The organism is Magnetococcales bacterium, from assembly GCA_015228935.1.
Lineage (GTDB): Bacteria > Pseudomonadota > Magnetococcia > Magnetococcales > DC0425bin3 > HA3dbin3.
This window is the reverse complement of record JADGCO010000001.1, coordinates 1-57,671: the sequence shown is the minus strand read 5'-3', so window position 1 is coordinate 57,671 and position 57,671 is coordinate 1. Positions and strand designations below refer to the sequence as shown.

The 57,671-nt window shown below is 54.2% G+C and carries 51 protein-coding genes (1 of these 51 running past the window's edge); 9 read left to right on the top strand and 42 right to left on the bottom strand.

The window, feature by feature from the left end; genetic code table 11:
• The 3 genes in view from HQL65_00255 to HQL65_00245 are tightly spaced (at most 23 nt apart) and all read right to left on the bottom strand, a layout consistent with a single transcriptional unit that may run on beyond the window.
• Positions 1–1,629 carry the 5' portion of a cbb3-type cytochrome c oxidase subunit I gene (locus tag HQL65_00255; protein ID MBF0134649.1) on the bottom strand. It extends 102 nt beyond the left edge of the window, so 1,629 of the gene's 1,731 nt are visible here — the first part of the coding sequence; it begins with the start codon at positions 1,627–1,629; the stop codon falls past the left edge of the window.
• 23 nt (positions 1,630–1,652) lie between these two features.
• Positions 1,653–2,192 carry a cytochrome C oxidase subunit II gene (locus HQL65_00250; protein ID MBF0134648.1) on the bottom strand — a complete coding sequence of 180 codons (540 nt, stop codon included), beginning with the start codon at positions 2,190–2,192 and terminating at the stop codon, positions 1,653–1,655.
• A 22-nt stretch (positions 2,193–2,214) separates the two neighbouring features.
• Positions 2,215–2,382, bottom strand: coding sequence for a hypothetical protein (locus tag HQL65_00245; protein MBF0134647.1), 168 nt, complete (start codon positions 2,380–2,382; stop codon positions 2,215–2,217).
• A 423-nt stretch (positions 2,383–2,805) separates the two neighbouring features.
• On the opposite strand from HQL65_00245, the gene HQL65_00240 reads away from it, so the two are divergent.
• A complete protein-coding gene (locus HQL65_00240) occupies positions 2,806–3,075 on the top strand; it encodes a hypothetical protein (GenBank protein ID MBF0134646.1) in 270 nt (89 codons plus the stop codon).
• 75 nt (positions 3,076–3,150) lie between these two features.
• Here the strand turns inward: HQL65_00240 and HQL65_00235 are convergent, their stop codons facing one another.
• Complete coding sequence (locus tag HQL65_00235) at positions 3,151–3,438, bottom strand: hypothetical protein (GenBank protein MBF0134645.1); 288 nt, start codon at positions 3,436–3,438, stop codon at positions 3,151–3,153.
• A 622-nt stretch (positions 3,439–4,060) separates the two neighbouring features.
• On the opposite strand from HQL65_00235, the gene HQL65_00230 reads away from it, so the two are divergent.
• Complete coding sequence (locus tag HQL65_00230) at positions 4,061–5,743, top strand: hypothetical protein (GenBank protein MBF0134644.1); 1,683 nt, start codon at positions 4,061–4,063, stop codon at positions 5,741–5,743.
• Positions 5,744–5,901: 158 nt separating this feature from the next.
• On the opposite strand, the gene HQL65_00225 is transcribed toward HQL65_00230, so the two are convergent.
• From HQL65_00225 to HQL65_00190, 8 genes are all read right to left on the bottom strand, one after another.
• Positions 5,902–6,297: a type II toxin-antitoxin system VapC family toxin gene (locus tag HQL65_00225; GenBank protein MBF0134643.1), complete on the bottom strand. Its 396-nt coding sequence runs from the start codon at positions 6,295–6,297 to the stop codon at positions 5,902–5,904.
• Positions 6,294–6,629 (bottom strand): DUF2281 domain-containing protein, encoded by a 336-nt coding sequence (locus tag HQL65_00220; GenBank protein ID MBF0134642.1) that lies wholly within the window; start codon positions 6,627–6,629, stop codon positions 6,294–6,296. Before HQL65_00220 ends, HQL65_00225 begins: the two co-directional genes overlap by 4 nt.
• A 140-nt stretch (positions 6,630–6,769) precedes the next feature.
• Entirely contained in the window at positions 6,770–7,993 is a 1,224-nt protein-coding gene (locus HQL65_00215; protein ID MBF0134641.1) for an ABC transporter permease, read from the bottom strand.
• Positions 7,994–8,157: 164 nt separating this feature from the next.
• A complete protein-coding gene (locus tag HQL65_00210) occupies positions 8,158–8,616 on the bottom strand; it encodes a type II toxin-antitoxin system VapC family toxin (GenBank protein ID MBF0134640.1) in 459 nt (152 codons plus the stop codon).
• Positions 8,597–8,824: a DUF2281 domain-containing protein gene (locus tag HQL65_00205; GenBank protein MBF0134639.1), complete on the bottom strand. Its 228-nt coding sequence runs from the start codon at positions 8,822–8,824 to the stop codon at positions 8,597–8,599. Before HQL65_00205 ends, HQL65_00210 begins: the two co-directional genes overlap by 20 nt.
• A 123-nt stretch (positions 8,825–8,947) precedes the next feature.
• On the bottom strand, positions 8,948–9,655 hold the full coding sequence (locus HQL65_00200; GenBank protein MBF0134638.1) for an ABC transporter ATP-binding protein: 708 nt from the start codon (positions 9,653–9,655) through the stop codon (positions 8,948–8,950).
• A 2-nt stretch (positions 9,656–9,657) separates the two neighbouring features.
• A complete protein-coding gene (locus HQL65_00195; protein ID MBF0134637.1) occupies positions 9,658–10,938 on the bottom strand; it encodes an efflux RND transporter periplasmic adaptor subunit in 1,281 nt (426 codons plus the stop codon).
• Position 10,939: 1 nt separating this feature from the next.
• Positions 10,940–12,355 (bottom strand): TolC family protein, encoded by a 1,416-nt coding sequence (locus tag HQL65_00190; GenBank protein ID MBF0134636.1) that lies wholly within the window; start codon positions 12,353–12,355, stop codon positions 10,940–10,942.
• A 234-nt stretch (positions 12,356–12,589) separates the two neighbouring features.
• Here HQL65_00190 and HQL65_00185 point away from each other — a divergent pair, with 234 nt between their 5' ends.
• A complete protein-coding gene (locus HQL65_00185) occupies positions 12,590–13,489 on the top strand; it encodes an AEC family transporter (protein MBF0134635.1) in 900 nt (299 codons plus the stop codon).
• A gap of 470 nt (positions 13,490–13,959) precedes the next feature.
• On the opposite strand, the gene HQL65_00180 is transcribed toward HQL65_00185, so the two are convergent.
• Genes HQL65_00180 through HQL65_00165 form a run of 4 tightly spaced genes read right to left on the bottom strand, consistent with a single transcriptional unit; the run spans position 13,960 to position 22,284 of the window.
• Positions 13,960–15,099, bottom strand: a complete 1,140-nt coding sequence (locus HQL65_00180; GenBank protein ID MBF0134634.1) for a SpoIIE family protein phosphatase — start codon at positions 15,097–15,099, stop codon at positions 13,960–13,962.
• On the bottom strand, positions 15,089–19,033 hold the full coding sequence (locus HQL65_00175) for a response regulator (protein ID MBF0134633.1): 3,945 nt from the start codon (positions 19,031–19,033) through the stop codon (positions 15,089–15,091). Before HQL65_00175 ends, HQL65_00180 begins: the two co-directional genes overlap by 11 nt.
• A gap of 60 nt (positions 19,034–19,093) precedes the next feature.
• On the bottom strand, positions 19,094–20,809 hold the full coding sequence (locus HQL65_00170) for a type II/IV secretion system protein (GenBank protein ID MBF0134632.1): 1,716 nt from the start codon (positions 20,807–20,809) through the stop codon (positions 19,094–19,096).
• On the bottom strand, positions 20,806–22,284 hold the full coding sequence (locus tag HQL65_00165) for a tetratricopeptide repeat protein (GenBank protein MBF0134631.1): 1,479 nt from the start codon (positions 22,282–22,284) through the stop codon (positions 20,806–20,808). The genes HQL65_00170 and HQL65_00165 overlap by 4 nt, the downstream gene beginning before the upstream one ends.
• Positions 22,285–22,439: 155 nt before the next feature.
• Between HQL65_00165 and HQL65_00160 the strand changes: the two genes are divergently transcribed.
• Positions 22,440–22,937, top strand: a complete 498-nt coding sequence (locus HQL65_00160) for a hypothetical protein (protein ID MBF0134630.1) — start codon at positions 22,440–22,442, stop codon at positions 22,935–22,937.
• A 276-nt stretch (positions 22,938–23,213) separates the two neighbouring features.
• Here the strand turns inward: HQL65_00160 and HQL65_00155 are convergent, their stop codons facing one another.
• From HQL65_00155 to HQL65_00145, 3 genes are all read right to left on the bottom strand, one after another.
• Positions 23,214–25,001: a type II and III secretion system protein gene (locus tag HQL65_00155; GenBank protein MBF0134629.1), complete on the bottom strand. Its 1,788-nt coding sequence runs from the start codon at positions 24,999–25,001 to the stop codon at positions 23,214–23,216.
• A gap of 11 nt (positions 25,002–25,012) precedes the next feature.
• Positions 25,013–26,551, bottom strand: a complete 1,539-nt coding sequence (locus tag HQL65_00150; GenBank protein MBF0134628.1) for an AAA family ATPase — start codon at positions 26,549–26,551, stop codon at positions 25,013–25,015.
• Positions 26,552–26,726: 175 nt separating this feature from the next.
• Positions 26,727–27,929, bottom strand: coding sequence for a hypothetical protein (locus HQL65_00145; protein ID MBF0134627.1), 1,203 nt, complete (start codon positions 27,927–27,929; stop codon positions 26,727–26,729).
• Here HQL65_00145 and HQL65_00140 point away from each other — a divergent pair.
• From HQL65_00140 to HQL65_00120, 5 genes are all read left to right on the top strand, one after another.
• Positions 27,928–28,200, top strand: a complete 273-nt coding sequence (locus HQL65_00140; GenBank protein MBF0134626.1) for a hypothetical protein — start codon at positions 27,928–27,930, stop codon at positions 28,198–28,200. The genes HQL65_00145 and HQL65_00140 overlap by 2 nt on opposite strands.
• A 10-nt stretch (positions 28,201–28,210) precedes the next feature.
• Positions 28,211–29,035, top strand: a complete 825-nt coding sequence (locus tag HQL65_00135; GenBank protein ID MBF0134625.1) for a prepilin-type N-terminal cleavage/methylation domain-containing protein — start codon at positions 28,211–28,213, stop codon at positions 29,033–29,035.
• A gap of 13 nt (positions 29,036–29,048) precedes the next feature.
• The gene (locus HQL65_00130) at positions 29,049–29,828 is read left to right on the top strand and encodes an ABC transporter permease (GenBank protein MBF0134624.1); all 780 of its coding nucleotides are present in this window, start codon (positions 29,049–29,051) and stop codon (positions 29,826–29,828) included.
• Between the two features lie 313 nt (positions 29,829–30,141).
• A complete protein-coding gene (locus tag HQL65_00125) occupies positions 30,142–31,113 on the top strand; it encodes an Rpn family recombination-promoting nuclease/putative transposase (protein MBF0134623.1) in 972 nt (323 codons plus the stop codon).
• 39 nt (positions 31,114–31,152) lie between these two features.
• Complete coding sequence (locus tag HQL65_00120) at positions 31,153–31,530, top strand: hypothetical protein (protein ID MBF0134622.1); 378 nt, start codon at positions 31,153–31,155, stop codon at positions 31,528–31,530.
• Between the two features lie 45 nt (positions 31,531–31,575).
• Here HQL65_00120 and HQL65_00115 read toward each other — a convergent pair whose 3' ends face one another.
• From HQL65_00115 to HQL65_00005, 23 genes are all read right to left on the bottom strand, one after another.
• Entirely contained in the window at positions 31,576–34,035 is a 2,460-nt protein-coding gene (locus HQL65_00115; protein ID MBF0134621.1) for a hypothetical protein, read from the bottom strand.
• 16 nt (positions 34,036–34,051) lie between these two features.
• Positions 34,052–35,116: a hypothetical protein gene (locus tag HQL65_00110; protein MBF0134620.1), complete on the bottom strand. Its 1,065-nt coding sequence runs from the start codon at positions 35,114–35,116 to the stop codon at positions 34,052–34,054.
• Positions 35,113–35,658, bottom strand: coding sequence for a hypothetical protein (locus tag HQL65_00105; protein ID MBF0134619.1), 546 nt, complete (start codon positions 35,656–35,658; stop codon positions 35,113–35,115). Before HQL65_00105 ends, HQL65_00110 begins: the two co-directional genes overlap by 4 nt.
• A 717-nt stretch (positions 35,659–36,375) precedes the next feature.
• Entirely contained in the window at positions 36,376–38,103 is a 1,728-nt protein-coding gene (locus HQL65_00100; protein ID MBF0134618.1) for a glycosyltransferase family 39 protein, read from the bottom strand.
• Positions 38,085–39,791, bottom strand: coding sequence for a hypothetical protein (locus tag HQL65_00095; GenBank protein ID MBF0134617.1), 1,707 nt, complete (start codon positions 39,789–39,791; stop codon positions 38,085–38,087). The genes HQL65_00100 and HQL65_00095 overlap by 19 nt, the downstream gene beginning before the upstream one ends.
• Before the next feature lies 1 nt (position 39,792).
• On the bottom strand, positions 39,793–40,488 hold the full coding sequence (locus tag HQL65_00090) for a glycosyltransferase (GenBank protein MBF0134616.1): 696 nt from the start codon (positions 40,486–40,488) through the stop codon (positions 39,793–39,795).
• Between the two features lie 98 nt (positions 40,489–40,586).
• The gene (locus tag HQL65_00085) at positions 40,587–41,657 is read right to left on the bottom strand and encodes a radical SAM protein (protein ID MBF0134615.1); all 1,071 of its coding nucleotides are present in this window, start codon (positions 41,655–41,657) and stop codon (positions 40,587–40,589) included.
• A gap of 145 nt (positions 41,658–41,802) precedes the next feature.
• Positions 41,803–42,318 (bottom strand): hypothetical protein, encoded by a 516-nt coding sequence (locus HQL65_00080; GenBank protein MBF0134614.1) that lies wholly within the window; start codon positions 42,316–42,318, stop codon positions 41,803–41,805.
• A 72-nt stretch (positions 42,319–42,390) separates the two neighbouring features.
• On the bottom strand, positions 42,391–43,125 hold the full coding sequence (locus HQL65_00075; GenBank protein ID MBF0134613.1) for an ABC transporter ATP-binding protein: 735 nt from the start codon (positions 43,123–43,125) through the stop codon (positions 42,391–42,393).
• 88 nt (positions 43,126–43,213) lie between these two features.
• A complete protein-coding gene (locus HQL65_00070; GenBank protein MBF0134612.1) occupies positions 43,214–43,858 on the bottom strand; it encodes a prepilin-type N-terminal cleavage/methylation domain-containing protein in 645 nt (214 codons plus the stop codon).
• On the bottom strand, positions 43,845–44,561 hold the full coding sequence (locus HQL65_00065; GenBank protein MBF0134611.1) for a hypothetical protein: 717 nt from the start codon (positions 44,559–44,561) through the stop codon (positions 43,845–43,847). Before HQL65_00065 ends, HQL65_00070 begins: the two co-directional genes overlap by 14 nt.
• A gap of 6 nt (positions 44,562–44,567) precedes the next feature.
• Positions 44,568–46,289 carry a type II secretion system protein gene (locus tag HQL65_00060; protein ID MBF0134610.1) on the bottom strand — a complete coding sequence of 574 codons (1,722 nt, stop codon included), beginning with the start codon at positions 46,287–46,289 and terminating at the stop codon, positions 44,568–44,570.
• A 47-nt stretch (positions 46,290–46,336) separates the two neighbouring features.
• Entirely contained in the window at positions 46,337–47,035 is a 699-nt protein-coding gene (locus HQL65_00055; protein MBF0134609.1) for a hypothetical protein, read from the bottom strand.
• A 61-nt stretch (positions 47,036–47,096) separates the two neighbouring features.
• Positions 47,097–47,927 (bottom strand): hypothetical protein, encoded by an 831-nt coding sequence (locus tag HQL65_00050; GenBank protein ID MBF0134608.1) that lies wholly within the window; start codon positions 47,925–47,927, stop codon positions 47,097–47,099.
• Between the two features lie 38 nt (positions 47,928–47,965).
• Positions 47,966–48,586: a hypothetical protein gene (locus HQL65_00045; protein ID MBF0134607.1), complete on the bottom strand. Its 621-nt coding sequence runs from the start codon at positions 48,584–48,586 to the stop codon at positions 47,966–47,968.
• A complete protein-coding gene (locus HQL65_00040) occupies positions 48,583–50,322 on the bottom strand; it encodes a hypothetical protein (GenBank protein MBF0134606.1) in 1,740 nt (579 codons plus the stop codon). The genes HQL65_00045 and HQL65_00040 overlap by 4 nt, the downstream gene beginning before the upstream one ends.
• Positions 50,323–50,399: 77 nt before the next feature.
• A complete protein-coding gene (locus HQL65_00035) occupies positions 50,400–51,608 on the bottom strand; it encodes a type II secretion system F family protein (protein MBF0134605.1) in 1,209 nt (402 codons plus the stop codon).
• 9 nt (positions 51,609–51,617) lie between these two features.
• Positions 51,618–53,501 carry a type II/IV secretion system protein gene (locus HQL65_00030; GenBank protein ID MBF0134604.1) on the bottom strand — a complete coding sequence of 628 codons (1,884 nt, stop codon included), beginning with the start codon at positions 53,499–53,501 and terminating at the stop codon, positions 51,618–51,620.
• A gap of 1,088 nt (positions 53,502–54,589) precedes the next feature.
• Entirely contained in the window at positions 54,590–55,135 is a 546-nt protein-coding gene (locus tag HQL65_00025) for a hypothetical protein (GenBank protein MBF0134603.1), read from the bottom strand.
• Positions 55,136–55,139: 4 nt separating this feature from the next.
• Entirely contained in the window at positions 55,140–55,352 is a 213-nt protein-coding gene (locus tag HQL65_00020; GenBank protein MBF0134602.1) for a hypothetical protein, read from the bottom strand.
• Between the two features lie 257 nt (positions 55,353–55,609).
• On the bottom strand, positions 55,610–56,176 hold the full coding sequence (locus tag HQL65_00015; GenBank protein ID MBF0134601.1) for a hypothetical protein: 567 nt from the start codon (positions 56,174–56,176) through the stop codon (positions 55,610–55,612).
• An 83-nt stretch (positions 56,177–56,259) separates the two neighbouring features.
• Positions 56,260–56,745, bottom strand: a complete 486-nt coding sequence (locus HQL65_00010) for a DNA alkylation repair protein (GenBank protein MBF0134600.1) — start codon at positions 56,743–56,745, stop codon at positions 56,260–56,262.
• A 75-nt stretch (positions 56,746–56,820) separates the two neighbouring features.
• Positions 56,821–57,501 carry a transposase gene (locus HQL65_00005; protein ID MBF0134599.1) on the bottom strand — a complete coding sequence of 227 codons (681 nt, stop codon included), beginning with the start codon at positions 57,499–57,501 and terminating at the stop codon, positions 56,821–56,823.
• Positions 57,502–57,671: the final 170 nt, after the last annotated feature.

Genomic DNA, 57,671 nt, shown 5'->3' with positions numbered 1-57,671 from the left:
GGCATGAGGTTCGCTGCCGTGGCTTTCGACCGGGGTCATGGCCAGACGATCCGGTTGATCCACCTTGTAGGCCGGGGCGGCCATCGGGAAGCCAAAGCTGGAGAACAGGGAGGCATTGTCGTCCAGGCGTTTGCCGAAGACCAGGGAACCGACAGCGATGAGGCAGTAGGCAGCACCACCCAGGGCGGCCAGGATGCCACCGACACCGGCCATGCCGAGCATGGTGATGGCGGTTCCGGCGAACTGGAATTTCATGACAGCGTCGGAGAAACTCACGTCCCAATGCCGACGGGGTACACCCAGGGTACCGGCACCCAACATGAAGAGGATGAGCATGAGCATGCCACCGGCAAACAGATAGGGCTGAATTTTTGCCAGTTTGGGCAGGATCAGTTCCCGGCGGAAAAGGACCGGGATCAGGAAGTAGGTGATGGCCATGAAGGTCAGGGTGGTGCCGACGGCCACGGTGGCGTGGAAGTGACCGGGAACGAAAATGGTGTTGTGAATGATCAGGTTGATCTGTTCGGTACCCATGACGACGCCGGTGATGCCGCCGATGAAGCCGAAGATGATCATGGCGAGGAACATGCCGGAAAATACCGGATTGTCCCAGGGGGCCTTGCGGAGCCATTCGAAGAGGCCGTTGGTGAATCCCTTTTTGCGTTGGGCCACTTCGATGGAGCCGGGGACGGTCAGACCATGGACCATGCTGGCCAGGACCGCGAGGTACATGGCATAGCTCGTGTTGAACACTTTCCAACTGGTGCTGAGGCCTGGATCCACGAGCAGGTGGTGGGCCGAAGCGAGTTGCAGGAACAGGATGTAGAGCAGGAAGGCACCGCGGCTGACCTTCTCCGACATGGGTTTGGCACCAAAGACGATGGCAGCGATGGCGTACCAGATGGCCACCTGCGCCGAAACGTTGATCTGTTGGGAAGAGTGGCCAAGGCCCCACCAGATGGTCCGGTAGACCAGGGGATCGATTTCGGCGATGTAGCCCATGGACCAGAGCAGGGTGGGGATCAGGATGATGGCACCCATGACGATGGTCAGAATGGCAATGATGCAGGCGGTCAGTGCGCCGAAGGTCACCAGGGGGATGGAACCTTCATAGGTTTTTTCCCGTTTGGCGATCACCAGGGTTCCCAGGAACAGGAAGCATCCGACCAGGGCACCCACGGCGAACAGGATCAGGCCAAGGTAGAAAATGGGTTCCGCCGGCATGGGTACATAGCTTGTGAACATGACGGAGGAGTTGCCCCGGAAAAAGGAGAGCGTCGTCGTCACGGAACCGGCGAGCATCAGGATGAATCCGAGCCAACCCAATTGGGGCATTGCCGGTCGCACCCGCAACAGGGTGCTGGAGGCAAAATAAAGAACCGCGATTTCAAAGAAGATGATCCAGAAGATCAGAATATCCGTACCGTGGATACTCAGGGCCATGTAAAACGCTTCGGCTGAGAGAAGATGGACACTGGGCATGCGGGTCAACATGACCAACAGTCCGAAAATGCCACCGATCAGAAAAAAGACCACGGCCATGACGGCGTGGGCTTTCATGAGGGATTCGGCACTCCGATGAAAGTACAATCCCGATGAGGGACATTGTCTGAATGAGTTACCTGCCATGCTGCATTCCTCCTGTTTACTTTTCAATCTTTTACGTAGATCTTGCCAAGCATGGCATGATGACCGATCCCGCAGAATTCATTGCAAACAACGCCGAATTCCCCTGTCTGCGTGGGTGTCAGGGTGATCACGGTTTCGTAGCCAGGCAGGATTTGCAGATTCATGTTGACCGGTTGCAGGGAAAACCCATGCTGCCAATCCAGGGACGAAATGTGCAGACGATAGCTCTGGCCTTTTTTCAGTTCCAGGATGGGATTCCAGGCCCATTTGCTGGCGGCCAGGTAGACATTGCTGCCCGGGGGGGGGGCAACGACGGGCATCTGGCCGTTGACCTCCTTGCGAACCGTGTACTTGCTGATCATCTCGTTCGTCTTTTTCTCAAAGGCGGCCGGGGTCGTCTTGTACGATTCGGAGGAGAGGTTTTGTTTGCCAAAGACATGCCAGTAGGGCATCCACAGGAACAGCACGAGACACCAGACCAGGGCCAGGCCAATCCAGGCGGCCTCGATCTTGTCGATGGGCTGATTCCACCAGATTTTCTGTGAGGGAGGGGTGATCGACATCGTGGTTTTCTCCCGTTTCGTTCTACTGAGCCAGAGGGATGGTGATGGCCTCAATGAGGCCCCAGATCAAGTAAAAGACACCGGGTACGACAAGCCCCAAAGCCAAAAGCTGGAACGGATTGTCCAGCAGCTTTTGCATGAAGGGAATCTCCTCCCCCCCCGCATCAGCATGATTTCCTTGCTGCGCCATTTTTTTCTCCTTTGATTTAATTGAACAATGAACTGGTACCATCAGTCCGGAACCTGCGCCGGGGTGACATTGAAGTGGCGATCCTACATGGCAACGATAATCTTGGAAAGAAGAACCTGATCAGGTATTTGACCTGGATCAAGTCGCGTGATTTTTTTATCCGGGATGGGCCTCTCGTCCGGTATCCCGGCCAGCGTCTCTCTACCATGCCGGACCAGTTTGACAGATTTTTGCCATAATGAAATGGATTGATGGCTATGTGCTTGACCTGGATCAACGGGAGTGCATTTTTTTTCTTCATCCTGTCCCACCCTTGCCGATCCGCTACTGACAGGTCATGAACGCTAATTGCAAATCGGTAATTTTTTCTGTAACATGCAACACGACAAGCCCCGTGCATCCGGGAATCACAGGAGACTGCAAATGAAAAAATATGTCTTTTTGACTGCGTTGGTGATGTTTTGGACGGTCGCGGGTGTCACACAAAGTGCCGCTGAAACGGGAGGTCCCCAGGGCAATCCTGACGCTGGCCGGAGAGATGGCCATAAACTCCAGGAAAAATTCCCGGAACACAAGGCCAAGGTTCTCAAGAATATCGCTGAACGACTCGCAAGACTTCAGCATGTGCAGAGTTGTGTGCAGGCCGCCGCAGATCACAAGGCGCTCAAGGCGTGCAGACAGCAGGAAAAATAATCGCCCGTGTCCCGATCATCCGTTCAGTTCACTCTTTGTCCTTGATACGGAAAACATCTTCCAGGGTATCGGCTTTCAGCACATGAAGGCTCCACTTTTCCGGGGTGGAGCGTCTTGCCTTGAGGATTTTGTTTCGAGTTTCATCGGATAGAATACCGAATTTGTTTTCCAACTTTTTTCGCCCCTTTTCTCGCTTTCTTGTTGTGTTTTCAGGAAGATTTCCCGCAAAACATCATTTTCCATGACATCGAAGGTGATGGCCATTTCGTTTGCCTCCTTGATGACCACGAGTTCCAATTTGCGCAGTTCGGCGATGATGACCAGTCTGGTCAGGGCATCGGCTCTGGCTTTGGGTGGCACCAAGCACCACACATCCTCAGGTTACCAGAAGATGGCGTTGGTGTCATTCATTTTGCATCAGGTACGGAATCGTTCGCCCATGCCTTAAAATTTGTTCATGTCTCAGGATGGAGTCTTTTTTTGATAAAATTCTTTCTGATTATATTGTGTGGATGTGATCTAAAAAAATTTAGATTGATAAAATTTTGTAAGTAAATATGTAAAAAATAGGTGATATCATGAAAGTTATGGAGGAGAACTGTAATAAAAAATTGCATTTCGCTAAAATTAAAAAATATTAATAATAAAAATAGCTTGACCATGTGATCGATTGTCGCTATCGTGATATCGGCTCTCAAGAGAGCCTGTCATGCATCAGAGTGAACAGGGGTGTGTCGGGGATTTCTTATCGCACGCTGTCAGTAAAATAAAGATCCATCAGGAGTGCCTGAGTGGTGTAGTTAAGCGTCGGTGATGGGTTTATTTATTGGTTGATCGCATTATTTATGCAATGTGGTGTTGTTTTATCGTCTATTTGAATTGATCGAGTGCCATATCTCCGACTGTCTACAATTTTGTTGATACCGCGAAGACCACTGATCTGGATTCACTGGCATCCTTTGTCATCAAAACAGCAGTTGCCAACTTGGCCAAGGATGCTGCTTTCACGTCCGCAACCTCCCTGAATCTGGTCAACCCGGCTGGTATTACAGCACTGGCCGGGGATACGATTGTCCGGGCCACACAAAACGTTGCCAGACTGGTCAGCACGGCAGGAACCGATTTTGTCACAGGGTCTACCCTGGATAGCATCGTGGTCAGCTTGCAAGATCAGGATATGCATCTTCTGATTGGTGCCCAGGAGCGCATGGATGTCGTGGCCGACCGGTTGCGTGATCCTCTGTTCAGGGCCATAATCATCGATGACAACTTCAGAAGTGGCACAGCAAGAGCCTTGAACAGCACTATCGAGGCCAAAATCAGAGCCGTTGGTGCCGAATTGGCTTATGTGCAAACAGTGCTGAAGGACAATCGCGGAAAACTGGAAGACAAAAATGTTGTCACCGGCGTCATGAAAGCTGTAACAGGTGCCCTCATGCAAGTTGCCACTGTGGCTGAAGACTCCAGATTCGACAAAACTAAACCTGACCCTGCCAAGGTCGAAATTCCAACCGCAACGAATATTTCCAAAAAAATGGTCCAGTTCGTGGTTAATTCGCAGGAGATATTCTACGGTCCAACCGTGTCTGCGGACCAGACCTACATGCTGACGACCTTCATGATGACAGGTATGCAGGATAGAATGAAAGAAGCAATGGCGGATACCACCAAAAATGCCGCATCTGCTTTCAAAATCACCGATGACATGATCGCCAGTGTGCTTTCCTTCATCCTCAGTGAAATCCAATCCAATGCTTGGATGAAAAATGTCTTCGATTCCACGAAATTGAGCAACATGAGTGTTTTGGTGCAAAAGGGAATCTTGGATCAGCTCGCCGGGGATGTCGCCAGGTTGAATGCCTTGCTTGCAAGCAATCCAGATGTTGCAAAAAATATTCAAAGTGTCACCGGGAAAGATGTGTCATCTTCTACATTGGTCGAGGGAGCTGCCAAAGCCCCGGAAACCATTTCCACCGTTTCCGGCAAAAGTGGTTTCATGTTGGTGAACAATGCCGTTACTGTCAACGGTATTACCACTCCGGTCACTTCCAATGGCAGTTTTACCATTTCCTCTTTCGTTCCAAGTGCATCCGTATGGGGTGGTGTTGATACGCTTTCATTTGTGGCTAAAGCAGAAGGGGAACCCCTTGGAGGCGTTTCGACCAGAAGTGTCAAGCTTGGCTTCAAAGTGACACCAGTTGATGTCAATGGTGTGGCCAGCACGACAAATAAATTGCGCATGAGCATGTTGATCGATAGTGTTGATCTGATTATCCACGGAGACTCTTTGCTAACTGCGAATGTTCCTGCCGACGCCAAACTAAGCTATACTTTTAAAAACGAGACAGGGTCTGAATTTACAGCTTCCCTGGTCAACTCGAAGATAGATGCCATCACCATCAGTAGTGATCATGTGCGCTCGACCGGTGCTACCATCACTTTGAATGGCAACAACCTTATCAATCCAATAGTCAACAATGTGACTGCCCAAAGTTCGTATATGAAGAATTTCCCCATGTTATCAAAGGGCAGGTTTGTTGTCACAACTTTCATAGAGGGTGTGAACCTCATGGATAAAGACGCAAACTACTTCGATGTGGGAGCCTTGTCGGTCAATAACGTTTCGCTGACTGGCAGCAAATTGACTGGCACCTTGATAATTCAGTGACAGTCGAAACTGACCAAACTGGAACATGCAGCCGATACGGATGCCTTGAAGCGCGAACTGGAAGAGACTCGCAAACGCCTTGCCGAAGAAAAGGCAGCCGCAGAACAGGTGGCACCCTCTTTTTGAAGATGGCTTTGACAGACGACGTGTGGCCAGCTTTACATGAGTACGTCAACGAAGGGATCCATTACCCGCAATCCAACGATGGCACCAAAATCTCCCACGTTGCGGGTCAACACGGGCAAAGTGAATACCATGGCCGTGGCGGCGATGATGGCATCAGGAAGTTTCAACCGGCGGTATTTCTGGCGCAAAACAATGGTTTGTTCCAGAATGGATTCGCTCAGACCGATCTCGGTCATGCTATCCAGCAGGTGACGAGCTGCTTCTATTTTTCCCGGTGGGGATGGGTATCCCAGCACTTCAATGCGCGTGATGACCGAATAAGCCGCTGCTCCACCATGCATCCCCCTCAGCACCAAGCGTTCACCTTCCGGTGGTAATTGCTTGTTGAGAAAATAAATCAATGGGTTGGTATCGAACAAAATATTCATGAGGTACACTTGTTGTTATCACCCCAATCAATCCGACGTCGCTCTTGGATCAGAGCATCGGTCTCTTCCAGGGTTCGAGGTCCCCATGCGCCTTGGGCGGCTTGAAAAATCCGCTTGATCTCCTCCTCGCTCATTGGCTTGGGAGGACGAATCATTGTGCCAGCCGACGCATTCCGATGGACTCCTGTCCCTTCTCCCGATTTTCCAGACACACTTCCAGTCCCGGTTTGTACAAGGTATCTCTCTGAAAGGAATTCAACGAAATCATATACTTCTGCCTGTTTTTCATGTGGCAGTGACCGTAATTTTTCCATCAATTCAGTTTCACCCATGACCGTTCTCCCCATGGTTGGCTTGAACCCACCGATACCACCATCGTTTTACTCGGCCTGACAGTTCCACATTCGATCATATATATCTCCATGAATTCAACAAGGGCCTGGAAAACGAAGCCTTCGATCAGTTTATCCAATCAGTTCGAGTACCGCAACGCTTCGATTGGTTTCAGACGTGCCCCTTTATTGGCGGGATAAAACCCGAAAAAGACTCCGACGCCGGCGGCCACCAGGAAGGCCATTACGGTGGAATCCATTGTGAAAATGACGGATGTTTCAAAGAGATGATTGATCAGGAGTCCACTGCCGATTCCGAGCAGGACCCCGATCAGGCAGCCGCCGATGGAAATGATGACCGCTTCCAGGAGAAATTGCAGGAGTATGGCGCGGCGGCGGGCACCGATGGCCATGCGAATGCCGATTTCACGGGTCCGTTCGGTGACCGAAACGAGCATGATGTTCATGATGCCGATCCCGCCCACCAGCAGGGATATGGAAGCAATGGAACCGAGCATCATGGTCATGATCCGGGCGGTATCGGCGGCGGTTTTGGTCACGGAAGTCAGATTGAGGACGGAAAAATCATTATCCACGCCCTCTTGCAGACGGTGGCGTTGCCGCAAGAGCTGGGTGATGGCCTGTTCGGCGCTGGCCATGAGTTCAGGCCCCATGACCTGGGCAATGATGAAACGTACCGAGCCGGGAATTGACACCCCGAAAAGCTGCGACTGGGCCGTGGTGAGGGGAATCAGAATGGAGTCATCCTGGTCACGTCCTTCCAGGCTTTGGCCCTTGGCGGTCAACACGCCGATGATCAGATAGGGACTGTGGCGGATGCGCAGCATCTTGCCAACCGGATCTTCGTCCAAAAATAAATTTTTGACCACGGTCTGGCCAATGACCGCCACCCGGGTGGCCGAACGTAGATCGGTATCGGTGAAAATAAAGCCGGATGCCAAAGGCCAATCCCTGACCACGAGATAATCCGGGGTGGTGCCATACACCGTTGTACTCCAATTGTTGGCACCATACACAATCTGGGCACTGCCAGGATATGTGGGGGCGACGGCAGAGATGGCGGGCAATTCGGCAATGGCTTTGGCATCTTCATGTTTGAGGGTGGGTGCGGCTCCCCCCCCCATGCGCATGCCACCGGAGGTGGATGACCCGGACAGAATGACGAACAGATTGCTGCCCATGGAGGCGATGGACTGCGCAACCTGGGAACGCATCCCTTCACCGATGGCCATCATCAGGATCACGGCCCCGACACCGATCATGATGCCCAGCATGGTCAGAAAGGTGCGCATCCGATTGGCCCCCATGGCCAACCACGCTTCCCCAACAATGGAACCGATCATGACATGTTCTCACCTTTGCCATTGATTATATAAACGATTTCAGTTTTCCTTGCGGATGATGCGAGTGTCCTTGATTTTGAATTGATGAATCACTGAATGGATGTCACTGGAGATGTGGAACACGGCCATGAACCGGATATCCCAGGGGTTGCCGGGCATGGTGGTCAAGACGATGTTTCCGGTGTGATCAGACGGATGTGAGTCTTGAAACGGCGAAAATCGGCCAGATTATAGGTGGCCAGGGTGGGAATGCCATAAGCCAACATGGTAGCGACTATGTTGGCATCGTGGATCTGTTTACCGCCGACGGGAATTTCTGCAACCAGTCTCAGCAGTCGGTTTCCAGTCTCTTCCGTTTCGTCGAAGACATTCCACGTCTGACGAAACGTAGTGACAAGAGAAATGATTTCATCCATGGGGATCCGTGGGGTGAAGGATTGCGAACGAGACAGCACGGCCATGAACTCACGCAGTACCTGTCGATTGATCCCCATTCGCATACCCGCATCTTCCTGAAGTTGCAGGAAGGCCACACACTCTGCATGTCGTGGCGAGCTGGCCACGCTGGCGTGAACAAGGATATTCGTGTCGAGAAACAGGGTATCAGCGTCCATCGTCGCCATACATGGCTTCTCGACTTAAATCAATCGTGTTGTCCCAGGAACTGACGTGAACAGGTTTCAGCCATTCCAACACAGGACGACGTTTCTCCTGAATGGATGATCGACGATTCATCGTGGTTTCCAAATAGCCAATAAAGTCCAGAACCTCTGCCGCTTTGTCCTCGGGCAACTGTTGGGCACGTTGATAGATTTCTTCAGCCAGGGCCATGGGGAGTCTCCTCTTTCATGATCGGATTGCCTATTTTCGCCTCAATCCGCTTCCCGGATCAAGACGGGAATGTTGCGGAAAAAATGTGGGGCAGGTGCGCGTGTTGATCCAGGACATCTTTGCTCAGACGCTGTTATTCACGGTCGCATCGTCGGCCAGACGACCATCGACAAACCGCACCAGGCGGCGGGCATGACGGGCAATGTCCGCTTCATGGGTGACCAGCACGATTGTGATGCCTTCCTCCCGGTTGAGCCGGATGAAAAGATCCATGATTTCCTGACTGGTGTGACTGTCGAGGTTGCCGGTGGGTTCGTCGGCCAGGATCAGGCCGGGATGATTGATCAAGGCGCGGGCAATGGCGACGCGCTGCTGTTGGCCGCCGGATATCTGACTGGGCAAATGGGCACCATACTTTTCCAGGCCCACTCTGGCGAGCATCTCGCGGGCCTGCGTCTGACGAACGGATTTTTTGACGCCGGCATAGAGGAGGGGCAGGGCGACATTGTGCAGAAGATCGGCCCGGGAAATCAGATTGAACCCTTGAAAAACAAAGCCGATCATGCGATTGCGCAAGTCGGCCAACTGGTCGGAGTTGAGGTTTTGCACATCGGCCCCGGCCAGATGGTATTGGCCCCGGGTGGGCACATCCAGGCATCCGAGCAGATTCATGAAAGTGGATTTGCCGGAACCCGAGGGGCCCATGATGGCGACAAACTCGCCCGCCGCAATATCCAGATCGACGCCATCCAGGGCCAATACCGGTCCTGCCGCCGTGACATAATCCTTGCCCAACCCGCGAATATGGATGAGGGGCCGTGGGGTATCCACCGTCAAAACATCCTCATGCGCATGCCCCCATGCGGCGGCATGGATTTCTTTTCATCCTGACCAGAACGTGCCTCTTCGACAACGACCAGATCACCTTCCTGAAGTTTGCCTGAAGTCATCTCGGTTTGGCGATTGTCGGTGATGCCGATCCCGATCCGTACCGGTTCGAGGGCGTTGTTCAGCAGTTGGTGGACAGTACCCGATCCGGATTCGCCCTGGGGTCCAGATTTTGTGTGTGCCGATCCGTCGATTCGGGTTCCTGCACCGGGTTCGCCCGGGGTTCCCTGTTTTCTGGGTGCCGATCCATCCGGTTTGCCCGTGTTTTTCGTGGCTGGCCGGAAACGCAGGGCAGAGTTGGGTATCAGCAACACATTGTCGCGTTGTGCTACCACGATGCGCACATAGGCTGTCATGCCGGGCATCAGAATCAATTCCGGATTTTCCACGGCAATGACGACATCGTAAGTTACCACATTCTGTTGAATGAGCGGGGTCAGGCGAATCCGTTGCACCGTGCCCTGAAACGAGCGGTTGGGGAAGGCATCCACCGTGAACCGCGCCTCCTGGTCCACCCGAATCTGGCCGATATCGGCTTCGGCAAAATTGGCGTCGATCTGCATTTTGCTGAGGTTCTGGGCGATGCGAAACAGGGTTGGAGTCTGAAAATTGGCTGCCACGGTCTGCCCGACATCCACCTGCCGGTCCACCACCACGCCGGACACCGGGGAACGAATGATTGTATAGGCCAGGTTGGTCCGGTCCTTGTCATTTTGTGCCTGGGCCAAAGCCAGTTGGGCCTGGGCCGATTTGACGGCCTGGGTGGCCTGGTCCCACTCCTGCCGCGAAACAAATTCCTTCTGGAACAGGGTCCGCATGCGGGCCGCATTGGCCTTGGCCAAATCCAGGGATGCCCGGGCACTCGCCATGTTGGCCTCGCTTTGCCGGACCTGCGCCTTGGACAGCGCCGGATCCAGTTCCACCAGAATCTGGTCTTTTTCAACCCGGGAGTTGTAATCGACATGCAGTTTTTGCACGGTGCCGGAGACCTGGGTTCCGACATTGACCAGAACCACCGGATTCAGGGTGCCATTGGCCGTCACCGTCCGGGCCAGATGGCCGCGGCTGATGGGCAGGGTTTTGTAGCGGGTTTCCAGGGGGGGGACAAACCACTCCTGCACGATGGAATAACCGGGTACATCAAACCGGTATTGCCAGCCGGCATAGCCGGCTGTGCCGAGCAGAATGGATAAAAGGAGCCAGACGATGAATTTTTTCCAGGACATGTCAGTTGCCATCCAAACGGCCTACTGCCTGGGCCAGGGTGATCCGGGCCAGGTGCCAGTTGTAAAAAGCCTGGATGTGTTGCCGCCGGGCATCTGCCAGGGTGCTTTGGGCGGTCAAAAGATCCAGAATGGTACCCACACCGGCTTCATAGCGGCCACGCGCCACCCGCTCGGATTGGCGGGCACTGGCTGCCAAATCGACAGAAGTGCGCAACGCCTGGGTCTCGGTCAACAATTGCTGATACCCCTTCCAGACATCGAGGCCCACCTGATGCCGGGTCTGCTCTTCCTGGATGCGCCGGGCCGTTTCCTGTTCCCGGGCGGCGCGGAGGCGATAGGTGGTTTTGTAACCATCGAACAGGGGATAGGAAAGTTTAACCCCGACCACCCCTTCCTGAGCCGCATTGTTTTTGGTATCCCGGGATCCATCCAGGGTGGTGGTCAAGGTGATGGTGGGCAATCCGGCCACCTCGGCGGCCTTGACTTCGGCCCGGGCGGCTGCCACCTGGGCCGCCGCTGCCTTCAGTTCCGGACGCTGTTTCTGTGCCTCGGTCAGCAAGTCCGACAGCTCGGCAACATGGTGGAGCAGGGGATCCAATTCCCCGACGGGATAGGGTGCCAGCGTCACATCGGCATCCACATTCTCGCCCAGGCTTTCCGCCAGTACACCACGGGCCACCCGCAAATCCCCTTCGGCACGGATGCGATTGAGCGTGGCCTGGGAATGGGCCGTGCGTGCCTGCCATTCGTCGGCGGGCGTTCCCACTCCAGCCGACCGCCGGGTGCCTGCCGCATCCAGACTGGTTGCGGCGGCGGCTTCGGCCTCCCGGGTTGCCGTCACGGTGGCCTCGGCAATAAAATATTGAAAATAAGCCCGGGCAGCAGCCAGATAGACCCGCCAAACCGCCGTGGCATGATCGGCATTGAGGGCGGTCAGCAGGGCACGGGCACTTGCCAGATTGGCCTCCCGGGCACCAAAATCATACAACAACCAACTCAGAGTCAGGGAAGCGTCCGCCGTCGTGTTTTGCTGGTTGCGGGTGAGAGAATCGCTGGATGTGGCCGTCTGACGATGGGTCAGCGCCGGGGTTCCCGTGAGGGTGGGCAACAACGCCCCCTGACTGACCCCCACCTGGGCCGCCTGCACCCGGGCATTGACCCAGGCCTGGCGGGTCTGGGGATGCCGGCACAAGGCATGTTCCATCACCGCAGAAAACACCAGGGACCGCAACGGTTGAAGGTCGTTTTGCGTGGCACAGGGGGTACCCGTGGCGGGCAGAAGGGTCCCGGCTGGCGAAAGCGACACCATCCCCTCGGTGGCCAGGGGATCCTCCTCGCCACCCCAGGCCAACACCGCCGGCATCCAGAATAAACAGGAACCCAGCATGATCCACAGCAAAAATGCAAAGATTTGCATCACTTTTCCAGAATCGTCAAAATCGTCGTACAAACGCATTATTTCAGGTATTTCAGTTATTTCAAGCATTTCAGGTATTTCAGGTATTTCAGGTATTATCCATGCAGCAGGCTTGATCATGCCCCGCAAATTGTAAACAGAGTGTTTCCGGCCAGTGGGAAATTGTAACAAATTATTTCGTTGGCCAAAAAATCAAGGATTCCAAGTGAATTCTGGGGAGAGGGTAAACCGGAGATGGAAAATTTTTTGATGATTGTTTTGGCGCTTCTTTTGGGGATGGCCTTGCAGCGACTGGGGGTGATGCCTCCTGATGGTGCCCTGGTGTTGAACCGGTTTGTCATTCATGTGTCCCTGCCGGCTCTGGTCCTGACCCGCGTGCCGCAGATTGTATTTTCCAGAGATCTTTGGGCACCTCTCCTGACTCCGTGGATCCTGCTCGTCATCTCGGCGGCAAGTATCCTGTTCCTGGTCAGAATTTTCTCCTGGTCCCGCCCTGTGGCGGGGGTTTTGTTGCTTGTGGTGCCTTTGGGAAACACCTCTTTTTTGGGGATTCCCATGGTGCAGGCTTTTTTTGGACCATCCGGGGTGGCGACGGCCCTGCTGTACGACCAGATTGGTACGTTTTCGGCGTTGGCCACCTACGGCACCTTCATTATGGCCATTTATGGTGATGCTTCACAACCCACGCCCGGTTCCATTCTGAAAAAAATCGTGACCTTCCCGCCCTTCATGGCCCTGTTGGCGGCGTTGGCGGTGCGCTCCGGCACCATCCCGCCGCCGCTGGAACATGTCCTGGAAACCCTGGCCAATACCTTGGTTCCGGTGGTCATGGTCGCTGTCGGCATGCAATTCCGGCTGTTGTTACCCAGAACCATGCTGCTGCCCCTGACCATGGCCCTGGGTTTCAAACTCCTGGTTTCCCCCCTTCTGGCCATGGCTCTCTGCCATCTGGCGGGCTGGTCGGGATTGACTGCCCAGATCACGATATTCGAATCTGCCATGCCGCCCATGATCACTGCCGGGGCACTGGCCATCGCCGCCAACCTGGCCCCGGAACTGGCCGCCGCAGCCGTTGGCCTGGGAATCCTGCTTTCATTCGCGACGCTGCCCCTGGTCTATTCCTGGATCGCCTGAGCGGCTCATTCAGAGGCTGTCTAATACCTTGTTGATTTCAATAAAAACGAATGAAAAACTGGGATGGGGGTCCAGGAGGAAGGGCCGTGCCCTTCCTCCTGGCGGGGTTTGGGGCGGAGCCCCAACAAAGTCTTCCATGTCAAATCCTTTTAATGAAGGGGTTCTGAATGGTTACGTTAATTTCAATAAAAACGAATGAAAAACTGGGATGGAGGTCCAGGAGGAAGGGCTGTGCCCTTCCTCTTGGCGGGGTTTGGGGCGGAGCCCCAATAAAATCTTTCTTTCCAATTTTTTTTATCCGAGGGTTTATGGACAACCTCTCAGAGGCATATTCCAACAAGTCCAGCTTCCTGCCGGGTTTGGTGAGTTGATTTTTTTGTTCCTGCCGGGTCGTCAGGGAGAAATCTTCGCCAGGGTGATCTCATCCTCATGCTGATTTGTGGCGTGGAATGTTTTTTCCTGCTTGACCATCATCTTGCAATCTCCACCAGGGTAATATCATCCTCGTGTTGATTCGTGGCGCAGAATGCCTTGAGCAGTTCGAAAAGGGTTTCCAGGGGAGATCCCTGGGCCACTTGCCGGGTCAGGAACTCTTCCAGGCGGTGGATGCCGAACACCTCGTTGTTTTTGGTGCGGGCTTCGACGATGCCATCCGTGAACAGGTAGATTTTGTCTTTCGGTTCCAGCGTCACGGATGTGGACTGAGTGATGGGTTGGACCATTGCGCTGATGCCCAAAGGGGGAAATTGCGAGGGAATTTCCTGAACCTTTGTCTGACCCCGGATGACCAGACACGGATGCATTCCGGCATTCAGAATGGTGGCCTGTTGCCGGGTTGTTTCCAGCTCCACGAGACAGGCGGCAAAGAAAACGCCCAAGGGAAGGCGGGTTTGTAACTGGTTGTTGATTACACGAAACAGATTCACCCCCCGCTCCCCTTGTGCAACCAGGGTCTGAAAAATATAAGAAACCAACGGACCGCCGATGGCTGCCGGCAAACCATGCCCGGTAAAATCACCCAGCAGGATCAATTGCCTGCCATCAGGGGCAAAAACCGACAGAAGGATGTCTCCAGCGGTCTGTTCCACCGGAGAAAACAGATAACGCAGATGGCGATCATCCAAATAGTCCACTGACCGCATACGGGAAATGATGCTTTCAATCAGATCTCGTTCCATTTTGAGCGATTCGTTCTGGACCTCGATGGTACGTTTGGCTTCGCGCAAAGCCAGGTGGCTTTTGACCCGGGCCAATACAATCGGAAGAGAAAACGGTTTGGTGATGTAATCCACTGCACCCAACTCCAACCCCTGGAGTTCATCCGCTTCCTGGGCTTTTCCTGTCACGAAGATGACCGGAATATCCCGGGTGCGGGGATCGTTTTTCAGTTGCCGACAAACAGCATAACCATCCATCTCCGGCATCATGACATCCAACAGAATCAAATCCGGAAGTGGATCGACGTTGGCAGCCCGCAGGGCGGACCTGCCGTTGACTGCTGGTCGAACATCATACTCCCGACTCAACACCTTTCTCAGGATCGAGATATTTTCGGGTGCGTCGTCTACGACCAGGATGGTCTTGCGCTGTTGATCTGATTCAACCGTCATCTGTTTTCTCCAGTTGCACGCCGATCTGGACAGCCCATTGCTGCAAGGTTTCCAGACATCCTTCATAGTCGTAGTCATCCAATTTTTGTTTCAAGATGCGCATTTGTTCGCGGTCACTGTTTCTTTTCGCGAATTTACCCATTTCCTCGATCACTGTTTCGGCTTTGGAGTTGTAATTTTTCAACAGTTTTGCGGCTTGTCTGAACAGGGGGACCAGCGCGGTGATGTTGCCTGATTTGTCATGATCGGGAGTGGAGGTATCCACAACCACCGGCTTGGGCACAGCGGCATCAATGGTTTGCAATACCTCTTCCAGTTCCAAGGCAGCCTTGTTTAACAGGTCTTGGAGTTGATCGTCATTTATTTCTTTTTTTGCCTTAATTTCAATTTGTTGAGCTATTCCACTCAAGTTGGTGGCACCGATGGTGGCGGATACACCTTTGAGCGTGTGAGCGGTACGTTCCAGTGTGGACCACTCCCTGGCCACCAACAGTTCGGCCATGGTGTGGCTGGTGTTTCCCTGGGTGCGCACAAATGTGGAGAGGATATTCAGGTACAAATCCACGTCACCACCCATGTTGCTCAGGGCGGAGCGGGTATCCAAGCCGGGCAATGGCGGGAGGTTATCCGGTAATTGGGGGGTGATTTCGTCTGAGGGTTTTGCCGCTGACAGCGTATCGTCCAGTGGAATCCATTTGGCCAATACATCATGGAGGGAACGGGGATCGATGGGCTTGGAAATGTAGTCGTTCATGCCTGCTGCAAGACAGATTTCCCGATCTCCCATCAAGGCGTTGGCCGTCATGGCGATGATGGGTGTATCCTGGAGGTGTTCCTTTTGCCGGATCTGTCGGGTTGCCTCGTAGCCATCCATGATGGGCATTTGTATATCCATGAGTATGGCATCAAACGAGCCGTCAAGTGCCATGTCTACCGCTTCCATACCGTTGTTGGCAATGGTGACCTGAAGGCCGGTCTGGTTCAGGATGCCCTGCGCCACTTCCTGGTTGATCTCATTGTCTTCTACCAGCAGCACCTTTTTGCCAATCATCTGCCTGGGATGGTTTCCGATGCGCATGCGGGGTGCAATCTCTCCTCCCAGGGCATGGGAGATTGTTTCGACCAGGGTCGAAGTGGTCACCGGTTTCATGAGAAAACAGGGGACCCCCTCTTGTGCCGTGAGGGTCATCAGATCCTCCCGGCCATAGGCCGTGACGAGGATCATGATCGGAGCGTCATGTTTCATCTGGTCACGAATGCGACGGATGGCTTCCAAACCATCCATGTTGGGCATTTGCCAATCCATGAGAACCACATCGAAAGGAGAGGCTTTCGCGGCTGCCTGAATAACGCTTGCCACGGCTTGCTGGCCATCTGCCGCCTCTTCGACCTGACACTGGAAGGGGACCAGCAGGTCACGACAGACGCGGCGCGCCACAGGATGGTCATCGGCCACCAGAATATGCAGCCCGACCAACCGGCTGGGCATCACCTGGGGTTCGACAAGGGTTTCCATCCTGGCCAGGGGCAAGGTGAGTTGAAAACTGAAAACACTGCCTTTATCCGGTTCACTGGTCAACGACAACGTGCTTCCCATCTGCTCCACCAGGTGACGGCTGATGGCCAAACCAAGGCCGGTCCCGCCAAAGCGGCGCGTGGTCGAGGCATCCGCCTGGGTGAAGGCACTGAACAATTTTGCCATTTGTTCGGACGTCATGCCAATGCCCGTATCCTGCACCCGAAACAGTACCCGTGCTTCTTTCTCGGTGGCTTCGACAAGCTGAATGTCAAAACAGACCTCGCCATGGTCGGTAAATTTGATGGCATTACTGACCAGATTGAGCAAGACCTGTCCGAGACGCAGTGGATCACCCATCAACAAGTGGGGAATTCTGTGATCGACAGAAACGATCATTTCGAGAGATTTATCCTGGGTTTTGGAAGCCACCATGGCGGCCACCTGATCCGCAACCTTGTCCACGGAAAAAGGGACACTTTCCAATGTCATTTTGCCTGCTTCAATCTTGGAAAAATCAAGAATATCGTTGATAATAGCCAATAAAGAACGGCTGGCCTCATCGATGCGGAACAGGTAGTGTTGTTGCCGGGATGTGAGGTTGGTTTGCAGGACCAGATGAGTCATTCCCATGATCGCATTGATGGGGGTGCGGATTTCATGACTCATGTTGGCCAGGAAGAGCGATTTGGTTTGGCTGGCGTTTTCCGCAGTCATTCTGGCAGAGGACAACACGGTCGTTTCCCGATGGAGTACCAGGTAATAGGCGAGCATCAACAAGCTGATCAGCAGCGTGATCACTATGCCCAGCATGCGATCGATCAGAGATGACGCATCGGGTTTCAGCATCAGGAGCGACCAGCCGTCCGGATTGATCATGATGCGCCCGACCTGGTAATGCTTGTTCAGCAGAGCGAGTCTGTCTCCATCCTGCAACTCCTTGTTGAACACAGGCGAGACCTTGGTCAATGACCCGAATTGCTTGGTTTTTTCCAAATTTTCCAATTTTTCCGGGAGAAGTGGCCACAAGGGCCTGGGGGTGAAATTGTCTCTGCTGGACAGCAGGGCAACTCCGTCGGCATTGAGCAGAAAAACATCACTGAAATGCTTGAATCCCAGCTCATCCGGATCCAGGGTTTTTTTGATCACGGCCACGCCATTGATCTCCTTTTGATCCAGAGAGTAGATGGGGGCGGAGGCATAATAGCCAGGCTCTCCGCTCACCACACCATAAGCGAAATAATTGCCGTTATTTCCTGCCAAGGCCTGCTGGAAGTAGGGGCGAAATTTGTAGTTTTTGCCGGCAAAGCTGTTGACGGTTTCCCGGTTGGATGCGGTCACAGCCAACCCATCGTTGTCCATGAGGTAGGCCACGCCACCTTTCACGGTGTCGGCAATTCGATCCACTGCCAGATTGGCTGATTTCAGTTGATCCGACGACAGGGTTTTTCCAGTGAAGAGAGAGCTGGTGATTCCGGCCAGGGCAATCACCCCCCCATTCACGGCGTAAATTTCACGGTTCAGGTAGTTGACCAGGGATTCCAGGCTGGTTTGCAACTCCCTGGAACGGTCTGTTTTATGAAGATTGCCCAATGTATTGGTCAAGGTCCAGCCACATCCGACCAGGAGTGCAAAACCCAGCATGAAAACAGCGAAGTAAAGTTTGTTTTTTTGGAAAAGTGGGGATGCTTCCGGACGGTCGGTTTCCATCCTCCAGATGGACAGCGTCAGCAACCCTGCCAGCAAGGCTCGGACCAGTTGGATCGGAAAACCTGTGGCTTGCAGAAACGATTCAGAGTTCAAATGGATCGACAACCAGAAGTCACCGGGGGGGGGCACCAAACCCTTGGCAAGGCCGTATCCTGCCATGGCACACGCACCGATCCGCAACCAGCGACGTTGTTGCAGATCAGCCTGAGAAAATCCCCGCCATAACAGCCATGCGGCTGCCATGCAGGCCGGCAAGACCAATCCATATCGGACCACTCCCTGGAATGTATCCATTCCCCAGGACCAGACTCCTGCGCCCACCAGGATCAAAGGCACCATGGAAAACCCTGGGATATAAGAATATTTTCTATTGAAAGCAATGCCTTTCAGAACAAATTCCATCAGAAAAAGAAACGAGAATATCAATAAAAAAATGCGACTGGCATGAAAAACAGGGGTATCTCCCAGGTCCATGGCAGCCAGTTCCGACCACTCCAGCAAACCGTGGATCAAGGCAAATCGTCCCAGGAACAGCCAGGACAGGGGTGTCTTATCCTCTCTGGGCAAGGTATGACAGACCATGCCCAGAATTATCAAGCTGAGACCGTAGACAAAATAGATGAAATCCATCTGTTCCATGAAGAAAGCTTCCCTCAAGGGAAACAAAGTGAGAGTACCACCGGAAATTTTGGAACTTGTGTAGATCATGGCATTTTCCGAGTAAACAGGGTGCGGCAAGGCTGCAACCAGACAATTCAAGATTTGTCTTCATTTTTCCAGGCGTTTGGAAAGGTCCAGAACGCGGGTAACCTCTTCCAGGCTGGTGCTGCCATTCAGGATCCGGCGGACACCGTCGTCGGCCATGAATTGGACCCCTTTTTGGCGGGCCAGTTGGAGGATGCCGGTTTTGGGAGCGCCCCGTTCGATGACGGCATCGAAATCTTCGTCCATGCGCAGGACTTCCATGACGGTCATGCGTCCCCGGTAGCCGAAGTTGTGGCACTTGGAACACCCCACCGCCGAGTATAATGTGCAGTCGGCGTCGGGGAGGATGCCCAGGATGCGGCGTTCCAGGGGCGAAGGTTGGTAGGCTCGACGACACGCCTGACAGAGGCGACGAACCAGGCGTTGGCCAAGGATGCCAATGATGTTGCCCGAAAGAATTTCCGGGGTGACACCGATATCCATGAGACGGGGAAAAACACCCAGGGCAGAGTTGGTGTGGAGGGTACTGTAGACCTGGTGACCGGTCATGGCGGCACGCAGGGCCATCTGAGCGGTCTCCTTGTCCCGAATTTCACCGATGAGGATGATGTCTGGATCCTGGCGCAGCATGGAGCGGATACCACTGGCAAAATCAAGGTTTGCTCCAGGGTTGACGGCGGTTTGCCGCACCCGGTTCATGGGATATTCGACCGGATCTTCCAGGGTCATGATGTTGACCGACTCGGTATTGAGAAAATTCAGCATCGAGTAAAGGGTGGTGGTTTTACCGCTGCCGGTAGGACCGGTGACCAGAATCACCCCTTCCGGACGGGACATCATCAACTTGAGTGTGGTCAGGGTTTCCCGGGAGAGGCCCATATCCTCAAGCGGCATGATGCCCTTGTTGCGGTCGAGGACCCTTAAAACAATATTTTCTCCATGGGTGGTGGGCTGGGATGCCACTCGAAAGTCGATGGTGCGGGTGGCCACGTTGATGGAAAATCGGCCATCCTGGGGTGTACGGTTTTCGGCAATGTTCATCCCTCCCATGACCTTGACGCGCACCACCAGACCGGAAAGATAATCCCGGTGCAGGTTGCGCACGTCGGTCAGAACGCCGTCGATGCGATACCGGATCCGCACAAATCCCAGTTCCGGTTCAATATGGATATCCGAGGCGTCCTGATGCACGGCATCGGTCAACAACATGTCCACGAGACGGACCATGGGATGACTGAATTGACCGCTCTGCACGGATGAGAGGGTTTCCACATCGAGATCACCGGTTTCCAACTCCCGGATGATCCCGTCCAGGGATATTTGGACGCCATAATATTTCTGGATGGCTCGGGCGATTTCCCCTTCGCCTGACAGGACCGACCGGATCAACACTCCCGGCTGAATGTTGGCCTGAATCTTGTCCACTGCCGCCACGTCCTGGGTATCGGACATGGCCAGGGTCAGGGTGGACGACTCTTCGTTCCAGGCGACCGGCATGACCTGGTAACGTTCCACCAGTTTTTTGGGGACCATGGCCACGGTGGCGGCGTCTACATGGACCTCATCGAGATTGATGCTCTCCTGCCCCAGGGCCGAACCGAGCAGATCCCGCATGATCTTTTCCGGGACAAAACCCAGCTTGACGATGATGCGGCCCAGTTGCTCACCGGTCTTTTTTTGTTCCGTCAGGGCAATGGTGAGGTGATCGGGACTGATGGCCCCGCTGTCAATCAGGATTTCACCCAGGCGGCGGCGTTCTTTTTTGGGAGGGGTCGTCATGAATTTCCTTCCCCCTGTTCCAGCACGGCAATGCGGCGTTGAACGGAGGCCGGATCAAAACCTCCACTGCCCTGCTTGTGCATGGCTGCTGCTGATTTGCGATAATATTCCAAGGCGGCCCGCTTTTGTCCGAGCCGGTCCAGAGCGACGGCAAGGTTGAAAATAATATCGGGATTGTCAGGTTCCAATCGGTAGGCATTGAAAAATGCGCTTTGCGCACCGGGCCAGTTTTTTTGCTCCACATGAATGTTGCCCAAGGCAAAATGGAGATGGACAGCATCCGGTGCATCGCGCAAGAGCAGTTTGATTTGACTTTCGGCCTGGGTGGTATCGGCACTGCCGACCAGACTCAGTAGTCCGGAAATGGCCAGGGTGTCACGGGGATTTTCTTTCAGAATTCGACGATACAAATCCTTGGCCTGGTCGGGATCACTTCTGCGGATGGCAACAGAAGCCAAGCCTGCCAACGCAGCATGGTTGCGGGGGTCCTTCTTTAAAATGGACCGGTATTGCTCCTGGGCCAGCGACAGATTGCCAATCTGAAAAGCCAAACGTGCCGCACGCAAACGCTCAGTCACGATTTCCGCATGGGAAGTCTGGCTGGTGGCGGTTGATTTTCCTTTTTTTTCTGATTGCGGATCTGCCGGTTCCCCTCGACCGGGACCGGCACGGGGAAGGGCAGGGGTTTTTTGTTGCGGAAAGCCGGAAGAGGTGCCTTGCGAATCAACGAGGCCAGCCGAGGCGGATGTCGGAGTGGGATGCTGCAACGTCGAAATGCGACCCGGTGTCTGCTCAACGGCTGAAGCAGAGGCTGGGGCAGAGGCCGTGGAGGGGGCAGCCGGGCTTTGAGCCGTTTTGCGAGCGGCAGGGGCGTCCGTTCGTCTGACTTTTGAGTTGCTTGCAGGTTGCCTGGCTTCTTGATTCGTCGCTGCTGCCACTGGACCGGGAGCGGGGGAGGATTTTGCCTGGTGGGATGGCGGTTGCTGCGGCGTTGAAAAATTGGCAGGCGGATGGGTCGGCCCGTTGGCGGCTTGACTGGCAGGTGGCCGGGTTGGCCCGCTGGCGGCTTGACTGGCAGATGGCTGGGTTGGCCCGTTGGCGGCTTGACTGGCAGGTGGGTGGGTTGGCCCGTTGGCGGCTTGACCGGGAGGTTGATTATGGGTGGCCCGATTGCCAGGTGGCGGCACTGCTTGATTGGCAGATCGATTCTGGGTTGGCCGATTCGTGGAATTTTTCTGCACGGGGGGTGTTGGAGAAGGATCCCCTTGCAGAATGTCCTGGAAAAGCCATCCCATGACCATCATCCCGCTGATCAGAAACACGCCTGCCCCCACCTGCCAATGCCGCTTCTGCAACCGGATGAAACGTGGATTGCGCGTGACTTGCAGCAATTTTTTCTGCTCTTTCCGCATCTCATCCCTGTTATTCGTTTCCTGGTGGGTTGGGATGGCATGTTCATGCCCGGGCTGGGGCATGGAAAATGGAATAACCTCCACGGTCGGCATGGGGGTTTGTGCCAAGTCTACAGAATGATTTGTTTTATGATCCTTTGATTGTGATTTAACCGAATGAGAATCTACTGAGGCTGTTCGCTCCAGTGATTCCGGCAGATCCAGAGGTTCCGATTGTCTTGGCTTTTTTGACTGTTTCGGTGATTCGGATTGTCTTGATGGTTCCGACGCCCCGGGTAATTCCGACTGTTTCGGTGATTCCGATTCTTTCGATGATTCAAAAGGATTCGATGATTCAGGCGATCCTGGTTGTCCAGATGATTCCAATGTTTTTGATAATTCAGACGATCTTGATTGCCTTGATGGGTGCAATGCTTTTGAAAATTCTGGAAATTCGGATTGCCTTGATGAATCGAACGTTTCCGACAATTTCGGCGTTTCGGATAGTCTTGATGAATCGAACGTTTCCGATAATTTCGGCGATTCGGATTGTCTCGATGAGTCCATCGCTTCCGATAGTTCGGGCAATTCTGAACGTCTCGAAGATCCTGGCGTTCCCGGCAATTCCGATTGTCCCGATTGTTCCGGTTGCATCGGTAATTTCGGCAGTTGCGGAAATTCAGACTCTTTTGACAATTCCGACTGTCTTGTTGGTTCCGACATTCCCGATTGCCTGAAAGAAGTCGGGTTGGTGCTGACCTTGCCATTTTTTCGCAAGGTCAGATAAGCTTCCATGCTGTCGCTGGTCGAATCTTCAGATGGCACATTGGCCGGCGACTGCGAAGAGGCATGGTTTTCCGAAGAAGACGATCGTGCCGGTGACTGTGAAACAGACGGATGTTCCGGGGATGACGGCAAGACTGTCGGTTGCGGAACAACCTCCTCCCGGGATTGTTTCTTTCCGGGAGCCTCCTTGCTCTCCTCTGTCTCGCGCAATATGTCCAGTAACAGGCTCATGGAATTTCTGGGGATGGGTTCCAGGATCCGGGCAGGGGTTCCTTGTCCGACAACAGAATGCGTTCGTGATCATTCAACATTTTGTCCGGTTCATCCAGGATCACGGGGCGGAGGAATATGACGAGTTCGGTCTTGGTGGCACGTTGGGTACGAAAACTGAACAAATGACCAATAATCGGCATCCTGGCCAGGATGGGGACACCGTCTGTGGTTTGTCCACGGGAATTTTCCATCAGGCCACCCATGACAGCCACCTGGCCATTGGGAACTCTCAGTACCGAATCCATCTCCTGGACCTGAACCACCGGTACTTGTGGCGGTACGTAATTCTGAATGTTGCCCAGATTGGCGCGCAGATTGGGATCTGGATTGTCTACCCACTTGGATATGCGCTGAATCGTTGGACGAATGTTCAAGGTGATGGTATCTGTTTCACCGATCTGGGGTGTCACCTGCATGATAAAACCGATAGGGACGGTCCGAATCTGGGTCTCGGCTATGGCTGCCATGACCAGTTTATTATCTTCATACCGGGGAGGTGTCACTTTAATTTGAAAGTAGACTTCGTTGGTGGTGACTCGCAAAATGGCCGTCTGGTTGCTCAAAACCGTAATGCGCGGCGAAGACAGTACCCGGGTATTGCCAAATTGGGACAGCATGCGCACCGTGGCGGAAATGTCCCGGTCTTTCATGAGCCACGAAAGAAAAGGCATATCCTTGAGACTGATGGAGGCACGCGGTGTAGCGGTCAACTTGTTGGCCATGAAGGAGAGATGATTGCCAGTATCTTCTGCGCCATTTCTGCGGTTGACGAGTGACCAGTCAATGCCCCCCTGATATTGATCGGACAACTGTACCTCGGCGACGGTGGCCTCGATCAACACCTGCCGCCGCGCACTGTTGACCACCCGGTCGATGAATTCCCGGACCTCCTTGTGTTGATGGGAGGTTCCCATGACGCTGATGATCCCCGTGGCCTCGTTCCAGATGACGCGGGAGGCATTGGAGTCACCGGCATCTTTATTGTTGGGATCCACTTCAGCGCCTACGATGCCCCGGATATTGGTGATCAGGTTTTTCCAAAAATCCATGGCAGAGGAGGTGCCGAGATTGACGGTCGAACTGTTGGTGATCCCTTGTCCGGATTGATCCGACGAGGCCACCGTCGTCGAAATATGCACATCCGATTTGACGTTGCGCACGGATGACACATAATCCACCCGATAGTTGCGCCGGACGGGAATGTCGGGTCCGACGACAATGTTTCCCTCCTCGATCCGGTACCAGATATTGGCCTGGCGGGCAATCCGATCCAGAATCCGGGGCAGGGTCTGATCGATGGCATTCAATGTGACCTGCCCGGTGATATCAGACAAAATATCCACGTTCAGATTGGCATCGCGTGCCAGGGCAAAGAGAACTTCCCGTACCGGAACATCCGTGACCACCACCGTGTAGGTGGACTGGGGGGGAATGGCCTCATCTCCGGGAAGAAACGAAGAGACCTTGACGGTCCCCGGAATGGTATCGTCTACCAATGTATCGGATTTATTATTTTTGACCACGGCCTGGTCGGGTGTGGTACCGCTTGCAGATGTGCCGTTATTTGATACGGCAGTGTTCTGACCGGCGTCGGATGACCGGTTCGTATCCGAGGGGGTCTGGATCGCATTCGTATCAACCGATGGCAGCGGGACGCAGCCGGAAGTTGACAAGCCAACCACCCCCACAGCGGTCAACATCAGCAGGAAATTTCCCAGGCGTCTTTTTGTGCGCTGCAACATGCAAAACCGCCTCATCCATGGAATCTGGCCAGCCGATACACTTTTTCCCGTGCCTGCTGCACGGGAATGACATAGGGGTGCTGGGTCTGCATGACCTTTGCCAGGCGTTGCACAATATTCTCAGCCTCCTGCCAACTGGAAAATTCGTCCAGAAAGACAAGCAGGCGATTGTCCAACAGGCGCATGACATGCAGTTTCCGTTGCCGGATCTCCGGTATCAGATCCAGCATGTTTTTTTCAAAATTCGCCAGGATGGTATCACCGGGAAGCACCATCAACTGGATGGTGAAATGGGCATTCTCGCTTGTTTCGATCCAGGAGTGTGCTGCAAGAATTCGTTCTTCATAGGGATCCCCCCTGTTCATATAGGGATGAGAATCATATGGAGCAGACCGTTTTCCGGGAAGTACATATTGGCCCTTGTTTCGGGACGACGGGAAAGTATCCACCAGGGGCATTTTTTTTCCGGTCAGGTCGCCCTGAATCGCGGGAATGTCAAGAAACGACAGAAAAACATCATCCGGTGAAGAGGACAGCAGCCCGGAAGCAGGAGTAAATGTCTTGGAATCATCCTTGGACCGTGCAGTGCGCACGGAAATGAATCCTGGATCTTTTTCAATTCTCGTTCCGGGGAGAGAATCCGATAGGGCACTCTGGAAATCCTGGAATTTTTCGGCTGTCTGTGGGGCCGTGTTGCCCCACGAATGCAGAAGCGTCCCTCCCACAATCACGGCCATCAGGCCAGCAGCCGCCAGCATGGGGCGGTACCATGCCAGGGTACCGGGAAAAAATTCACTGGAAGCGATGGCTGATCGGACATGCCGGGTGTGTACCGTCACCGCAAGTTCCGTAAAGGCCGCAAGCAACGCCTTGTGTGCCAGTATATTGATTTTGCGAATACTTCCGCGTGATATCAAAAACAGGTGCCGGACTGCACGTTTGGTAAAGAGTTGTTGTCCCTGATAGCCCGTTGCCCACAACCGGCGTTGCAGATAGTGTTCCGTCTCCTGCAACGACAAGGGCGATAAATGAAAGCTGGTCGTGATCCGTTCAAGAAATTGACGATTTTCATGCGCGGCCAGAATCCGGTCCAGTTCCGGTTGCCCGAACAGCACGATCTGAAGCAACTTGGTGCGGGTGGTTTCCAGGTTGCTCAACAGGCGCAGCTCTTCCAGGGTGGCCATGGGCATGCCGTGAGCCTCTTCGACCAGGACCACGGCCTGCCGACCGCTCCGATGCAGGGCCACCAGATGGTTCAGCAGGAGTTGATGATTGACCGTCTGGTTCCCGGATGGGTCAGGCGTCAACCGGAACTCCTGCAAAATGGTGGTCGCCACCTGGGCCGGGGAAATGTGTGGATTGATCAACATGGCCACTTCCACCTGCCCGGACAAATGCTGCCCAAGGGTTCGGCACAGCATGGTCTTGCCGCTGCCCACTTCGCCGACCACCTTGACGATTCCTTCTCCAGCCAGGATGGATTGGATCAACATTTTCAGGATCAATTCACGATTTCCGCCACCGAAAAAAAGTTCCGTGTCCGGTGTCAAGGAAAAGGGATCCCGCTGTAATCCGAAATGGTGCAGATACATGGTTGGCCACTCGCTTCCTGATACATCACCCATCTTGCCAACAGGCCCACACAGCTTGCCCCTGGTTCAATCGGTGACCCACAAGGGCAAGAGAGAAATCACAGCCCGATCACGCAAAAAGGAAGCCAACCCATCAGCCGGAGCGCCGCGCCAGGTCCAACCACCACAGGGAAATGCCGTTGAGAAGAAACATCAAAAATAAAATGATCATTAAAACATTTCGAGTATCATGCAATGAATACTGCAAAAAATCCACATGTACCATGCCGATCTGGAAATCATCCGGGGATGGTTCAATGAACTTTTGCAAAATATTGTTCAGCTCGTCCGCCATGGCATCAAACTGCTTCATGAGTGGATTGCCATGGGGTGCCCCTCCTTCAATGTAGGCCGTGGCCATGGCCAGGCCGGTGGCATAATATCGTTCAAAATGAGGTTGCAACTCCACAATACTTTGCGCTTTTTGTCGATCATTCATCTCCTGGACCATTTTCTGGAATTCAGCCTGCGCCGACAAAAACCTGATTGCTCTTGAATGTGCATTTTCCCAGCCGCGATTCAATCCATCTTGACCGCGGGTCACAGAAATATCGGTCAGCCATTGTTGTATTTGGACGACCTGGGTTGATAAATCCTGGGCGAGCAGACCGGTCTGTTGCGACAGATTGTTTTTTGGACGGTTTTTGATCAGATTTACATGGAAATTCTGGAAATGGGTCCGAATTTCAGTGCCCATCAAATAGACCCAGAGTCTGTCAAGCGCACCAGAAGCAACCGGATCACTCTCTTCCGGATATGGGTTGGCGGAAAAAATAACGGCGGATTCTTCAGAAATTTTTGTCAATTCGTCGGCCAGGGCATCGGCTTCTGCGTCAAAACGCCTCATGATCTCATTGCCACGCAGGGTGCCGCTGTGGATATAGGCCTGCGCCATTTCGACGCCCGTACTGTGAAAGAGTTGAAAGCGGTTGCCCAGATCATCCAGGCTGACTGTTGAGCTCATTTTTCCATGCCAAGGTCCGGAAAACAGGAGTCTGAGCTGGGCCAATCGACCCTGAAATGATTCAGACGCCTGCCACGCCCGGTCAAAACCGTCATCCAGGCCGTCCAGACCCATGGTTGCGGATATGTCGGTCAGAAACTGCTGAACCTGAAAGACATCGTTGATCATCCTGTTGGTTTGCATGACAATGTGGGTCGCCAGATGTTCATTGACCAGGGCCAGAAAACGCCCATGATACATATGGTGATTGCGCACATTGAGCAGGGCAACCAAAAGAAGGAAAAGAGAAATCACCACCGCGGCCACAGGTCGCAGGCTGGAGGCTGAAGGCATGGGTCCACCCGATTGTTTTGATTGGTACCGACACCATTTACATGGCTTGCATCGTTTTTTTTGGGGAGTAGTATATCACCCGGCACCGGCCTGTGCCATCGCCTTGTTGGCTGTCAGGACGGCGTTCCCGGCAAAAACGAGTCGGAAACGTACCGGAACCGGTTGCAGCATGAATTTCAAAGTTTTGATTTTAAACAACTTTGTATTAAATGCATGGCTGGTTTGGATTCTTGCAGAGGACTTGAAAAACCTGGAATATTCATGCGGATGAAGGAATGCCCATGTCGGCGACAAGAAGACGCAACCGGAAAAGTATGCAGATATCTGGATTTTTGGGCTGTTTTTCTGTGCCAATCCGGGGAAACGTTGCCGGTTTCACCTTGATCGAAATGGCCATCGTCATGGTGATTGCCGGTCTGATGCTGGGTGGGGCGATCAATGCCATCCATGCCCAGTCCCTGAAACGCCGCGCTGAAAAGACCCACGACCAGTTGGTCGAAATCAAAGAGTCCATATTTGGTTTTGCCCTGGCCAACGGTCGCCTTCCCTGCCCGGATACCGATTTTGATGGCCTGGAAAATCAAACGGCGGGAGTGACCTGTGTCGCCAATGCCAGTGGACTGTTCCGGGGATTTATTCCCTGGAGAACCCTGGGAGTCGCCCCCGTGGACCCCTGGAGTCATCTGTTCACCTACCAGGTGACCGGTGTGTATGCCGATGATATTTCTCAGAACAGCTATAATGGTTGCAATGCCCCCACCAATGCCACATCCGAGACATCCTCTTCTTTTGCATTGACCTGCCCGGCGGGGGTGACCGATGGTGATATCACCATCAGGGATTCCCGCGACTCGGCCAATCCGGTCATCGGCAGAGTGATTGCGACCGGCATTCCGGCAGTATTCATGTCCCATGGTGCCAACAGCTTTGGTGCTTTCACCCTGAATGGCAACCAGATTTCCACCGCCGGTGCCCAGACCCTGGAGGAACAAACCAACTTCGATGCCACCAGCAGTACATTCAGCCGGGGCGGGGACGATGTCGTCATGTGGATTTCACCCCTGGTCCTGAAATTTCGCACGGTGCAGGCCCGCCGACTGCCTTGATGTGCTTCCTGCCATGCCTTCCGTCTGGTCCGCCCTGCTTCACCTGGCCCGTTTCACCCTCCAAGAGGCGTTACGGGAACGCCTGATCCGCACCACGCTCCTGATGATTGGGCTGGGTTGGGTGTTGGCGGTCTATTTGGACCCTCTGTTTTTGATCGAAACAGAAATGGCGCAGGTTGCCATTCTGGGATTTTTGTTGCGGTTGGGAGCGGTGTTTCAGATGGCAGTCCTGGTCACTTTTGCCGTGAGCCGGGACATTCAACGCCGGGGAATCGACATGCTCCTGGCCTTGCCCCTGCCGCGTTCGGTGCTGTTTTTGGGCAAGCTGGGGGGATTTGCCCTGGCTGCTCTGCTCCTGGCCCTGGTGAGTGGCCTGGCCCTGCTCCCGTTTGCCCCTTTTGGCCAGGTCTGGCTCTGGTGCATGACCCTTGCCGGGGAGTTGACCCTGATCGCCGCTCTCTCCCTGCTTCTCGCCCAATCCATCACCCACGCCACCCTGGCCTTGACCCTGACGGCGGGTTTTTATCTTCTGGCCCGCTCCATGGAAACTTTTTTGCTGCTGGCCCGCCAAGCCGCCCATGCCGACCCCCATTGGACCAATGTGGCTGCCCAGCAGGCCCTGGCCTTCATTGCCGGATTTCTCCCCAGCCTGCAACGTTTCACCGTGACCGACTGGCTCGTGTACCACACCGGCTCGGTCAGGGACCTCGTCACCATCGGCATCACGACCGTTATTTATCTATTTTTGTTGACGATTATCGGCTTGATTGATATTCACAAAAAAGAGTTTTAGCCCGTCTTGCGCATGTGATCCTGACCTGTTGGCTCATTTGGCCCGATTCCGGTTCCAGGTATACCGGTCCAATTTCGGGTATTTCGGCCCGATTCTTCCGGTACTTCGGCAAACCAGGATGACAGGACTACCTGCCCGAAACCCAGGTCCGGGTATTCCGGCAGGATCAGGATGACAGATTTCGATGGACTGGAGGGGTGAAATCCTGGACAATCCAGAATCAGAGAAATAGCCTCAACTTGGTTTGGCTCCATATCATCTGCACACTTCAGAAGTTGTTTGCATTCCAGGACCATGCAAAGAGTATGTTGAAATGACGGATCACGACGGTCTTTACCATCAACTCTACGAGCATCCGGCCATGATGGCGGATCTGATGCAGCAGTTTGTGACCGAACCATGGGTTCAGGATCTTGATTTGGCCAGGATGGAACCTGTCAAAACCAAATTTCAGGTACCCGGGTTGCCCAAACGGACCAGTGATATCATCTGGCGCATTCCAACCAAATCTGGATCCGATGTTTATTTATTGGTATTGCTGGAGTTACAGTCCAAGTCAGACCGGTGGATGGTCCTGCGCGTGATCGTGTACATGTGCCTGTTGTGGCTCCAATTGTTGCACGAAAAACGCATTCCGGCCCAGGGACCTTTGCCACCGCTCTTTCCTATGGTACTGCACAATGGCGATACTCCCTGGCTGACACCGGTTTGTTTGCAAGCCTTGATTGACCTGCCTGATGGCTCGCCACTCTGGAAATATCAACCGAATGGTCGTTTTTTCCTGATTGATGAATGCCGTTTCCTGACTGAGGATCTGAAACGACGTAATTCAATGTCGGCATTGGTGTTCCGGGTTGAGCAATGCCACTCTCCAGAAGATCTGCCCATGTTGGCAGAAGCTGTCATTGCGTGGCTTGAACATCATCCGGAATTTGCAGAACTGCGACAGGTTCTGGCCTCTATGCTCCTGAACGCCATGAATGTCTTAAGCAGCGACAATTCTCTGCCAACGGGTAACCCCATTGATTTGCTGAAGGTGCCATCCATGTTACAGACCAGAATGGAAACCTGGAGAGACGTGAAACAAAAAGAATGGCGGCAAGAAGGTGGAGCCGCTATTTTGCTGCAAATTCTCCAGCGTCGTTTCCCCGACTTGCCAACCTGGGTTGCGACGAAGGTGCTTGCATCGGATCTCGATAGGCTGCGTGCGTGGACGGATCTGGCAATGGATGCCCACTCGTTGCAGGATGTATTTGGTAACGAGGCGAGCGGCGGAACGACGTAATCTCAACGTAAAAATGGAGCAAGAAATAGCAAGTTATTCATGTTGGCCCGTTTATCTCGGTACCGCTTCGGCGAATTGCCCATGTGGGAGGCTCCTCGCCCAATCCGTCACCCACGCCACCCTGGCCTTGACCCTGACGGCGGGTTTTTATCTTCTGGCCCGCTCCATGGAGACTTTTTTGCTGCTGGCCCGCCGGCCGCCCATGCCGACCCCCATTGGACCAATGTGGCTGCCCAGCAGGCCCTGGCCTTCATTGCCGGGTTTCTTCCCAGCCTGCAACGTTTCACCGTGACCGACTGGCTCGTGTATCACACCGGCTCGGTCAGGGATCTTCTTGCTAATGGCATCACAACTGTCATCTATTTGTTTCTGTTGACGGTTGTTGGCTTGATTGATATCCACAAAAAAGAGTTTTAAAGGCTATCCAGGATAAACAGCCTTTCGGTTCAAGGTGGACGCAGGTCAATTGACAAAATCACGCAAAAACTGGTAGCGCCGACGATCATAGGGCAGCATGGAACGGAATTTGTCTTTGATCGCCTGGTCGGTCAATTGAAGGTTTAATTCTTTGGCAGATTCCTTGCGTTTCTGTTTATCCTCTGTAGTCCACCAGTTGGTTGCCAGCACGATGGCGCGGATCAGGAAGGTCACTTTGACAGGGACGATATCCTCCTGTTTGTTTTCGATGCTTTTTTCCAGGCGTTCGACCCAGGGTCGATAGTCGGAGGATGGCACAGATTCGGGAGTTTCTTTTTGCTGCAACAGGGCTGCCATCAACAGGTTGGTGATCAGTTTTCGTTCCACATGGCGAATGACCCATATGTCTTCTGTTGAATATTGATCATGCAGTGAACGGATCAGTTCCTTGAATAATGCTTCGGTCTCTTGCAGGGAGAGAACGTTTAATTCGACCGGTATTTTTTCATCGCAAAAAATTCTGAACAGGTGCGCAGAAACATTCAAGGCCAGGTCTTCTGCGTCAAAACGGAGTGCTGTGGTGATGGTTGGAGATAAACGGTTCAGATCCATCTTCAGGCACTCTCTGGCGGTATCCAGGTGTTTTCGTACCTGCAACAGATCGGTCACATGTTTTGCACTGCGTCGGACAGCCACGGCCTGCATGTAGGCGGCTTCCCGACCTGTGATATGTTCGTCATCCCTGCGTTCTGCGATGATATAGGCCCGTTTGGCTTGAATGTTGGCGACTGGCCATGCCCCTTCCATGGCAAAGAGAGTGGCAAATCCCAGGTGGTAGGTGTAGCAAGAGGGATCCTCCAGGCGCAGGGCAGTCAAGGTTTGATGAAATTTTACGGCATCCAGTTTTTCATTCTTTTCCCGGGCTTGTTGGATCAGGGTCAAGAAAGGCAGTTTCATGATGAATTGCCTTGCCTCCGGCAGGCTGCCGAAATAGATGGGCGGCGGGTTTTGGGTGGGTATTTCGGTGCCCCGCATACGCTGAAACAGCAGACTGTAGCCGGCCAGGGTGGCCATGTTGAAGCACGCCTGCCAGTTGGTCTCGATTTGTTCATCTACCAGGGCCTTGAGTCCCTGACGCAAATCATCCAGGTCTTGCGTGGCGGCAAAAAGCCGCTGGAGTTTCTGATGATTGGCATGGGATGCAGAGGTGTTTTTCAACGACGGATCACTGAAAGGGTGAGCCAATTGTACCGAAAACCGGTATTCATCCCAGCGTTTCTGAAAATCCCCCAACAGGTTGGGTTGGGTTTCCAAGGCATCCCGTGCGGCTTCTTCCAATTTTTTTCGGTCGCCTTCGTCGGGATCATATCCCTTGGAATGGGACAAGAAAGTATCCAGCCAATCCAAAAAGCGCTTTTTTTTGTGTTCCTTTTGATCGTCACTCCGAGAGGCTTCATCGACAGAGGGGAACAACACGTCCGGTTCAGCCAGGTAGGCCCTGGGATGGCGCAGGTAGAGATCTGCAAAGGATTTTTCAGGTTGCGTGCCCTGCAAGTCATGTTTGTGTCTGCTGGCGACGCGAAACAGTTGCATGGAACCGGTTAGCAGGACCAGACGATGTCTGGTATTTTTCAGATGCTTGTTGGTCCATTCGATCCAGGCCAAGAGTTCGGCATCGCTGTCAAATTGGTTCAAAATTCTCTGAAATATGTCACATTGATTCACGCCGGTTCTTTGGATGAATTCCTCTTCAAGGCGTACAAACCATTGTTCTTTGAGAAGGCCGAATGAAACTTTTTCAGCCACCTGATCGGGTTCAGAGAATGCTTCAGCAGGGAAGCCCAAACGAACGGCATCCGGATTGTTTGCCAAATCCTCAATTCCAGACATGCGTTGCCGGTCCAGCAAATAGGAAAAACGCAACAGTTCCCTGTTGGCTCCCAATCCGAAGAGAATGGAATTGATGTTGGGGGCATTTTGTGCCAACCGTTCCCGGCGCAGGTTGTCATCGGCCACCCCGGACAAACCTGCATAAATTTGTTGGAGTTGTTGCAATTCATCCGTTGCTTTTATTTGTTCCAGGTCGGCATCCCTGGCAATGCCCAGATAGACCCGGCGCAACTCTTCCCGGGTGGGAGGAAATACCGCCATGGGTACCGGTCCAGTGATGTGGAAAAAAATATGGTTGGCCAAGGCCTGGCCCAATGCGATGGTGGATGTTTTGCTGCTTTCGTCCGAGTTGTCACCTGGAAATATTTCGGCATATCCATCCCGTGGCCCTGCTCCATCTCCAGAGATACCATCTTGAGGGATACGGGAGATTGACATATCTTCTGGAAGCAGATAGAGCTTGGCAATATCTGTGTCGATGGCATACCATATCTGGCCGTTTTGATCATCGGAGAATTTTTGGTCATCAAGCCAGGGTTCCATCAACTGCCGTTGCCGGGCGGCTTCCTGGAACAGGTCGGCAAGTTTCCGATGTTGTTCGTTAAAATGGGTCATGATCCTGATCCCTTTTTTATGCGGCCCGTTTTTTTCTTTCTACGATGGATAAAATATTTGCACTGGTCTGGCTGGGCATGGCTTGTTTTGTAAACCAATCCTGTTCTACAAGAGTCCCTTTGAATCTTGACCACCCCAGGCTGTGTACCATTTTTGGATGGATGGGGTTGTCAGGACTTTTACGCAAGAAGAATTCCAATATTTCTGCATGGGGTTCCTCCCGGCATTCCAGAACAGGAATATCTTCATTCATTCTTGAAAAAAGGGCCTGCATCAGCCAATGATCCTGCGCAAGGGCTGTTTCCCGGTCTGTCTGACCCTTCAGGGTGATCAATCCTTCCAGGAGTTGCAATGGTCCTATGGCAGCAAGCAGCGCGACAGCCAATTGACGTTGTTGGTCTTGTTTTACCCTGTAATGGGAGAACTGACGGTTCAACATGGGACGCAGCCGGTTCATATGAGCGACAAACTGATCGGGTTGGATCCGATTCAAGGCAATCAGGGCTGTGGCCGCATGCGGATAGGGGGCAGCGAAGGATGGAGACTGGATCAACTCGTTCAGGCATGGTAAGGCATCCGAACGAGGCGCGGCAAGCTGGGAAACAGCCAGCATGGATTCGGTAAAGAGAGTTTCCGCATCCTTGTCGGGCCATCGAAGCAGGAAACCCTGCCGAATGCGAAAGGCGAGAACCGGAAATATTTCCGGAGCGGGAAGACGCACGGCCAGTTGCAAAATTCGTTGAAATAAAGGCAGATTTTCAGGCACACGTTCCAGGGTGGCCAGGAGATTGGCCGTCGCCTGGCGAAAATCCGCCTGTCTTTGCGAATCCTGGCGGTTGTAAAACGCCTTCAAGGCGGCGGCAAGAGAGTCGTGGCGATCAACAATCGCTTCCGCTCCAGGGAAAGCCCGGGAACCCCACCCATCCATGAGGTAACCACGCAGTCCTGTGTGGAGCCATCGTTCAATTCCGGCTGGATTGGATTCGGGCGGTCCAGGGTTTGATACTGGAGCAGCTCCTATCTCCCATGACTCTTCCGGCTCATCCCAGGGATCGACGGGTTTTGTTGAATTTTGTCTCATGCCAGCAACTTCCGAATCCGTTCCATCATTTGTGGGATACCACCATGTCTTTGACACAATCTTTTGGCAAAAATTGCATCATCGTCGATTCCCTGCTCAATGCCTCGTTCCGGACCACAGAAACCAAGGGCCTGTACATCCAATTCGGGCAGGCTTGCCACGGGAATGGGCCGAACCACCCGTTCAGGCAGTCCGTCAATGTTTATTTCTTTGGCGGCAAATGAAGCCAGATTGGCTGTATAACCCCAGGGATTGGTGGTTCCGCTGGTTCGATGGCTGGAGTGGGCCATGTGCCGCCGATGGCTGCCGGCATCGGCCACAGTGGGGCGGCCATGATCCTGTTTTTGTACCACCGCTTTTGGCAGACTCAAGGCCAGAAGCTGACTGTTGGAAACATGCACCAGGCCGAGAAGATCGCGCAGTTTATTTGCAGGCCGGGGATGTTTCCTGAGTTCAACGGTTTCATCTTCTGGAGTTATCCAAAGCACCTTGGCTGGATTGCCAATGGTAGAGGCATTTCCGTTTGCGTCCTGGAGTTTCAAACGAATCCTGGTTTTGCCGAGAGGCCTCCAGGAATCCCACGTTGCCGGATCCGGGTCCAAAATTCCGTGCAACCACGCTTCACCGGAAAGTCGCACCTTTTCATCAGGGGAGATCCTTTCTTCAACAAAGTCCCTGGCGTCGGTGATACTGGCATATCTGTCTATGGGTGGTTTTCCAGGCAGGCGGCGTTTGCAGTGAAGACGGAACCCTTCCGGCCATTCGGAACAGGATACACCGTTGCCAGGAGACCCGCAGGCAGTGTCAAAACTGTCCCGGAGTATATCTGCCTCGGAAGGTGGCGTAAAAGGTGACTGACCAGATTGCCGGGCATTTATCTTTTGCCGCTTATATGCCCGCATCCAGCAGAGAAGCAGGGCTACAGCAAATTTTTTTTTGAACAGTCTTTGGTCCATGCCATCCAGAAGGTTGCACAGGATGATCCAACCTGTCGGATTGTCGGCAATTCTTTTCAGGTATTGCCATTTTTTATCATTTACGACATTTTTTTTCATTTTTGTTGATTATGATTGTAAGTCAAGCGGGTAATGAAAGAAATATTGAAAGAAAATCTGACCCTAAATAATGAAACCAGCCGAGTGTGTATCATGCAGAGCCGGCAAATTGCAAAGAAATATTATCACATGAAATCCATTGCCTGCAAATGGGTCCGTCTGGCGAGGTTGTCCAGGCAGGTTTGGTTGACTGTTATTTGTTTTTTAATTTGTTGTCTGCCTGGATTGCAGCGCATCGGAACGCGGGGGTCGCAGGCGATAGAGGGCATACCGATAGTCCATGATCCAATGTTCTTCCACCAGGTCATGGGGAAAGGTATCGAGTATCTGGCGACAAAAACGTTTTTGCTCCGGGTCGGCGACGTTGCACCAGAAATTAAAGTGAAAATAGACCCCGCCACGGTGGTTGGGATGCAACGTCATTTTGTAATAGTTGGGATCGGCGAGCAGCAGATAGGTTTGAGTGGCATCGAATCCCCAGAGCTGGAACATGTTGGGATTGTGGGTCAGGACCAGGGATTCCGGGGGAAGCCTGGAGGCCATGGCGCGGGCCAGGCGGTGATCGGCCCTGGCGGCCCAGGCTTCATAGGATGTGGCACGCACCTGCGGCAGATGCAACAGGTGCGACAGGAACATAACCACCCCCAGCAGGCCAACGGCCTTATGACCGGTCAGGCGGGGTCCCCGCTCCAGCAGACGGGTGATCCGGTCACCACCCGCGCCAGCCAGAACGGCCAGGGGGAGGGCGGAAACCACGGCATACCGGATGTCGGCCCCATAGGTGTAGCTGCCGGCGTAGAAAAATATGAAAACACCCCAGAACAGCAAAAACCAGACTCCAATCAGGAGTCGATCCGGCCAGCGTTTTCCAGGCCAGAACAGGCCGAACAGAGCCAGGATGGTCAATAAAAGCGGAAACTTGCGATTGTCGAAATAGTGCCAGCCATTGACCGGGAGATTCAGGGCAAGATAATCGAGACTGTAGGGTTTGCCGGAACTGCCCCAGGGGTGGTTGTGAAACAGTTCCATGTGCAGTCCGACCGGCAGGGCGAGCAGCAGAAAAAGGGCCAGATAAACCAGAAAGGCCGGCTGGAACAGGGTTTGAGACCGACCGGTCAGGAGAATGAGCAGGACCAGGGGCAGGATCAAAATGGATTCAGGCCGAAAATGGAGTGCAAAAGCCGCCAGGGCCACCAGGGGCAGGAGGCTGACGGTGGTTTTTTCGTGGAGATGAAAAAAGGTGGCCAGAACCACGGCAGCGACGCTGACGGCGGCCCCGGGTTCGGCGGCGGTCGAGTTGTACCAATGGAGGTTTTGCGGGGTGATGATCGCGGCGAGGGCAGCGAACGTCCCGGCCCGCCAGGAACCCCCGACATGCCGGCCAAGAAAAAATACCGTCACGGCAGCCAGACCCAGGAGCAGATTGTTGAGGAGAAAGCCTGCCGTTTCCGAAACCCCGACCAACCGGAACATCTGGCTGGCCAGAAAGGGAAAGCCGTTGGGCTGCTTGTTGTATTCCCAGCGGTCACAATGATAGACGCCGTGTTCCGTGCCGCCGGAGTTGCACATTTGTGCCCGGCCCAGATGGGTCATGTTCTGGGCAATGTTGAGATAAATATTTTCATCGTAATAGATGCGGTGGGTCTGGGGAGCAACCAGGGCCGGATAGAGGGTACCTGCCACAAAAATGAGGGGCAGACCCCAGGCAACCTGCCGGGGCATGTTTTTGCACAGGGTGCGCACGGCATCCAGATTGAGGAACAGGCCCAGGAGGATCAGGAAAAGGGTTCCGGTCAGAAAGGGGTTGGTCCAGGTGATCAACCACTCCTGAAGTTCCGCGTTGGGCAGGAAAACGAGCAACGCCAGGGCATGGATCAAAACGGCAAAGCCGGTGGCAGCCAGAAAAATGGGAATCATGCGGGGGTATGGCATCGGGTGATCACATGGTGGCCCATGATGAGACAGGGCAGGGATGTGGTTTGAAAGGTGCGGATGGCATCGGCGGGGGTTCGGACCAAAGGTTCGCCATGGGCGTTGAAGCTCGTGTTGAGCAGGATGCCCAGACCGGTCCGTTTGTGCAAGGCCAGCAAAAGGCGGGCGAACGGATCCTGGCCGGGGGCCACCATCTGCGGGCGACAGGAACCATCCTGACCCGAAACGGAGGCGAGTCGTTCCCGGTAGGCTTCCCGGAAATGGTAGGCGGAGGTCATGAAGCGATCCGGCGGCCCCTGCCCATCGACCAGCAATCGTTCGGCTTCTGTTTCCAGCAGACTCGGGCAGAAGGGTTGATACCAGGTCCGTTTTTTCAGGGTGACATTCAACTCCCGGCGCAGGCTGGGCCGGTCGGCAGGGGCAAGAATGCTGCGTCCTCCCAGGGCACGGGGACCATACTCCATGGCTCCCTGGAACCAGCCCAGAATGGTGCCTTCTGCCAACAGGCGGGCGGCCTCAGCGGCGGGGTCGTCCACCCGGCGCTGGCGCAGGTCCGGAACAGCCTGGATGGCGGCGAGGATGGTGGCTTCGTCGTATGAGGAACCGAGTTGGAGATGGTCCAGTGGTTGGCAGGGAACCGAAGGTGCCACAAGTCGATGCTGGTGAAGTGCCGCCCCGACGGCCAATCCGCCATCGCCCATGTGGGGAAAGACATGACAGGCCTCGACTCCCGGCAGGGTACGAATCAGGCCGTTGATTTTAATGTTGGCGAACAGGCCACCGGCCAGGACCACATGGTGTGCGCCGGTCCGGGCGATGGCGTTCTGCACCAGATGCAGGACATGGTGTTCCAGGGTGCGTTGCGCCATGAAGGCAAACTGTTCCGAGGGGGTGGTCCAGAGCGTGCGGGCCAGTTGCCGATACAGGGCCTGTCCGTGCAGGCGGCAGGTGATGGTCAGCCCGGAGACCTGAAACAATGCCAGCAGGGGATTGCAGGCATCGGGAACAGGCAGGGCATGGTCGGCCAGGGCCATCACCTTGCCTTCGTCTTCCAGTTCCCGCATGTTGAGCAGATTGGTGACATGTTCAAAAAAAATTCCCAGGGAGTGGCAGGCCGGAATCCTGGCCAGGGGGTGCAGGCGTTCACCGTCGTAATGGTGAATGCTGCCGGACAGGCCATCGCCGACGCCGTCCAGGGTGATGACCACCGCATGGGCAAAACCACTCAAAAAAGCCGCCGAGGCGTGGGCGGTATGATGATCGACAAAGGCCAGAGGCGCGGCATGGATGCCCATGGTTTGCAAGCGCCTGGTGACTGCGTGGCGACTCAAGGCCAGGGTGAAGGCATTGCCGGGCCAGGTGGTGAGGCGATATTTCAGGCGTTTGGTCAGGCTGGAGCGCCAGCCCGGTGGAGCGAGACGCCGCCGTACCCGGTAATGGGTCTCCATGGAAGAGGGAAGCCAGCGGCCCAGGGTTTTGGCCCAGTCGTGGGTGGAGATGGCCACATGGTCGATATCTCCTGGAACCATCCCCCGGATGTGCAGACACTCCCGGATGGACCCGGCGGGGAAGCCAATCTCCAGCTTGCGGCGGGTGAGGCGTTCTTCATTGATGGCCACGGTCAGACGTCCCTCTTCGATCAGGGCCGCGCCGGCATCATGTCCATCCCACAGGCCGAGAATGACCATGTTACTTGAAAAACATGTATTTGATTAAAGAATAGACGTAACGGAACGCCACGCGCCACAGGCGAATGTTGGACTCACCGTAGCGCCGTTTATGTTCATGGCTGGGAATTTCCAGCAAGCGGGCGCGGCGGTGCAGGGTTTTGATCACCATTTCCTGCTCGATGGTGGTGATGGTCTCCTGCAAATCCAATTGTCGCAATAAATCCATGGTCAGGGCACGAAAGCCGTTCTGGCTTTCGCTCAGGCAGGCCTTGAAACGCCAGTTGATGCAGGCGGTGATGAAGGCGCTGCCGGCCAGTCGGAAAAATTCGCTGAAGGAGCCGTGGAGTTCACTGGAGCCGCCGATCAGGCGTGAGGCGTGGACATGATCGGCGCGTCCCTCCCGGAGAGGGGCCACCAGTTGGGGAATGTCTTCCACGACATGAGAGCCATCGGCATCGATGAAGACCACCAGGGGAGTGGTGATGTGGTGAATCGCTTCCCGGATGGCGGATCCCTTGCCGTTGCGGGTCACGGTGATCACCTGGGCACCGGCGGCGGCGGCTTTGTCACCGGTGCCGTCGGTGGAACGGCCATCCAGGACCAGAATTCTGGTTGCAAAACATTGGCATCTTTGAACAATTTCCACGATGGTGGCGGCCTCGTTTTTGGCGGGGATGACAATGGTCAGGTCAGAGGTGTCGTGAGGGTCGGCCATGCCTGAAAGAGTCCCCATGAAAAACGAATGAAAAAAAATAAATGCCGGACCGGGATGGAAGATCGGGAGACAACCGCCTGTTGCCATGCAAGCCCGGTTCAACGGCCATTGTACAGGAACCCTTGCGCCAACAGCGAGGGATATGCCTCGCACGGACTCCAGCATTGGGGACACTCTCCGGTCTGGATGGCGGTGCGGACGGAGCGGCATGCAGCCAGAATGGGGGCCAAATGATAGTCATGATTCCGGATTTCACCCAGGGGCCGGTTCCAGATGGTGCAGGGATAGACCGTACCCGAGGGTCCCAGAAAGACCGAACTGGCCAGGGCCTGGCAGGGAACGGGATTTTTTCCCTGATCGAGAAATATCGGGGCCAGGCGCAAGAAGCGGTTTTCCAGCACGGAGACCGGATCCAGAAAGCGGGCGGGTCGGTGTTGCCGGAACCAGGTCAGATCCTGGAGGTATTGTTCTCTGGGGAACGGGGGCCACTCCCGGCGCGTGTTGTCATAGTAATGGGCGGAGCTGTGGGCCAGGTTCAGGTGAAAGTCCTGGATGGCGAGGCCCGGCAAACGTTCCTGCGCCGCCCGAACCGTGGCTGGAAACGCGCCGGCATTCAGATGGGAGAGGGTGTAACCGAAAAATATACGGAACCCGGCGTGGCACAAGGGGCGCAATGCGGCATAAAGGCGCAGGCAGGCTTCCCAGGTGCCAGGGCGTCCGCGCAGCCGGTCGTGCAATGCCGGTGGACCATCCAGGCTGATGGTGAGGGTAAAAAGAGGCGGAGACAGGGCCAATACGGTCCGAACCAGGGTGGTGATGCCGGGCAGGTCCAGACCGTTGGTGGGAATATGCAGATGAAACAGGCGGTGTTGGTGCCGGATGACAGCCTGAACAATCTCCAGGGCATCGGGGCGTTCCGTCAGTTCACCGCCGGTGAGATCAATCCAGGAAAAATGAGCATTGCGGGTCAGGAAGGAGATGATTTCATCCGTGGCCAACTCGCTGGATTGGGTCGATTTATTCCAGATGCCGCAGAGGGCACAACGGGCATTGCAGCGGTCGGTGACGGCAAAGGTCAATTTATAGGGAAAGGCTCGGTCAACCAGATTGGCCCGGAGAATGTCCATGGCCAAACCCAGGCGGCGCGAGAAAGGAGAGATACCGGTCATGCCAGGTTGCAAGTATTAAAATTCAATAAAATCCGGCCTGTTTTTCATACGTTTTCCAGGGAGAGTCCTGCATGGCCGACAACTTTTTGATGGCGACATGGGCCATGTGTTGCCAGAATGGAATGATGCTGGTGGTGACACCTGTTTATTGCCTGATCCGTTCCTGGAAAACGGCTTCCAACGATGTGGCATCCAGGATATTTTCTGTCCACATATCGAGCATTTCCAGAGTGGCACCGCCCAGTCTGGCATGGACCCATTCCGGTGTTGAGCCAAAACGACGTTGAATCAGGAGGAGCAGGGTGCGCTGTTCACCCTTTTTTTCGCCGATCAGGATTCCCCTCTGTTCAATGTCTTTTTCCCATTTATCGATATAACGTGTCAGCATGATGACAATCTCCTCAAGCTCTACAGGAACGTGCGGGCGGGGATCTTGTTTCTTGACTCGTTCCAGAGCCACGATCAGCAGTTCCCGGAACAGACGTTTCACGGGTGGACCGTCTGGATGCTTGTCAAACCAGACGACCAGGTCACGACTGGCATCCAGGACCAATGCAGGGATGACCGGATGCTGTATTCGAAAGAATATGGCGGTCAGGGACCAACGACCTTTCAGATCCTGATCCGGGTATTTTCCTTCGTCGATCACATGGTACCGCATTTCCGGCTGATACTGCCACAATGGTGAACCTGTCGGCAATCGGATCAAATTTCGCAGACTGGTGGCGGCATTTCAAGCTGCCTGACCCAGGGTGCGCACGGCATTGAGGTAGGCATTTTCCAGGGAATCGCCACCGAATTGTTCCCGGCACCGGGTGGGGGTTCCCAGGAAAAGCAACCGGCCATGGTGGAGAATGGCCATGGTGTCGCACAGGTTTTCCACATCGGCCAGAATGTGGGTATTGATGAACAGGGTATGCCCTTGACGCTGCCGTTCCCGGAGTTGCTCCTTGAACAGGGCACGGGCAAGGGGATCCAGCCCGGAGGTGGGTTCATCCAGGACCAGAAGATCCTTGCCGCTCAACAGGCAGGCAGCCAGGCCCAGCTTTTGGGTCATCCCCTTGGAGAGGGTGTGGACGGGCTTGCGCAAGGCGGAAGGGTCCATATCCAGGGCGGCGACGGTCTCTTCCATCCTGGTCCGGCTTACGGACTGGCCATGCAGGAGAATCATGCTGGCGAGAAACTCCCGACCCTGGAGGTGACTGGGCGGGAGAAAACGTTCCGGCAGATAGGCGACTCGTCGCCGTGCCTCGACCCGGGTGGAAGCCGTGCCAAAAATCCGGATGGTTCCGGTATCCGGGCGGCAGAGATCCAGGATGCATTTGATGAGTGTGGTCTTGCCGGCACCGTTGCCGCCCACAAGGCCGAATGAACTTCCCTCACGGACTCGCAGTTTCAATCCTGCCAACACCGAGAGAGACCCGTAGCGCCTGGTCACATCCACAATGTCAAATGCGTCCATTGCCATGGGGGGAGGGGGACTTCAGAGAAACTCTTTCCTGGACCGGTTTCAGATGATTTTGGAAACGGTCCAGGAGAAGAGATCCGAAACAGAATCAGAAACCGGTACAAATATGGATCACTTGGCCCACGGCATAGGCTTGAGCCGTGCCAGGAGTTGCGGCAGTCTCCCCATTTTGACTTCCCCGGATACTCCCGGTATTACCGACACCATCATCGAATTGCTGATCATAGATCATGGCATACTCGGAGGGCATACTCTCCATGCAGACTACTTTTTGGGGCATACCCAGAACGGCTAATGCACGACCATCAGCAATACCTGTAGGACCTCCGACAGGGTTGATGGGATTGGCTACCGCAGTCCCGCCTGCCACGCACGACCCTTTCACCAGACCCTCGCAGTAGAGGTGGTCCCAGGCCAGTGCAGTTTCGTTTGCGGCTGGCGCGGCAGGAACAAAAAGTCCGGCGATGACACCATCTCCATTGCCGGCTGTGGGAGCTATTGCCCAACGGGTGGCGGCACCGGAGTCATCACCCGGCAGGAACCAGTAGGAATCCATGTAGGAGTTGACGGCACCCTGGGTGCTTTGGGTATCCGTGGCGATGCGCTTGATCTTGGAATTTTTGACCATGGCCTGGCCTTTGAGGACGCCGCCGATCAACAGACCGATGATCACCAGAACGATGGCAATTTCAATCAGACTGAAACCGCCATCTTTATTATTATTGATTTTCATGGGGATTTCCTTTTTCTTTCAACTTTTCGAGCCAGAGTTCCATGGCTTGTTTTTGACGTGTATTGGTTACACCGCCACGTGCCAGGAGAGCCTGCATCAGACTTCGGGCACTGTCAAACTCATTTTTGCCATATAATATTCTGGCATGCAAGCCACGCACCCAAAATGGCAATTGTTGACTTTGCACCTTTTGGTCGATATCCCGCATGTACAGGAGCGCCCGGTCAGGATCCTGGAGCCGGTGCAGGGTTTGGACGGCGGCGAAGGCCAGCCATTTCCAGCGACGCTGGGGGTCGCCCGGAAAGGCGCGATGGACAAAATCCATCATCAGGCGTTCGCGTTGGGCATCCGGGACAAACCCATAAATCCGCACAGCGGCAAACAGCGGATACTCGGAGCGGGGATCCAATTCCAGAATGCGTTCCAGCCAGGCAACCAGGTTGTGGTAATTCATCTCACGCAATGGCACGATCACATCCGGCTGCGCGTCAAAGGTTTGCAGCCAGAGCATCCCGAAACGGGCCGCCGTGGTCGGGTCTCCCAGGGACCAGAGGTGCAACATTTCCAGACGTGGCGGGGGGGCCAGATCTTGCGTGCGGGCAACGGGCTGCCTCTCCCGGAATTTCCACCCTCCCTGGAAGAGCAGGGCAACGATCAGCAGCATGATCAGGTGACGGGGAATGGGACGCAATGATTGATCCATGGTCCATTACTGACCGCAGGTTCCGATGCACATGTATTTGAAATCAATATAGCTGGAACTCAGATCGTTGATCTTGATTTCCAGCCTGCTCAAACTGGACATGTTTTTGTTTCCGAAGTTGACCTTGATCGTCCCGGATGCAGCGGAAGATTTGGTGATGGTGATTGAATATCCGCTGCAACTGCTTGTTCCGGCACTGGTGAAACTGAACCGGCAGGTGATGGAACCAAAACCATTCTCGGGCCGGATTTCAATTTCGTTGGTTCCAGTCAGGCCTGCGGATGCTGTAAAGCTGGTAAAGAAATACGTCGGATTGGCCGCAGGCAAGACAAGACAGGGATTGTCGGCCCTGGCACTGTCTCCTCTCACAAACCGGGCATCCCCGGTCGAGGAGTTCATGCTGGTGGGTCTGTTACCGAAACAGTTGTAGTTGCTGCCGGTAAAGAGCAGTCCGGCAGACGCCGCAACGCTGGATGTGGATGTGGTCGATACCGACGTGGTGCTGGTCGTTGATGCCGACGTGGTGGTCGTTGGCACGGAGGTGGTGGTTGTTGGGACCGACGTGGTGGTCGTTGAGGCCGACGTGGTGGTCGTTGGCACCGATGTGGTGGTCGTCGCAACCGATGTGGTGGTTGTTGGGACCGATGTGGTGGTCGTTGGAGCCGATGTGGTGGTTGTTGGGGCCGATGTGGTGGTCGTTGGCACCGATGTGGTGGTCGAAATTGACGAGGTCGTCGTCGGCACGGATGTTGAAGTCGAAGTTGAAGTCGAAGTCGAAGTCGAAGTCGAAGTTGAAGTCGATGTCGTTGCTACGGATGTCGATGTGGTTGTGGACGTGGTTGTTTCAATTGACGTGGTGGTCGTTGGGACCGAAGTGGTGGACGTTGAAATCGACGTGGTGGTCGTTGGAGCCGACGTGGTGGTCGTTGGAGCCGTCGATGTCGTCGGCGTCGAAGTCGTTGTCGAAGTCGTTGTCACCGTAGAGAGGGTAACTCCCGCCGTAGTCATTTCATTTTTCAGATTCAGGGATGACAACCAGAACACAATATCATCGCCGGTGCCAACCATGTATGTATTGTCATCATTGGCATTTTCCCGCTCGGCTGGGTTGCTGATGGTGCTGGGGTCTACAGGATCCCGTTCCAAAGACATGGTGTTGCGTTTGTAGTGACCGTAGCCGTTCCGTCCATGCGAAACCACCACCACCGGATAGACACTTCCCAGGGTGGTGTTGCTTCCGTCGGGATTTCGGCTCAAAACTGTCAAATCCCCATTGGTCGTTCCCCTGATGGGCGAGTTGCTGTTACTGTAAAACTGCGACACATGATAGGTAAACGGATTGCCCCAGGGATCATAATATGCAATCCGATTGCCTGCTGGATCCGGAGATTGCAAACCCAGGTCTACAGATGGCAGCAAGCCAAACTGCTGGTCACAAGCCCCGCCGGTGACATTTTCCACCCCATCGAAATCGGTATCCGGACAGGGCAGGTAGCCCTGCGCCACCGCATACCATTTCACAGCCTCTTTGATCCGTTCCAGTGAAATGTTGGTTTTGTCCCGTTGGGTTTTTTCCCGTTGCATGTTTACGGTCACCACCGCCGATCCTCCCACCAGACCGACAACGGCAATCGCCACGGAAATTTCAATCAGCGAAAAGCCGCGAATCCGCCGCCAGATGGCCCGGAAAAGATGACGCCCGGCTTGGAATGAGGAGATCGGCTCCATGATTTCGGCTCCTGCTGCCTCCGCAACGTTAAAATATCCGTGGTGCATCAATTCCGGGTGACAGCATAGATCAAATCATTCTGGCTGATACCCAGAACCCGATCATTGTAACGATCGGCCGCCGGGGTGGTACTGTTGACATCAATCTTGGCCAATTCAAAATCACCTGTGATGCCGGCACGTCTCTCCAAAAACTGCGCCTGCTGATTGGCCGCCGTATCGTTGAGAACCCGGGTCTGGGTGGAGAGCGGGTTGCCGGGGGCAAAGACAAATGCCACATAATCTCCCGAATTGTTGTTCAGGGTCAGGTTACCGGCAGGGTAGGGCGGGATGGATGTGCTGGATCCCCTTTTGTAGCGCCCTGCCACAGCGTACAGAATGGGGGAGTTGCTGCCATCGCGCAATGGAGCCAATCCCAGGGTACTCCAAGGCAACAATCCAAAAGAATTGACAGTGTCCGCCACGCCGGTCACGGCATTGCACTCGGAAGCTGCTGTGCCGTCGGTATCATAATTGCTGATGTTGCCGAGAAAGGGGCAGGGGAGACGCCCCAGGTTGTTGGTCCGATCTGAAGCTCCCGCATAGGCGATCAATGCCTCCTTGGCCTGCGACAAAACCTGAAATGCCCGCACATCTTCCCGAACCCGGGAACTCTTGATCAACAGGGCATCCAGGGCAAAGGAAAGTCCCGCCATCACCAGGACCGTCAGGGTCAGGAGCATGACGGCTCCACGTTCCGACGCCATGGATCCTCGTGCCGACTTCATGGCCATGGGTTTCGACTCAACAGCATTCTGTCGTGATTCTCTATTGGCCAACCGCACGCGACACCTCCGTGGCCGTATCCAGCAGGCCCTTGATTCCACCACCTTTCCCGGCATTTTTGACCTTTTTGGCCAGGTCAAATATTTTGTCCGGTTCCAGCTCCTGGTCGGGATCCATCTCCTTGCCGGCCTTTTTTGTACCAGATGGCGTTGTCCCGGTGGAATGAGCATTCCTGGAATTTGTCTCTGCACTCTTGCCGGAGTCATCCGCTTTTTGGGTTGTCTTCTCTGAGTCCGGGTGCTTTTCATTCCGTGTGCCAACTGCGGATGGATCAGGAACAGGGATGACAGGCAGGGGCTTGCCACGCTGGGCCAACTGGCGCACCCGTTCCGGAATTCGAAAACTGTCGTCGATCTTTTTCTGGTCTGCATCCAGGGTTTGGCCGGGCTTCAGCAGGAAAGGCGTTGCATGGTCCTCCAACAGAATGGCAATCTCTTCCACAGCAGTACGAGTCGGTGACACGACAAACCCTTCACCTGTCATGCCGGTTGCCAGATCAAAACTTTTGCCGTTGAGCCATGCCACGAAACTCCCATCACGTTTTTGGACCAGACCACTCACGGTAAGGAAGCGCGGTCCCTGAATGATCGGTTCGCCGGGGGCAGCGGTTTTCGGTTGATCTGCCCCGTCAGTCTCTTTTTTCCGGAGCAGAACCGGCTTGGGAACACGCTCTCCCCGCCGCAATCGATCCAGGATCTGCCGATTTTCCGGGGTGGTAAAAAGGCGGCCCGGCAGAATGTTGGCGAGATCACTCCCTTCGGTCGCACGGAGAATCGACAGCGGCGCGAGCAATCCGGCAATGACCAGCAGCATTCCTGCAATTCCGTGGCAACAAAATTGATTCATGGGAATTATTTGGACATCTCGCGCAAAGTCAACCAGTCCAGGGCACAACTTCCTTCCAGATTGACCCCCACTTCGCGAATTTCCTGATTTTCAGGCAGGGGACGAGCCTGTTGGATTTTACATCGGTTGACATGGAAGATCCCGACTTTTTTTTGTTGCAGGAGGTTGAGCAGATTGGCCAGGTCTTCTTCGTGGAGCAGACCGAAGGTCAACTCCATGCGGCTGGACAACACCATGTATTCCTGGATTGGCGGCAGGGATATGGAAGAGACGAAGGGTTGGGGCGGATCCAGTTTGAACCGGATTGGCACGGGCAGTTTGACCAACGCATCCAACTCCTGGACCGCTTCCACCCAGCGTAAACGAGGTTCATCGCCAATGCTTCCCATTTTTCGGAACTCCTCAAACCGGGGTCGCATCTCGGCAAGACGCTGTTCCTGAGCGGCACTCTGTTTTTTGCGTGTCTGCAATTTGGCAATGTTTTTTTCCAATTCCTGGAGCCGCACCGCCATGCGATCCTGGTATTCCATCCCCCCCCAGACCAGGGCAACGGAAAATATCAGGGCAAGGAACAACAAAACCAGGGAACCGCCCAGAATTTTCCACTTGATGGATTGTGTTTTCATGGTCTCGTGGCCAGAATCACTTTCAAGACAAAGAGGGCAGCATCCGCCGAAACGGCCCCACCACCACTGATGGATCCTCCTCCTCCCTGAATGACGGCCCCCTGTCCCAGATTCATGGGCATCTTGACAGGCTGGATTTCAACCACCTCCGGAAGTGTACGCAGGTCACGGATGAAAGCCTCGACCTTGCTCAATGCCTCTTTGGCATCCCTGGGCAGAGGATGGATATGGCCGGAAATCTGGCCCGTTTGATAATCCGTTCTTTCAGTTGCTGTTTCTCCTTGATTGCCAGGTGGCGCTCCTCCTCCGCGGCTGCCAGGCGGGGATCCTCCTGTGCCCGCCGCTGCCCGACTGCCGGGCAATGTTCCTCCTGTCCCCGCTCCTGCGCTTCCCCGACCGCCTGGAGGTGTTCCTGCCCGGCCACCCGGAGGTCCTCCTTTTCCTCCCCGACCCCTTTCGGTGGCAGCAGGTACCGGTTGAACCCCCTCCCGCCCGACAGACCATTCAAGACTGTTCAACCAGAGTGAAGGGTGTTCCGCAAGGATTGGTCCAACAATTTGCAGCAGACGCAATGGATCCATGGCATGTTTTTGCAGAGTTTCGACCACCGGGACCGCTTCGACGATGCGTTGGACATCCCGAACGGTCAGATCCTGGTTGCTGACCTCACCAGAGGGTCTTTTTTTCTCCATTTCCTGAACCTGTTGCAACAGGGCCGGCAAGCGTTCCTGATCGGCACGTGCCTGGAAAAACAAAATAGTTCCCGCCAGCAGACCAACTCCGGCCATGCCTGCCGCCAGCCAACGCACCTGTTGCCGAAGTTGCATCGAATGAAAAACAGCGATATCCAATGGGCGTGCATAATGGTTCGGAAGATGCCGTCGAATGATGTAATGCCCGAACAGCCGGTCCATTTTTCCGGCCTCCAGGGTGTTTTTCAATCCCACGCGGTTGGTCAGAACAGCCACATCCACCGGATGCAGATGATGGTTGCTCACCTCCCTGGGACCGGCATTCAACAGTGCGATCAGGGCTTGATCACACAGAATATAAACATGCATTTCCGAGCCCCAGGCGAGCAGCCTCTGACTGGAGAGGTATCCCATCATGCGCGCCACCTCACCATGGAGAAACGGCACCAGCTTTTCCGTCTCCAGGGTAGGAACAGGACTCAAACGACTGATCTGGATCTGACCATCCCGCATGAAGGTTTGACGCAGTCCCCCGGTATTGATACTCGACAGCAGGACATTTTTATGTTTCGCATCGATGACCGAGTGGAATACCCGAGGAGTCAAAAGCGGCAGGGACCAGATGCCTGCCAGAGGAATCCCCTTTTCCAACAAAATGTTCACCCAGGCAAGCAGGGTTGTCTCGGGGTCGGTCAGGCCGGAAAAGAGGACGTTGTCCTGGGTCTTGACCTGGGAATCCCTGCCGAGATATTGCACATGGCGAAAGGGGGTGTTCCGCAAAAGCCGTTGCGCCCGATGCTCCAGCATCTGGGAACGATTGAACGGGTTAAGCCGGGGAACCCGTTCCTGTTTAATCTCTTCTTCCGTCAGATCGGTGAGAATATATGCCGTGAATCCAGCCGCAAAGGAGTCCAGATATTCCAGAAAACGGCCCTTGTCCTCACCGCCATGGGCGAACCAGGCCGCCTCGCCAAAGGTATTTTCCTCCCAGGGGTAGGAGATCAGGTTGTGGTTGGTCACATAAAGAAAAAGATTTCTGGCCATGGAACAATCGGTGTCCTGGATTTCACATTTGGACAACAGGGGGATTTCTGGCCATAAAACAACCGGCAATCCGGGTTTTACAATTTGGCAATAATATTATAAATGGGTCCCAATACCGACAGGATCACCCACCCCAGAATAAAGGCCAGGATCAGGGTCAGGGTCGGTTCGATCATGGTTTCCAGACGCCCGATGGTCTCCTTGACCTCCCGGTCCAGAAAATAGCTCACATTGCGCAGGGAAATATCGAGGCCACCCGTGCTTTCGCCGACATGCAACATGCGCAACACCAGGGGTGGAAAAATGCCCACTTCGCCAAAACTGCCCGTGATGTCCTTGCCATCGGAAACATGTTGCCGCGCCTGCTCCAGGGCCTCTTGAACCGCCAGATTGCCCACCAACCCCTCGCAGATGCGAATGCACTCCAGGACCGTGATGCCGGCCTTGTACATCAGGGCAAAGGCATTGGAAAAACGCACCAGGATGATCTTCCGGTTGAGAGGACCGAACAACCATATTCTCAGCTTGAATGCGTCATGTCCCCGGCGGAACCCCTTGCTGACTCTGCGGAAAAATTTAATGGCCGCAATGGCTCCGACCGGGAGCGAGACCAATACCGGCCACCAGGCGACCATGAAGTTGGAGGTGGCAATCAGGGCCAGGGTATGCAGAGGAGGTTCTTCCCCCATGCCGGTGATGAATTCCATCAGTTGCGGGACCAGAAAGATCATCAGAAAAAATACGAGACCCGCAACCACCAGACCCACCACGGTGGGGTAGATCATCACCTTTTTGGCCTGTGCCATCAGCTCGTCTTCCCACTTCAGGGAGTCGGCCAGGTTTTTGAAAATGGTATCCAGTTGTCCCGTGCGTTCTCCCATGCGGATCAATTGCACAAAAATGCTGCTGAACAACTGTGGATGGGCACCCAAGGCGTCCGACAGGGTTTTTCCCCCCTCGATGTCTTCCACCAGAGAGACGGCCACCTCTTTGAGGCGCGGATTTTCGACCCCATCCCGAAATCCGGTCAATCCTTCCAGAATGGGAACCCCGGCACGGGTCAACTGCTCCATGTGAAAGCAAAAGAGCAGGATTTCCTTGCGCCCCACCCCGGAACGCCGGAACAGGCTTTTGCCCTGGGCCTTTTCGCCAATCACCTTGTGACTGATCAGCATCAGGCCCAGACGGTCCAGGCGAAACTCCAGATCGTCCAGATTGGCAGCTTCCATCCGCCCCTGGCGGATTTTGCCATTCTGATCGGTCGTCCGGTATGAATAATTGGGCATGAGGCAACCTCAAACACTCTGAAGCAAAGCCGGTGGATGACCGAGGATACGGCTGACCTCGTCCAGGCTGGTGACCCCTTCCAGTACGTGGCGGATGGCATCTTCCGTCATGGTGCGAATTCCCTTTTGCCGTGCCAGTTGGCGAAACTCTCCCGGGGTGGCCTTGCGCGAGATCAGGTCATCAAAATCATCATCCACAATGACAATTTCCATGACACTCAAACGCCCCTTGTAGCCGGAGCCGCTACAGGCTGGACACCCGGCGGCCCGGTAGAGGGTGGTCACCTCGGCAGAGTCCGGCAGGGAGAGCTGCCGACGTTCTTCGGGGCCGACAGGTTGGGGCGTGCAACATTTTTTGCACAGACGCCTGACCAGACGTTGGGCCACGATGCCGATGATGTTGCTGGCCAGCATGTCCGGTGGTAGACCAATGTTCAACAGGCGGGGGATGGCTCCCAGGGCGGAATTGGTATGCAGGGTGCTGTAGACCTGATGCCCGGTCATGGCGGCCCGCAGGGCCATCTGGGCGGTCTCCAGATCCCGGATTTCCCCCACCAGAATGATATCCGGATCCTGGCGCAGCATGGAGCGGATGCCGGTGACGAAATCCAGTCTGACGGCCTCGTTGACCGAGGTTTGCAGGACCGATTTCATCGGATATTCGACCGGATCTTCCAGGGTCATGATGTTGCTCTCGTCGGCATTCAAGGTGGAGAGCATCGAATAGAGGGTGGTGGTCTTGCCGCTGCCTGTCGGACCGGTGACCAGGATGATCCCTTCGGGGCGTTCCATGATCCGGTCGATGCGTTCGCGATTGTATTGTGACAGCCCCAGATGATCCAGGCCCATGATCCGGTTGGCCCGGTCCAGGACCCGCAGGACAATGTTTTCTCCGTGGATCGTCGGCTGAATCGAGGCTCGAAAATCAATGGTGCGACCGGCCAGGGTAAAGGAAAAATGCCCATCCTGGGGAATCCGGCTCTCGGCAATATTCATGCCCGCCATCACTTTGAGCCGCACAATCAGGCCAGCCTGAAACTTGCGGTGCAGACTGCGCACCTGACGCAACACCCCATCGAGTCGATACCGGATTCGCACAAAACCGGCCATGGGTCCGATGTGAATGTCCGAGGCTTCGTGTTTGATCGCATCGGTCAACAGGGCATTGACCAGGCGTACCATGGGATGACTGAACTCGGCGGAATCAACCGGCAGACTCTCCAGGTCCACCTCGCCGCTCTCGATTTCCCGCAGAATGCCATCCAGCGACAGATCAAAACCATAGATCGCATCGATGGCTTCCATGACCTCGTTTTCCGTGGCCAGTTTTGTTTCGACCGTGGTTCCGGCGGGAAGCCGTGCCAGCAGCCGGTCGAGGGTGGCCATATCCAGGGTGTTGGCCATTCCCACCACGAGCAGTTGCTGGTCGGGATTCCAGGTCAGGGGCAACACCCCATGGCGTTTGGCAAACTCCTTGGGTACCTTGTTGACCGCTTCCGGATCCACCACCCCGGAGGTCAAATCCACGCTCTGCTGGTCAAAAAATTCACCCAGCAGATCCCGCAACTGCTTGTCGGTGACAAAGCCCAAAGTCACGAGCAGCCGGCCCAGGGGTTTGTTGTCCCGCAGTTGTTCGGCAAGGGCGATTTCCAGTTGGTCGTAGGTGATGACCCCCTTTTCCACCAGGACATCCCCCAACCGGCGCACCGCCTGCTGATGCGGCGAAACCTCCTTGATTTCAGCCTCTTCTCTGGCCGGTTGCGGCAGATGGTCCCGCAGCCAGTGACGGCCTCGTTGCAACCAGGCAGGTTCCTGCCATTTCGGTTCCAGACCTGGATAGGGACGAACCCGGAACCATCTCTTCAGCAGAAAGTGGCCAAAGAGCAGATCCATCTCCGTGTCATGGAAAGGCACCGGCAGGCCGAGCCGTTCGGCCACGCTGCCGGCATCCAGTCCATGGATCCGCAAATTTCGGGTCGTGGCCAATCCCTGATGATCCCGCAATTGCCGGACCAGGGCAGCATGCGAGAGAAAAAACAGATCCATGGGGGTTTCCCGGGGTACCAGACGCAGGCTGTTCAGGTACATGCGGGTTTTTTCCACCTCATTCAGGATGGCGTGGATCAGGCCGGATGTCTCTCCGCCTGGCAGGGGAACCAAGCGGCTGACCAGGGTCCGGCCCCGGAAAAAACTGGTTTGCCGCAAGCCGCCGCTGTTGGTGCTGACCAGCAGGGCATTGTCGGAGCCAATCCCGCTGGCCCGCCGCAACACATCTCCACTGACCAACGGCACCGACCATACCCCGGTTACCTTGATTCCTCTCTCCGCCAACACCTCCAGCCAGGCCGTCACCGGAGCAGGGTTGGTCAATCCACTGAATAAAATTCTCTCGAAACCAGGCCGATCCTTTCCCTGGGACACCGCCTGTCTGAGGGGGGTGGTACGAAACAATCTTTCCAGACGATGCTGAATCAGTTGATTGCGGTTGAAACCATGCAGTTGCGGAATCACCTCCTGGCGCATGTCCTCTTCCATGACATCGACCAGGACAGATGCCGACCCGGAAAAACCTTTCCGGTGCAGGTGTTCCCTGAATCCGGCCAGGCCTGCCGGCGATTGCGGAAACACATGCCGTTCTCCGAACCGCATCTTTTCCCTGATGTGTATCGCCACCTGCTGGTCGTTGATGACCACGAGCCATGGCCGCTTCCGGAGATCCTCGGGAAGCCAGCTCACATGAAGATCCTCTGGCAGCCGGCTCAAAATTGAATCAAGAATAGGCCACATGATATTTCAGTTGGAATCGTGAGTGTTGTCATGGCCAATCACGGCCAGCCCATTTCCAGGTTTCTGGCCTGGCACCATGATCCCTTTTGCCGAGACTGGGACAGTTGCAGAATGGCCGTCTTTTGCTTCTCCGTCAAGACAGCCGGTTTTGCGTGGTTTCATGATGAGCGGCGCAGACGGAGAAGTTTACAGAGTCAAGGAATAAGTTTATAATACCCGTCAAGCTTTTTCTTGACTTCATCCGTAATTGGAGGGTGGGATTGAAGTTCTTTTAAAGCTGTCAGGCGAGCAATGTGCTTGGAGTTATCTCTAACCTTAATGTTGTAATATTGATCTGCCTGAGTGTACCACTTCCAGACCCACAAAAATGTAATTAAAGCCATTAAGATTGTTAAAATCGCCATGAAAAGAGAAAGCAATGGAATATGAATAAATGATTGAACTATGCATCCCACAGAAAGTGCAAGATTTATTGCGGTAAAAGACCAGCTTCCACGCTTAATATAATGCTGAAGAGGCTGTATTTTTTCAATTTCTTTAAATTTAAGAATTTTTTCGTCCATTAATTTGTCAATTTTTTGTAAAAGAACCCAATGAGACCCAATAAGCGCAACGCCTAATCCAAAAAACATCCGAATTCCATCTTCCCATTCAAAAGGAATACCTCCAATACCAATCTGTAACGCCAACCAGGCAAGTGCAAACGATGCTATGATGGTCAGAACAATCAAAGCGAACATGGCTTTACTCCCGAATTGCAACACCTTCTCCGATTAACTCTCGCAACCATACGCTCATTTCCGAATAGATCTCAATTAAATTCGGATGGCCACCCACGGCTCCAACTCTGACTGTTTTACGTATCGAAAGATTATTTCTGGTTAATTTTTTTCCATTTCTTAATTCAATAGTATAATCTTCATCCAACCCTTTAAGAGCTGTGGCTACTTTATCCATAATATTCTGCCCGTGAGACGACGTTTTTCGTCCCGTTTGTAAAATAAATTCAGCCTTGAGATTATCGTCGCTCGATATTTCGACATATTTATTTTGATTGTCCCTCCGGAAAAGATCATTTTGGCCTTATCAAAATCCTTGTTCTTGATATTTTCTGCCTGGCGTACATTCAAGATAGAACTGGACATTTGTTCACACGGCGTGGGGAGACACGGTTCTACTGGATCCTTCACACAAGTAGACAACGGAAAGGATGGTCACTCCGGCAGATCAAATGTCCTGCCCTGGGATTGGATGCCCAGCCGTTCGAACAAATCCGGCCCCAGCAGGGTGCTGACGCCGCCATTGCACGACAGGTTGGCGATCACCTTGTTGTCACGCTCCACGGTCAGCCCCTCCCTGGTGCTAATTTCTCCATTTGGACCCCATTTGCCAATGCCGTTATAGACGACGTAGGCATAGTTGCCCTTGGGAATTCGCAGCCAAGCCGCTCCGCCACCCGAAAAGGCAACAGTGTCGCCTACGGCAACTGCCGATGGTGGCTTCATTTTTTCCGGCCAGACAAGTTCGAGTGCCTGTCCACTGTCCGGCTTGCCAAAACGGTATTGCAGATAGCCTTGTTGGGAACCGGCATTTTTCGCTGCGCACACCGACACCATCTTCTGACCGGTTCGGCAGGCGAATACCACCTCTTCCGCAGGGGTGCAGAATGAGGTTTGTCCAGAGGGTGCGTCGGCGGGTGGGGATTGGGCTGCGACATGTGTGGATAAAAACACCACCGGAACGAACAACAGGCAACGGATAAAGGTCGATTTCGGGAACATGTTTTATCCTTGGTGGCAGGAGTGGTGGCATGGATAATAAAATGCAGTAACCTGTGCTGCTCAAAAAGAAGCCAAAAACGGCATCAACGTCCCATGAATTTCTGTTTGCGGTCTGAATCCAGCCGCTCAATGGCATAACGCAACATGGTCCGTGGCATGGCCCCGGCATGTTTTTCCAAAAATTTTACCAAAACATCAAGATCAACCTTGCCGGCCTCCCGCAACATCCACCCCACGGCCTTGTGCATGAGGTCGTGGGTATCGCGGAGGAGGTATTCAGCCAGGGTCAGCAATTCCGCAAATTGCCTCTGCTTGAGCATGGGCCAGGTGGCCAGCACGGCAACACGCCTTTCCCAGAGATTGGCAGATTGGGCCATGATCGACAGCATCCCCCTGGCATGCGGATGGTGCAGCAAGTGTTCTCCCAGAATTTTGGGCGCAGAAAGATCCACCAGATCCCAATTGTTGACCCGGTCCAGATGGGCAATATAAAAATCCACAATTTGTTGCCGGGTTTCTGCATTTTTGCACCTGGCGTACTGTTCCACCAGGATCAGCAAACCGGTCAACCCATGTTCGTCATCTGTAGTGCAAAATCTGATTTATTTCAATATTTTACTAAATTTTTTTGTCTCAGTATGGCACTACATCTTGACTGAATTTGGGAGAGGAGACATTTTCAGCGTTTTGCCAGGGTGATGGGGAAGACCGAGAGCATTGTAAATGGCCTGCTGGTGGGGTTCTGCTCGACTGCTTTTTCTCAGATGGACAAGCTCTCCATCTTGGCGTGTCATGGTTATGGTGATGCGGATTTGGCTGGAAAGGCGATTACGCAAACGTTCCCATGAGTCGTCAATACCTTTTGCTTTCAATTGGTAACGGATACCATGAACGAGATGATAGGCCAGGATGGTGATGAAAAGATGGGCATCTACCCGGTCCCCCTTTTGGTGGTAGACTGGACGCAAACCCAGCTCTGATTTCATGCTACGAAAAACCGATTCCAAGTCGGTCAACATGGTATAGGTGTTCCAGATCGTGGCGGCATCCCATTGTTGCTGATCGGTACGCAAGCAGTAGACACCCGGATGGGTAATGATCGGTTTCACTGCTTCATGGCGACACCAAGTGATGCTTGAAACATGTTTAGTTTCCGTGTCTTGGGCTATTTCGATTTTGTAGTGCTGGGCAGCGTAAGCATACCTTTCTTTCAATCGACCCAGACGCTCCATGATTTTGGCGTGTACCCGGCATCCCCTCTTTTTGAGAAGTCCAGCCGCCAGTTTTTCCAGCCCTTGTTCGAACCGTTTGGAAAAACGATCCAAAATTGATTCTTCCTTTTTTTGCAACCTATTGGAGTGACAATACAATTCTATTTCACCAGTCGTTTCGTTGACGACTCGCTGTACCTTGACCTGGTTCTCCGCCTCTTCTTTGACATTTTTTCGGGGCTTCGCCCCGGACCCCACCAGGGGGAAGGGCGCAGCCCTTCCCC

Coding starts and splice junctions, on each gene's coding strand:
- HQL65_00095 (MBF0134617.1), bottom strand. CDS start 39,791: ATGGTCATTCTCGGCCTGTGGGATGGACATGATGCCGGCGCGGCCCTG.
- HQL65_00030 (MBF0134604.1), bottom strand. CDS start 53,501: ATGGATCTGCTCTTTGGCCACTTTCTGCTGAAGAGATGGTTCCGGGTT.
- HQL65_00025 (MBF0134603.1), bottom strand. CDS start 55,135: ATGTTCGCTTTGATTGTTCTGACCATCATAGCATCGTTTGCACTTGCC.
- HQL65_00060 (MBF0134610.1), bottom strand. CDS start 46,289: ATGGAGCCGATCTCCTCATTCCAAGCCGGGCGTCATCTTTTCCGGGCC.
- HQL65_00065 (MBF0134611.1), bottom strand. CDS start 44,561: ATGGATCAATCATTGCGTCCCATTCCCCGTCACCTGATCATGCTGCTG.
- HQL65_00140 (MBF0134626.1), top strand. CDS start 27,928: ATGGGTCCACCCGATTGTTTTGATTGGTACCGACACCATTTACATGGC.
- HQL65_00070 (MBF0134612.1), bottom strand. CDS start 43,858: ATGAAAATCAATAATAATAAAGATGGCGGTTTCAGTCTGATTGAAATT.
- HQL65_00110 (MBF0134620.1), bottom strand. CDS start 35,116: ATGAGACAAAATTCAACAAAACCCGTCGATCCCTGGGATGAGCCGGAA.
- HQL65_00185 (MBF0134635.1), top strand. CDS start 12,590: ATGGAAAATTTTTTGATGATTGTTTTGGCGCTTCTTTTGGGGATGGCC.
- HQL65_00240 (MBF0134646.1), top strand. CDS start 2,806: ATGAAAAAATATGTCTTTTTGACTGCGTTGGTGATGTTTTGGACGGTC.
- HQL65_00050 (MBF0134608.1), bottom strand. CDS start 47,927: ATGCTGCTGGTCATTGCCGGATTGCTCGCGCCGCTGTCGATTCTCCGT.
- HQL65_00155 (MBF0134629.1), bottom strand. CDS start 25,001: ATGTTGCAGCGCACAAAAAGACGCCTGGGAAATTTCCTGCTGATGTTG.
- HQL65_00125 (MBF0134623.1), top strand. CDS start 30,142: ATGACGGATCACGACGGTCTTTACCATCAACTCTACGAGCATCCGGCC.
- HQL65_00020 (MBF0134602.1), bottom strand. CDS start 55,352: ATGGATAAAGTAGCCACAGCTCTTAAAGGGTTGGATGAAGATTATACT.
- HQL65_00195 (MBF0134637.1), bottom strand. CDS start 10,938: ATGTCCTGGAAAAAATTCATCGTCTGGCTCCTTTTATCCATTCTGCTC.
- HQL65_00145 (MBF0134627.1), bottom strand. CDS start 27,929: ATGCCTTCAGCCTCCAGCCTGCGACCTGTGGCCGCGGTGGTGATTTCT.
- HQL65_00175 (MBF0134633.1), bottom strand. CDS start 19,033: ATGATCTACACAAGTTCCAAAATTTCCGGTGGTACTCTCACTTTGTTT.
- HQL65_00215 (MBF0134641.1), bottom strand. CDS start 7,993: ATGATCGGTTCCATTGTTGGGGAAGCGTGGTTGGCCATGGGGGCCAAT.
- HQL65_00130 (MBF0134624.1), top strand. CDS start 29,049: ATGCCTTCCGTCTGGTCCGCCCTGCTTCACCTGGCCCGTTTCACCCTC.
- HQL65_00220 (MBF0134642.1), bottom strand. CDS start 6,629: ATGGGTGAAACTGAATTGATGGAAAAATTACGGTCACTGCCACATGAA.
- HQL65_00100 (MBF0134618.1), bottom strand. CDS start 38,103: ATGCCATACCCCCGCATGATTCCCATTTTTCTGGCTGCCACCGGCTTT.
- HQL65_00135 (MBF0134625.1), top strand. CDS start 28,211: ATGTCGGCGACAAGAAGACGCAACCGGAAAAGTATGCAGATATCTGGA.
- HQL65_00045 (MBF0134607.1), bottom strand. CDS start 48,586: ATGAAAACACAATCCATCAAGTGGAAAATTCTGGGCGGTTCCCTGGTT.
- HQL65_00055 (MBF0134609.1), bottom strand. CDS start 47,035: ATGGCGTCGGAACGTGGAGCCGTCATGCTCCTGACCCTGACGGTCCTG.
- HQL65_00080 (MBF0134614.1), bottom strand. CDS start 42,318: ATGCGGTACCATGTGATCGACGAAGGAAAATACCCGGATCAGGATCTG.
- HQL65_00035 (MBF0134605.1), bottom strand. CDS start 51,608: ATGCCCAATTATTCATACCGGACGACCGATCAGAATGGCAAAATCCGC.
- HQL65_00015 (MBF0134601.1), bottom strand. CDS start 56,176: ATGTTCCCGAAATCGACCTTTATCCGTTGCCTGTTGTTCGTTCCGGTG.
- HQL65_00085 (MBF0134615.1), bottom strand. CDS start 41,657: ATGACCGGTATCTCTCCTTTCTCGCGCCGCCTGGGTTTGGCCATGGAC.
- HQL65_00120 (MBF0134622.1), top strand. CDS start 31,153: ATGTTGGCCCGTTTATCTCGGTACCGCTTCGGCGAATTGCCCATGTGG.
- HQL65_00225 (MBF0134643.1), bottom strand. CDS start 6,297: ATGAATATTTTGTTCGATACCAACCCATTGATTTATTTTCTCAACAAG.
- HQL65_00115 (MBF0134621.1), bottom strand. CDS start 34,035: ATGACCCATTTTAACGAACAACATCGGAAACTTGCCGACCTGTTCCAG.
- HQL65_00245 (MBF0134647.1), bottom strand. CDS start 2,382: ATGGCGCAGCAAGGAAATCATGCTGATGCGGGGGGGGAGGAGATTCCC.
- HQL65_00205 (MBF0134639.1), bottom strand. CDS start 8,824: ATGGCCCTGGCTGAAGAAATCTATCAACGTGCCCAACAGTTGCCCGAG.
- HQL65_00250 (MBF0134648.1), bottom strand. CDS start 2,192: ATGTCGATCACCCCTCCCTCACAGAAAATCTGGTGGAATCAGCCCATC.
- HQL65_00180 (MBF0134634.1), bottom strand. CDS start 15,099: ATGACGGTTGAATCAGATCAACAGCGCAAGACCATCCTGGTCGTAGAC.
- HQL65_00170 (MBF0134632.1), bottom strand. CDS start 20,809: ATGACGACCCCTCCCAAAAAAGAACGCCGCCGCCTGGGTGAAATCCTG.
- HQL65_00190 (MBF0134636.1), bottom strand. CDS start 12,355: ATGCAAATCTTTGCATTTTTGCTGTGGATCATGCTGGGTTCCTGTTTA.
- HQL65_00210 (MBF0134640.1), bottom strand. CDS start 8,616: ATGGCGACGATGGACGCTGATACCCTGTTTCTCGACACGAATATCCTT.
- HQL65_00090 (MBF0134616.1), bottom strand. CDS start 40,488: ATGGCCGACCCTCACGACACCTCTGACCTGACCATTGTCATCCCCGCC.
- HQL65_00040 (MBF0134606.1), bottom strand. CDS start 50,322: ATGGCCAGAAATCTTTTTCTTTATGTGACCAACCACAACCTGATCTCC.
- HQL65_00075 (MBF0134613.1), bottom strand. CDS start 43,125: ATGGCAATGGACGCATTTGACATTGTGGATGTGACCAGGCGCTACGGG.
- HQL65_00165 (MBF0134631.1), bottom strand. CDS start 22,284: ATGCCCCAGCCCGGGCATGAACATGCCATCCCAACCCACCAGGAAACG.